The organism is Nitrospirota bacterium (assembly GCA_023229435.1).
Taxonomy (GTDB): Bacteria; Nitrospirota; UBA9217; order UBA9217; family UBA9217; genus JALNZF01.
This window is the reverse complement of record JALNZF010000006.1, coordinates 1-56,234: the sequence shown is the minus strand read 5'-3', so window position 1 is coordinate 56,234 and position 56,234 is coordinate 1. Positions and strand designations below refer to the sequence as shown.

Below are 56,234 nucleotides of genomic sequence, written 5' to 3'. Positions count from 1 at the left end.
TGGCAAGACTGGCGCCGGCGTTGCAGAATACGAAACTGCCGGGGATGATGCCCACCATGGTGCCGAGAAAGTATGTCCGAAGGGGCATGCGTGTCAGTCCTGCCCCGAGGTTGATCAGGAAAAAAGGAAAAACCGGGACCAGCCGAAGGAACAGGAGGTAGTTGAAGCCTCGTGCCTCAAGTTCCTTGTTTATCTTTTCAAGACGGGCCCCGAATTTGTTCTGGATCACGTCGTGGAACAAATAACGGGCCACGAGGAAAGCCAGGATCGCTCCTACCGTAGCGCCGATATTAACATACAGGGTCCCCATGACAACGCCGAACACGGCCCCTGCCGCGAGGGAGAGGATTGCGGCTCCGGGAAGGGACAGGGCTGTCTGGATGATGTAGACGGCGATAAACGCGGCGGCCATGACGAGCCGGTTCTGCTGATAGAATGCCGCCAGCGCATCGCGGTTGGCCTTGAGCGACTCAAGGGTCAGGAACCTTCCCAGGTCGAATACAAAGAACACGGCGATGAGCATTACGATGCTCGCTGCGATCAAAATCTTTTTTTTGTCCATGTATCTCCTCGTTCCACGTTGGTCATGACCGCTGCCGCTTTAACCGTGCCGTGAAGAGCGGGAGCGCGTTAACCTGAAGCAGTCTCATCAGCAGAAACATTCTTCGGCGGATTGCGTGCCATCCTGGTCCGGGACAGCAGCCGTTCCGCAGCCCTTGAATGCCCCGAAATGTCTATTGAAACTCCCCGTGACCTCGAAAAAGGGCTTGAGCCTCGTTTGCGAAAGCATGAGAGCAGTATTGCTGCACACCTTTTCCGGCCGGTCCCGTTCGAACACATGGCCGGAGTCCAGCGGGAAAGCGAACGGCGCTTCACGGACTCCGCCCCGGTACACGGCGACATGGCCGAAATCCTCGCAGGCGTCCTCGATGCCGTCGATCTTCCAGAGGCGGTACGTAATGGATGAGAACCGGATGTTTCCGACACGGGCGCGCACATCCTCATTCGCAATGGATATCCTTCGCCGGGAAACAAGCCGCGGGTCATTGAAGCCCGTCTTTCGGGCGATGCGGACGAAATCCTTTTCATACAGCGCTCCCCCCAGGCACTCTCCATGCAGCACGGGGTCTTTTTTCAGTGCTGCCGGCATCCTCCGGTCGGCATAGATGTCGGAAAAATAGAATTCCCCGCCGGGCTTCAGCATGTCATGGATCTGCCTGATGATGGTCTCTTTGTCCTGAACGAGATTGATTACACAGTTGGAGATCACGAGGTCGAGGGAACCGGCGGGAAAATGGCGTTTCGCGTGCTCAATGTCGTCGAAAATGAACCTGCAATTCGGCTCGGCGTATCCGAATCGCTTCATCTGCATATCAAGATATTTTTCCGCAACGCGGATTTGCGCCTCGGTCATGTCGATGCCGTACACAAAGCCCTGCTCGCCCACGAGCTTCGACATGATATAGCTGTCCCTGCCGGTGCCGCACCCAAGGTCGAGGACCTTCAGCCCTTCCAGGACGAGGGGTATGGGCGAGCCGCAGCCATAGTAGCGCTCCTTGATCTCATCGGCAATGGAGGGAAGAGCGGCGCGCACGTGTTCCGGCATGGAATCGGGCGTGCAGCAGGCCGTTGTCTTGAGATCGGCGGCGGTCTTGACCACGTCACCGTAATAGTGTTGGACATTCCGCTTGACGTCGAATTCGTCCTCTTCGGTCACCAGCGCTCCCTGGCAACTGCTCCCCCGGTTCACGGTGCAGGCGTAGCAGTGCTCGTCGCAGGTAATCTCGGGCGCGAAGTCGCTGAAGTCGAGCTCCCAGAATTTTTCCTGTTCATACCCCTTGATCCTGATCCCCAGAGCGAGGTTGAAATCACAGTCGTATACATGGCCCTGGTAATCAACGGATAGAAGCCGCCTGCACATGACCCGTTGCAGGGTATCAGGGTTAAAGTTGTCGAACAATTCCCTCATATACTCGTCAAGTTTTCCCTGGCGCAGCAGGTCCTGTTTGAACCGTTTGATCGGCGTATTGACGATGGTCAGCAGGTTGTTGAAGGTGATCCCGTATCGGTCTGTGAGAGCCTGTTTGTATTCCCGTTCGAGCTCTGTCTGCTCCGGCGGCAGGTAATCGCCAACAGCATTGTACACAAGGTCGAGCTTCAATCCGTCTGTTCCGTAACCCAGCGTGTTGAGCCGTTTCAGCACGTTGATGCTTGTCCGGAAGACGCCCTTGCCCCGCTGCGCGTCGGCCTGGTCCTCAAAGGTGCCGGGGAGCGACGCGATCAGCCGCACGCCGTGCCGCTTATACAGGTCGATAAACTGTGCATACCCGGGCAGGTCGAGGACGGTGAGGCTTGTCCTGACCGTGACCTTTTTGTCCCGGCGCGAGAGCGTTTCGATAAACATCGGCAGACTCGGGTTCATCTCGGGCGTGCCTCCTGTGAACTCGATGTTCGGTACGTCGATCGAAAGGAGCTTATTGAGGATCATCCCGGCCGTCTTTGCGTCCATGTTCTCGTCACCCGCAGGAGACGCGCCGACGTGGCAATGGGCGCAGGCCTGGTTGCATCGATTGCCGACGTTGACCTGGACCGTCTCGATCCTTTCCTTTTTCAGGATTTCCCGCTCCCAGAAGACCGTCCGAGACATACATACCTCCCCTTGGTGTTTTAATTGTGGATCGGGCGTCTTTTTACCAGATCCGCTGTAACGCTGCTGTTAACCCATATTCTGCGGTTGGCTCGCAAAAACGACCCGCTGCGGTTACAGCGGGGCTCGCATGGCTTAGAACGTGAGATTCATATCAGCAGCTATGACAACCGTTTTATAGTTTTGTTGCGGGGTCGGCTGCCTTGGGGAACTGTTGAACAGCGCGACGTTCAAGGGACAGGAGCAATTGTGAATGTATCGTTTCTTCCCGCTGTCCTGGGTGTATGACCTTCATCTGCCCTTAACGAACAGTTCCGGATGGGGCCAGCCGTCGATCCCGCCTTCCAGAATAAAGAGCCTTTTTTCCGGCACGCCTTTTGACTTCAGATAGTCATATGAATTGACGGCGCCGCCTTTGCCCATTGGACAGATAATGACCACATCGCCTTTCGACGTTTGGATTGCAGGAAGGGCTTTATCAAGCCGCTTTTTTTGTTCATCGCTTTTCGATGGGAAGGCGTTCGTCTCTATTGATCCCCTGAAATGCTGATCGCCAAAGTCCTCGGCAGGCTGGATGTCGACTATGACAAGCGGTTTATTGTTTACAAGCCATTGTTTAAAGATGTCCGGCTTCACATAATTTGCCGCCAATGCGGCATACGGAACAAGGAGCAGAGTAACAAGCGCCAAACACAACGTAATCATCTTTCGTTTCATCAAGAACCTCCTCTGTAGTAGTTTTTATTTTGTGCGGTCAATAACCCCCGCCTCCCTCAGTATGAGTACTCATCAGTGAGTCAAGATCTGATACCACATTTTGATCCCGGTAATAGCGATGATGACGGCGATCACGAGCCTCAGATACTTCGTATTTACCTTCTTGCTCATGCCCCCTCCGAACTGAGCACCCGGCACGGTGCCTACGACAAGGGCCAGCGCAGCGGGCCAGAGAATCTGGCCGGTCGCCATTTTGCCGATAGTGCCCGCGAGCGCCCCCAGGAATACGATGCCCAGCGTACTGCCGATCACGATCCTCGTCGGGATATTCAATAAATAGATCATGATTGGGATATAAATAAACGCACCCGGCGCGCCCACCATTCCTCCGAATACGCCGATGAGGAGGCTCACGGCCATTGCCAACGGCTTATTGTACTTGAGATCTTCCGGCAACATATCCTGGCCCTGTTCCCGTTTGGGAATGAACATGGCGACCGCGGCGATCACCGCCAGACTTGCAAAAATGGCCAGCAGAAATGCGCTTTTCGTGTGTTGTGAGTAAAATGAGCCTGCGAGATTCCCGATCGCGTTGCAGATGCCCATATAGAGAAGCAGCGATTTGCTCACGAATTTATTCTTGTGATGGACAATCACGCCGGTGAGCGATGCGGAAAGGACCTGTACCATGCTGATCGCCGCCACCTGCTTCATATCGAACTGGCCAACGCCGAGAAGAGGCGGCACGTAGAGGAGAAGCGGGATCATAAAAATAGCGCCGCCCAGACCTAATAATCCGGAAAGGAATCCACCGCCCAGACCCAGCGAGACAAGGGTGATCAAGAGAGGGATATCCATTATGTATTCCCTCCGCCGTGGATCAGCAAAATGCCCTTCAGCGATTCAATAGTAACTATGTCGTTCCTGGCGACGATCCTGCCGTTCACCGCAACCGACGGACACGGCGGCGGGTCCTTCTCCAGCGCATACTCCGGCGAAGGTTTCTTGATAATGACGACCTCCACATCCAACTCCTTTTCCGCCCGACCGGCGGTCTCCGTAAGGGATACTCAGCGCTTCCCCATCGGGTCATTGATATAGAACTTAATAACATTCTTTTTCATCTATCTTCTCCTTTCCGGTGAAATTGAGTGAGCAATGATGCCTTAAGAATTGTATGCAAATATTATTATGTTTTTATATAAATGTCAATATAAAATTACAATTTGATGGCAAGAGAACATTATTATGGTCTGGTTAATGAAGGTTAGAGTTATGATGTGAGAGGAAATATCTGTTTAGAAGCAATACATTGACACTCCAGCTCAGACGAGATGGACAGGTGGTGCGACGTGTTTAGTGTTAGGCCCGGTCGCATGAACTTCGGGATATTACCTCCCACATTTCCTCGCTGATATCATGGAGGTAATCGTTGATTGCATAGACCTTGCCGCACCCCGTGCAGCGAAAATATACCGTGCGTCAGCCGATCCGGAGATCAACCTTCATATTACATTCTTTGCATTTCATAAGTTCTATTTTCCAGCGGAAAAGCACTGCGACTGTATTCCCGATAACTTCTTTCGGGAATGACGGGTTTTATTATTCCGCACGCCGCACTCCGCATTCAGCACTTGATTCACTCCACGATATCCAGTTTTATCGACAGCTCCCGGAGCTGGGCGGCGGCGACGCGCGACGGCGCCTCGGTCATAAGACAGATGGCCTTCTGCGTCTTGGGGAACGCGATCACGTCGCGGATGGACGTGGCGCCCGTCAGGATCGCCGTGAGCCGGTCAAGACCAAAGGCAAGACCGCCATGGGGCGGCGCGCCGAACTCAAGCGCCTCGAGCAGGAACCCGAACTTCTTCCGCGCGTCCTCTTCGGCGATGTTCAGAAGTCCGAACAACTGAGACTGTATATCCGACCGGTGGATGCGGATACTGCCGCCGCCGATCTCGGAACCGTTCAGGACAATATCATACGCTTTGGCTTTGACCTTGAGCGGATCGGTCTTCATGAACTCGAGGTCCTCGTCCCGGGGAGCGGTAAACGGATGGTGCATGGCGTCGTACCGTTTTTCATCGGCGTTCCACTCCACCAGCGGGAAGTCCGTGACCCACAGAAAATTCAGTTTGCTCTCATCGATGAGGTTCAGCCGTTTACCCATGAGCAGGCGGAGGTAGCCGAGCGTGCCGGCAACGATCTTCGGACTGTCGGCAATGAACATCATAAGGTCGCCGGGCTTTGCCGCAAGCCTCTCGGCAATGGCTTTTACCTGGCCGTCCTTGAAGAACTTTGCGATCGGCGATTCAAAACCCGCTTCGGTCACCTTGATCCAGGCAAGCCCCTTTGCGCCGAAGACCTTTGCTTCGTTCGTGAGGTCGTCCACCTCTTTTCGCGAAAGCCCCGCCATGTTCGGCGCTGCAAAACCTCTTACCTGCCCGCCGAGTTCCACGGCCTGGAGAAACACTTTGAAGTCCGACGCCCCGGCGATATCGGAAATATCCTTAAGCTCGAGCCCGAAACGCGTGTCAGGCTTGTCCGATCCGTAGCGGTCCATGGCCTCCTGGTAGGTGAGCCGGGGGAACGGCGTCGGGATATCGGTCCCCTTCACTTCCCTGACAACCTTCGCAAGGAGTTCTTCCATGAGCAAGATGATATCATCCTGGTCGATAAAGGACATTTCAAGGTCGATCTGGGTGAATTCGGGCTGGCGGTCCGCGCGCAGGTCCTCGTCGCGAAAGCATTTTACGATCTGGTAGTAGCGCTCGAACCCGGCCACCATCAGGATCTGCTTGAAGAGCTGCGGCGACTGGGGAAGCGCGTAGAACATGCCGGGGTTCACCCTGCTCGGAACGAGGTAGTCCCGGGCGCCCTCGGGTGTGCTCTTGGTCAGGAACGGCGTTTCGATATCGATGAAACCGTGGCCGTCGAGAAACTGCCGCACGGTCCTGGTGATCGTGTGGCGGGTTATGAGTACCTTCTGAAGGCTCGGCCGGCGCAGGTCGAGGTAGCGGTAATTGAGCCTGAGGCTTTCGGCAACGTCCGTCTCGTCTTCGATCATGAACGGCAGGGGCTTTGACGGGTTCAGGACCGAAAGCCCGCTCACGATCACCTCGATCTCACCGGTCGGGAGCTTCGGGTTGACCGTAGTGCCCGGCCGCGGAGCGACCGTACCGGTGATGGCGAGAACGAATTCGCTCCTGATGTCATGGGCGAGCTTATGCGCATCCGCAGCCGTTTCAGGATTGATGACGACCTGAGTTATGCCCGCGCGATCACGCAGATCGATGAAAACGAGGCCGCCATGGTCTCTTCTCGTATTTACCCAGCCCATGAGCGTCACCGTCGCGCCCACATCCTTCTGGGACAATTCCCCGCAGGTATGCGTCTTTTTGTGTGCTTTCACGTTCGCTACCCCTCCTGAATTGATGCAAAACAGGCTCGATAATAGCACCCAACACGAGCTAAAGTCAAGCACGGGTTGGCCATAAAACTGCATGACTGACGGCGACGGGTTATGCTATAGTAGAAGCCATGGCTACACGACTTGCCACCGTCCTCACTCTTGCCGCGCTGTTCCTGATCCCTGGACATGCCGCATCCCAGTCGCAATCCCTGAAGATCAGGCTCACCTACGCGACTACCCACGGCAATCTCAAGACCGTGGCCGCTCCGGCGGGGAAAAACATGCCGAGACTCGGCATTGCGCTGGCCGGCGGCGGTGCCAAGGCATCCGCCTCGATCGGCGTGTTGAAGGTCCTTGCGCGGGAGGGCATCCCGGTTGCCGCGATCGCGGGCACCAGCATGGGCGCGGGCGTTGGAGGTCTTTTTGCCGCAGGCTACTCTCCCGAAGAGATCGAGAAGATCTTTCTCGAAAATGACTGGAACGACATATTCACCGACACTCCCCGACGCGTATTTCAGACCCAGGAACAGAAGGAGTCAGGCAGCCGCCACCTCCTCGAATTCACGTTCTATCGTGGACGGTTCATGCCGCCTTCCGGGCTGTCGGCCGGCCAGAAACTGACCAACCTGCTGGCGTCCAAGACACTGGCCGCGTCGTTCGAGGCGGACTTCGATTTCGACAAGCTGAAAATACCCTTCCGCGCCGTGGCAACGGACATCGAGAACGGAAACACCGTGGTTATCGGCCGCGGCCTGCTGCATGAGGCCATTCGCGCCAGCGCCGCCATCCCCCTGGTGTTCCAGCCGGTCGAGATCCAGGGACGCATGCTCGTCGACGGAGGTCTTGTCAATAACCTTCCCGTCGATGTGGTGAAGTCGATGGGCGTTGACGTGGTCATTGCCGTCGACGCTTCGTCGAAACTCGACAAGAAAGAACAGCTTGCCACCCTTCTCGAGATCATGAGCCAGTCCATATCCCTCCAGGTCAGGCGCGAATCGGAGCGGCAGGCGGCACTGGCCGACCTGGTGATCACGCCGGACACGACGAGCTACCTGTTCACGGATTTTCCCGCCATGCACGAGATCGTTCGGAAAGGCGAGGAAGCGGCAGAGGCGGCCTTGCCGCGCATCCGTGAACTGATGAAACCAAGAACCATGGAATCGCCGTCATCGGATCGTTACCGTATCACCCGCCTGGACATCCGGGGAAACACAACGATACCTGATGCCGCGATCCGGAATGTCATGACACCGGTCCTTTCCCCCCGCGAGTCCGCGGTTGATGAGCTCCAGGCCGCCCTGGGAGAGGTCTTTCGGCTCGGCTGGTTTGCCGACGTTTCTCTGGACCTCGAAAAAGAGATCGACGGCACGCGCGCCGTCCTCACGGTCGAGGAAAATCCCGTTGTCCAGCGTATCAACCTCTCAGGGAACACGATCATCCCGACCAGTGATATCCTTGCAACGCTCTCCTGGCAGAAGGGGCAGGTGCTCAACAGCACCCGCTTGCGGGCGGAGCTTGACAGGTTCGTGGCAACCTGCAAGAATCGCGGGTACCTGCTCACTCGCGTGGAACGTGTCGATATGAACACAGACCGCGCAACGCTCGAGATAGAGTTCTACGAGGGAAGGGTGGACTTCGTCACGATCGCGGGACAGAAAAGGACAAAGCGGTCCCTGATCCAGCGGGAGACAGGAACACGGCCGGGCAGTCCCTTGAATGTCAATACTGCCGCCTACGACATCCAGCACCTCTACGCCCTGGACTACTTCGAGTCCGTATCAGCAGACATGACGAAAAGCCCGCAAGGCGGTATCGATATCACGCTCAGGATAAAGGAAAAACCCACGACCAAGGTACGGCTCGGACTTCGCTACGACCTTGAGGACCGGTTCACCGGCCTCACCGACATTGTGATGGAGAACGTTACCGGCAGGGGCATCAAAGCCTACCTCACGACGCGGTATGGAAATTACACGGACATCACGCTTGGATACTGGTCGCCGATCTTTCTCGACACCTATTTCGTGCACAGCATGCAGGCCCTCTACCAGCAGAGAAATTACCTCCTCTACGAGGACCAGCACAAGGTCAATGAACTGGACATCACCCGGATCGGCGCCGAGTTTGCCTTCGGTTACCAATGGTTCCGCTTTGGCGACACCTACCTGCGCTATCGCTACGCCGCGGACAGTGCCGAAGAAACCCTCGGCGCGAATCCCGCCAGGGATGTTACGCACATCGGAAGTCTTGCCTTTCTTACCACGATCGACACCCGTGACAGGAATATCTTCCCGCACACCGGGATATTACTGAAAGGGTCCTACGAAAGCGCCCGGCCCGCGTATGGCAGCACCAATGCCTTTACCAAGACCGCGCTCTCGCTCCAAGGAGCCATACCGATAGCAGAACGACATACGTTGATCCTTGAAGGATCGGGCGGTCTGGGCAGCGGAGACATGCCCTATCAGGAAAAATTCGGGATCGGCGGGGCGGACTATCTTCTTGGTTTCCCGCTGGCAGGATACCAGCGCCGGGAGTTCACGGGTTCTGATGAGCTGGGTTTCTCGGCAGCCTGGCGGTGGATGATCAGGGAGTACCATCTCAAGGCGGTCAAGGCCGTGTATCTGAACCTTACAGGACAGGCCGCCAATGTCTGGGAACGAAGTGGAGCGGTGTCTGTGGACCATCTCCGGACAGGCGCCGGCATCGGTCTGCACGCGGACACGATCATCGGCCCGATGCGGCTTGATTTCGGGGCCGGCGCGCAGAACCGGCATATGATCTATTTCTCGGCGGGGTTTGATTTTTGAGGATACGCGTGACCATTTTCATTGACTTGCCGCGCGCCTTCTGATATGAATTGAACATTCGAAGACCGGAACAACCATGGCGAATATCTTTTTCATAGGCATAGGCGGGTTCCTTGGCGCGATCTCCCGGTACGGGGTCGCGCTTTGGATCGGACAGCGGTGGGGACGCAACTTTCCCCTCGGCACTTTCCTGATCAATATCAGCGGCAGTTTTCTCATCGGCCTGCTCATGTCGCTGTTCACGGAGCGTTTCATGGTGAACCCGCAATGGAGATTGCTCCTTATCGTGGGGTTCCTCGGCGCGTATACCACGTTCTCAACCTTTGAATACGAGACCGGCACGCTCATGAAAGACGGCGAATGGCTGATCGCGATGCTGAACGTCATGTTGAGCGTTATCGTCGGATTCATGGCATTGAAGCTCGGTGAGGTGATCGCGAAAAGTATATAATAGTCCTCATTCCAATGCAACAAATCGAGAACTCTGATCCATAACAACTCATGTCTCACACGAAGCCACAAAGCGCACGAAGGAAAGCGATTAATGATCCAAAATTCAATTCATAAACTTCGTGTCTTCGTGGCTTTGTGTGAAAAAGGAGAATTTCATGATCAAACCCGGTCCCGCAAAAAAACTCACCATCTACGTTGACGAGACCGAGAAGGTCCACGGCAAGCCGGTCTATGAAGCGGTCATGGACATTCTTTTTACCCGGAAGATATCCGGAGCAAGCGTGTTCCGCGGGGTCGCGGGTTACGGAAGCGAAGGCAAGCTCCATACCACGAAGATACTGGAACTCTCCACCACCCTGCCGGTCAAGATAGAAGTTGTTGATTCCGAGGAAATGATAAACATCATCCTTGCCGAGATCTGCTCCGTTGTCGGGAAAGGGCTCATTGAAGTGAGCGACACGAACGTCATCAAGTGCAGCGATAGAAAGAAGTAAGCGACACGTTCGCCGATATGATCATCCAGTCCCTCGATACGCAACTGCTGCTTCTCATCAATCACGGCACCGCGAACACCCTGTTCGATGTCCTCATGCCGGCGCTTACCTCACAAGGGTATCTGCTGGTCCTGCCGTTTCTGTTGTATATGATCGTCAGCAGCGCTGATCGGATGGATGCTCAGGGGAAAAGGTTTTTGTCCGCGACGCTCTGGACCCTCGTGATCTCCTGTTGCGCCGTCTTTCTCGCGGAATGGGCGGGGGTTGTGTTGAAAAACGCTATTGACCGGGAAAGGCCATGCATGGCGATCGAGGGGATCCGGCTCATTACCGCCTGCCCGAAGTCATACGCCATGCCGTCAGGCCATGCGATAAGCTCATTTGCCTTTGCCGTACCCCTCTTCTATCTGACCCGGGATTATTTGACGATGCCATGGCGTATCTATCCCCTTGTCCTGGCGTCGCTCATCGCATTTTCAAGGATTTATCTGGGAGTCCATTATCCAACGGATGTGCTGGCGGGAACGCTGATGGGGATCATGATTGGAATGCTATTATCGGTTTTATGGCGCAGGATAGCGATTAAATACCGCCATTGAGGTGATACCACTCCTGACTCCGCACTCCGCATTCCGCAATCCGCAATCCGCACTCAAACCTACTCCTTCCATCCATGATTGCCGATAAGTGGAACGAACACACAGGGGATGCTCCGTTCGGTGATCATGCCTTCCGCGGTCTTGACCACCGTGATAAGCTGCTGTCCATACCGGTCGCCCACGGGGATCACCATCCTGCCGCCCGCTTTGAGCTGTTCCACGAGCGGCGCCGGGATATCGGGCGAACCCGCGGTCACCATGATCGCATCAAAAGGCGCCATCTCCTTCCAGCCGTACGTGCCGTCGTAAACTTTTATCGCCACACTTTTATACCCCAGCCGGTCGAGCTGCACCCTGGCCTTGTCCGCCAGCGGCTTGACGCGCTCCACGGAATAGACCTTCCCGCACAATTCCGCGAGCACCGCGGCCTGGTAGCCTGAGCCGGTCCCGATCTCGAGTACCCGTTCCGAGCCCTTGAGACCGAGGAGCTCGGTCATGAGCGCAACCATGTAGGGCTGGGACATTGTCTGGCCTTCGCCGAGCGGAAGCGCGTTATCGGCATAAGACATGCCGCGGATGGCCTCGGGCAGAAACTCATGGCGGGGTATTTTGCGCATGACCGCGAGAACACGTTCGTCCTTTACTCCCCGGCTGACGATCTGCTCGTCCACCATCCGGCTGCGTTCTTTTTCATAGTTTATCACTCGCTGCTCCTGCGCGTCGCCGGTGGCGCATAGGACATTGTCTCCAAGGATTTCAGCCTGTCGAACGAAGAATAGTCCGTCATATCAAGATGGAGCGGAGTGATCGAGATCATCTTGCGGTCTACAGCGTCGAAGTCCGTGCCCTCTTCCCGCTCCCAATCCGGTTCGCCGCCCCCGATCCAATAGTATTTTTTTCCTCTCGGGTCCACGCGCTCCACGGTCATCTGGTGATAAATGCGTTTGCCGAGCCGGGTGATACGCGTGCCCGAGACTTCGGAGAAAGGAAGGTTCGGAACATTGATGTTCAGAAGGGTGCCGGCGGGAAGCCCCTCCTCAAGTATCCGCCGGGCGGTACTGAAGGCCACTTCCGCTGCCTCGGCAAAACGGAAATCCTCACGCCCATTGAGTGAGATGGCAAAGGAAGGGATCCCGAGCAGAATGCCTTCGATGGCCCCCGCGACGGTCCCTGAATAGGTCACATCATCCCCAAGATTCGGCCCCTTGTTGATGCCGGAGACCACGAGCCGCGGGGTCTCTTTGAGCAAACCCTTGACCGCGATGTTCACGCAGTCCGTTGTCGTACCATTGACGCTGTACATCGATTCCTTGATCTCTTCGATCAGAAGCGGCCGGTGAAGCGTCATGGAATGGCCTGCCGCGCTCCGTTCGCGGTCAGGGGCAACGATCACCACCGAGTCAAGTTCCCGCAAATGCCTGGCAAGAAGCTGGATGCCCGGGGAGTATACGCCGTCGTCGTTCGTTACGAGGATCATGGTTAAACCTCTTTGTATCGTTATCGATAGAGCAGATGAGATATATGATATGAGGTTTATACAATAAAAGGCCGGGCAATGTAAAGGGGAAAGAGAGAACGATGAGCTAACCAGCGCGTAGTCTTTCAGCGGCACGAAGGTTCTTTAATCCGAAGGGTTCGTTTAGGTAGTGGTATACGAGCATCAGAATGGGCCTAACCATGTTATTAATCGACACAGCGGAGTATATCAGAAGCAAGTCTTATTGTAAAATAATATTGACACAACTAATTGATATAATTATACCTACATGTCGCTCACACCACACAAGGAGCGCATAGCGTCATATCTGCTCATGAGCCATGATGGTCATCTTACGCAATCACAAAAAGAAAAGCTCATAACTTTTTCAAGTTATGAGCTTTATATAATTGGTCGGGGCGAGCCGATTCGAACGGCCGACCCCTTGCACCCCAAGCAAGTACGCTACCAGGCTGCGCCACGCCCCGACTTGTTACCTTATTTCAGAATTTCCAGTATCTCCCTCAGTTCCTTCTTGGTGCTCGCGATAACCGACTCAAGAGCGTCCTGGTCTCCTTTGCTGTTCATTTTCTTTCGGGCCCCGGCGATCGTATACCCATCTTTATAGAGCAATTGTTTGATGTGGAGAACAGCGTCTAAGTCTTTTTTGCTATAGAGGCGCTGTCCCGATTTGCCCTTGTTCGGTTTGAGCTGAGGGAACTCGCTTTCCCAGTAGCGCAGTACGTACGCTTCCAGCCCGGAAAGTCGGCTCACCTCACCGATCCTGAAAAAAAGCTTATTCGGCTGTGGCTGTTGGGGATTCGATGACATGCTCTTTGAAAATCATGCTGGGTCTGAAGCTGACGACCTTGCGCGGAGTGATCTCGATCTCCTGGCCGGTCTTCGGATTGCGGCCTTTCCTCGAGTTCTTCTTCCTGACCACGAAGTTTCCGAAACCAGAAAGCTTCACAGTCTCCCCCTCTTTCAGGATCTGCTTTATCATATCCAGAATCATCTCCACCAATTCTTCAGCATCCTGCTTCGGCAGGCCAACCTTGTCAAAAACTTCTGAGATGATATCTGCTTTTGTCATACAGACCTCCTCTACGGCTCATAATATAGAAGATAAGCGCTTCAAAGTCAAGGGGAAATTCTTCTTTTAGCAGCCCAAAGTAACACACCCTTGATTTGTATTTACGACAGGTGTTAAGGATTTTACAACCTTTTAGGAGAAAGGGAGCAACGGGCGAAATGGCGAAAAGGACATTCTTTTTATTAGTTGTGCTATTCATCCCCCTTTCACCTCTCAATTCCCCATTTCTCCTGATCGTTCTCTTCTGAACCCTGATAGTTACGATTTATGATATAAATCATAACCATGGGAATGAGTTTTGCGCTTTAATGAGTACGTCTTTGAACCGATGCAAACTGATCAAACGACACCCTTACACAGATTTATTTTATGCTACACTGTATTTATCGTGATCCATCACCTATTGTACTGAAACAATAGAAAAGGAGGGGTTCTTATGAAAAAGAAGATCATAGTTGTATCTCTGGCACTTGGCATGGCTCTGGCGTTCCATGCTTCACCAGGAGAAGCGGCCGCGGCAAAGGTAAAGGCATCAAAAGAAGGTAAGGCGTGCATCGGTTGTCACGAGGCGCAGTCTCCCGCGTTTGTCAAGGAATGGAAGCTGAGCACCCACGCGGCAAAGGGGGTTGACTGCTACACCTGCCACAAGGCGGAGAAGTCCGACGCTGATGCCATGGAGCATAACGGATACACCATCGCGATCCTCGTCACTCCCAAGGACTGCGGCAAATGCCATTCAAAGGAAGAAAAGGAGATGACCGAGAGCCACCATGCCAAAGCGGGGGACATCCTTAATTCCGCGGACAACTATCTCGGTGAAGTCGTGGGTGGACAGGAGGCCGTTGCCGTCGGCTGTCTGCAGTGCCACGGCGGCAAGGTCAAGGTCCTTGCAAACGGCGCGCTCGACACCAACAGCTGGCCGAACACCGGCATCGGCAGAATAAACCCCGATGGCTCCAAGGGGTCCTGCTCGGCCTGCCACGCGCGCCACAGTTTCTCAAAGGCGCAGGCGCGGGAACCCCAGACCTGCGGCAAGTGCCATCTCGGCCCCGACCATCCGCAGATGGAAGTATATCAGGAATCAAAACACGGGATCCTGTACGAGGCCAACAAGGAGCGCATGAACATGCACAAGGACAAGTGGGTTGTGGGACAGGATTATTCCGCCGCCCCCACCTGCGCCACCTGCCATATGAGCGCCACGCCGACCCAGGCCGTGACCCATGATGTGGGCGCACGGATCAGTTGGACACTACGGCCGCCGATTTCAAAGAAGCTGGAAAACGCGGACAAAAAGCGCGAGGCCATGCAGAACGTCTGCAGCAATTGTCATTCAGCTCCCTTCGTGGAAGGGTTCTACAAACAGTTCGATAATCTTGTCAATCTCTACGACGACAAATTTGCAAAGCCCGCGACCGCGATCAGGCAGGAGCTGATGGACAAGGGCAAGATCACGAAGGCGAATTTCGACGACAAGCTGGACTGGATATACTGGGAGCTTTGGCACCATGAAGGCAGACGGGCGCGGCACGGCGCGGCCATGTCCGGCCCCGACTATGCCTGGTGGCATGGCATCTATGACGTGGCAAAGAACTTCTATACCGAGTTCCTGCCCGAGGTAAAGACCGCTGCCGGTCCGGAGCTCTATGGCGAGATCGTGAAGAAATACCTCGATCCGGATGTGCGGCACGAGTGGTACACCAAGGGAATGACCAAGGAGCAGCTCGAAAAGATCCAGAAGTTCTACAATGAGCGTTATGGCGGCACTACGGCGAAATAGACCGTTCTCCAGCGGGGCAGCAATGCCCCGCTTTTTTTATTCGAAATGAGGTCATAAGAATCATTTCAGCTCGCAAGGCAACGCGAGCGGAACAGAGACGATATTGGGGAAGGTGATTGATAATGAGAAAAGAATACGATTTTTCAAAGGCACAAAAAATCCGTATGCACGCAGGCTTAAGCGTCAAGTCACGCTGAGGATGGATGAGGACACGATCAGCTACTTCAAAAATCTTGCGCAGCAGATCGGCGTCCCCTACCAAACCCTGATCAATCTCTACCTGAGAGATTGTGCCGCCTCTCATGGAAAACTGGCCCTGCACTGGAAAACCGCGTAAAGATCTGATCCTTCGTATCAAGGCGACGATACTTCTTTTACCTGCGCCCTCGCCTCGCCAGCTCCCCTATTTGAATCGACTACCGTTCTCCTGGAACAAAAAAGGCCGGCCCACAAGGGACGGCCTTCACTCTTCATTATATTATTCAACCTTGACTGAGATCAACTCTATCTCAAAGATCAAAACCGCATTCGGCCCTATGGAGCCGGTATCGGAACCAGCCTCTCCGTATGCCAGGTCCGACGGGATGACGAGCTGCCACTTGGAGCCTTCTTTCATAAGCTGTAATGCCTCGGCCCATCCCGTGATCATGCCGTCCATGTGGAACGTTTCGGGTTGCCCGCGCTTGTACGAGCTGTCGAATTCTTTTCCGTCGATCAGCGTGCCGCGGTAATGCACCGTCACGGTATCGCGTTCCCGGGGAGACTTGCCCTTCCCCTCGGTGATGACCTTGTATTGGAGACCGCTTGGCAGGGTCTTTACCCCTTCCCTGGTCTTGTTCTTTTCAAGAAAAGCCTCTCCCTCTTTTTTGTTCTTCTCTGTCAGGGCTTGGTCGCGCTGGTGCTGCTTTATCACGAGGTTCTCCTGGAACTTCTCCATGATTTGGCTGGATTCGTCGTCGGTCAACAACGGTTTGTTGCCGGCTAATATGTCCTTGATCGCTCATAAGGTGACATTCGGGTCAACATCATTTTCTTTTTTGAGAAATTTCCCCATGTCCATCCCAATCGCATAACTTACTTTGTCTTTCTCTGTCTTGAGCACGTGTGTCTTGGCTTCCTGCTTCTTTTCCGCCTTTTTCTCAGCGGCAAAAGCCATGCTCGAAACCAGGACCAAACATACAATAATTATCAATCGCGATTTCATGTTTATTCCCTCTTTCTTTGTATTTTGTCAGGGCATAAAATTACCAGAATTTATCCGGCTTGTCAATCCACCTCTCCTGCTAAGATCTCTGTGGTGGATTTTGAAAATACCTGCTTCAGAGATGGGATACAGGATGGCCGGGAGACGGGACGAACGAAGAAAAGTATATCCGCGACAGCGACCGTTACCGCATAAAGCCCGTTGACTCGAGGACGCTCATCCAGGCTGCGCACGGCACGGTACCGGGGCGTTAAAGGTCAACCTGCTCACGGAAACAGTGGATATGATTTGACCGTGGAAACCCGGTCCCTCCCGCCCTCTTTTGAAGCATACATGGCGTCGTCAGTGCGTTTGATGAAAGAATCCGTCGTATCGCTGTCCACTTCCAGGCTGGACAATCCGATGCTCAAGGAAAGCCGGATCGATTTATCTTCCATGAAGCTCATTTCAGTGTTTCTCACGACAGAGAGGATCTTTTCCGCGATCTTTTCCGCTCCCTTGACCGACGTCTCCGGGAGAATAAGCATGAACTCGTCCCCTCCATAACGCCCGGCAATGTCCGCCTTCCGGAGGATGGTCCTCAATGCCGCCGCAATGGTCTGCAAGGCCTGATCTCCCGCGTCATGGCCGCAGGCATCATTGATCTCCTTGAAATTGTCTATATCGCAGAGAATAAGGGACAGCTCTGAATTATACCGCTTTGCGCGGTCGATCTCGTAAAGAAGGCTGTCGGTAAGCGCTCTCCGATTCATAAGCCCGGTAAGGCCGTCCGTGCTTGACAGATATTCCAGCTTCTCGATGAGGAGCCGCTTTTCCTCCTCGGATCGTTTCCGGTCGGTAATGTCCCGCGTGTATTCGATGGCGTGAGACACGCTCCCATCCTCATCGAGGATGGGATAGGTGCTGATCTCCACCCAGATCCCGGACCCGTCATGCAGCGTGATGAACTTTTCTTTCACACAGGGGTCGGCTGAATTGAAGGTCGCATGCACCACGCACCCCTCGCAGACGCTCGCTCTGTTCTGCAGCACTTCATGACATTTCCTGCCGACCAGTCCGCCGGCCTCCTTGTTCCTCATCCGGGCATACGCGTCGTTTACCCGTATGATCTGAAAGTTGCGGTCGACAATGCTGAACGGGTCGCGGATACTGTCAAAGATCGTGTTCAGAAACTGTTCCGACCGGCGCAGCCGTTCCTCGCTCCGTTTGCGCCAGGTAATGTCGCGAATGATGCAAATCCGGCTTCCATCATCAAGCATGGTGATCGAAGCTTCCTGGTAATAGGTACTGCCGTTCTTGCGCAACGCGAGCAGTTCCCCGCGCCATCGGCCGCTTTTTCCCAGCACCGGTTCAACGGTGGACCGCATCCGCTCATACTCCCGGTCACTGTAAGCGAGCCGGCATGATTTGCCCGTCAGTTCCTCCGGACCGTCATATCCATTGATCGTTGCAAAAGCCTGGTTGACGTAGACATAGGTTTCATCCGGATCGCTAAGGGTGATCCCGTCCATGGAGGTCTCGATGGCGGTGGAATGTTTTCGCAGAACATCCCCAGTCCTGCGATACCTGGCCGTAATTCTTGCGATGATGATACCGAAGGCAATAAAACTCAGCGTCAGGAGAATGCGAAGAAAAGGTTCGTTCTGCCCCGCGTTCAGCAGGAGGCTCAAAAATGTCCCCTTATGCAATACCAGGGCGTTAACGGCCGAGTCAACGGTCCAGATGGACACGACAGCAATGACCGTGGCTATGATGATCTTATGTTCGGCTTTCGTTTTGCTCATACCCTTCCATGAAATCCCTTACCTTCCATTATACCCCGCCGAAACCTGTCCTGAACGCAACCGAAGGGAAGCGGAGACGCAGAAAAAGTGAGAATGCATCAGACGTTCGTCTTGACGCTCTCTTCGATGCCCAGGACCTTCTCAACGATCTCGGCAAGCTCCTCATCGTGGTCGTGGTTCAGGGTGAAGACCCGGCACTGGACCACGCGCGCCGGGATATAGTCAAAAAAATCCTTGAGCGGTTCCTTCTCTACTTTGCGCGTCGAGGGATTGAACACATGGATCTGGCGCTCGCCCATCATCAGCGGGTTGACCGGCCTCGGGTCCTGGCTGGCCATGTCCACCCGGAACTGCAGATCTTTAAGCTTCGGCGAAAGATTCTTTTTTATCCGGCTCACCAGTTCCCTGGCGTCGATGATGGTTTTCCCTTTTTCGAAGGTCTTCATGGAAAGTGTCACGTCATAGGCCATTTTCCATTTTACTTCGCGCGAAAGGATGGAGGCCCATTCCCGTCCGAGCGCCGCCGTGGAACCATCCGCATCGTCGCCCCACTTTCGCACGGCCTCGAGCAGGGACCAGTCGGTCAGTTCCCGGTATGCCTTGAGGTTCTCAACGGGATTGAACGGAAACAACGCCGCCATGGTTTCCTTGAACAGTTCCTTGAGGTGCTCGTCGATCGCCCGCGTGGTTCGATGGTAATAGACGTTCGTGTACATATACAGCCGGGCATTCAGGAACATGTTCAGAGCGGTAAGCCCGGACTTGTGGAGCGTGAGGCCCTTGTCCGTGAAGAACGTGTAATACATCAGCCGGTCGATGTCCACCGCGCCGATGGCCACGCCGCACATGTAGGCGTCGCGCATTACATAATCGAGATTGTCGACGGTGTAAATGCCCGAAAGAAGCGGTTGGAGGAAGACGAGCCACTGCTGTTTTTTCACCGTCGATGCCGACTGGGCCCCCTTGCCGATCAGGAAGGCGATCTGCTCCGGGTCCAGCTTCTCTTTCTTCGCGAATTCGCCATTGGGACTTCGACGGATGTCCTTGATGATCTCCGCCAGTTCGTTCTTGATGATATGCTGCCCCAGTTTTTCATGGGTCAGGCCGAACTGTTCGAGATAGTTGTCGTCGAAGAAGTGTCCAAAGGGGCCATGCCCCACGTCATGCAGGAGGGCCGTCACCCGTAAAAGTTCCTCGATATAGTTTGCCGAAGGGCAATCCAGCGATGCTGCCTTGAGCGAGGGATAGAGGTGACGGGCGAACCGGCCCGCCAGGTGCATGGCGCCGAGCGAGTGCTGGAACCTGCTGTGCTCCGCCGAGGGATAGACCCACCGGGCGCTCTGCAACTGGTATATCTGGCGCAGGCGCTGCATCCAGGCCGTATCGATCAGGTCCTTCTCGGTCTTCTCGCCTTCCACGCGGGGCGTGGTGAACGAGATGTACCCATGGACCGGATCGCCCAGCAGGGCGGTGCCATCATAGAATTCTTCACCCCGGGTAAGTTCACGCATGAAATGATTATACCGTGAAATAAACTACAGTCAACTACAAAGACCGTATCGGCGGTGTAAACTGCTCTGGGTAAATTCTGCATTGAAAAGAAAAGGGTGTATTGCCCTTCTGGCCATCTCATAAGAAAAGAGTAGGAATACACCCAATGGAAGCTCGGTAGGTCGGGTAGGCACCGCGAAACCTGACGCATCAAATTGAAGCGATTGTTAAGAATTGTTATTTTGGATCTGTTGGGTTTCACTGCGTCCTACCCAACCTGCAACTTCGCAGAAGATCTCTGCACCTGCCATCCGGACCCATACGATCAGCGGAGCCATCGGGATCAAAACAGAATATACGCTTTCGCCCCCGCCTCTATAGCATAATAAACGGACCGAAAGTCTTTTTTCGAAAGAGAGAAACGCGGTATTCGCGTCTCGAGCTCGACCGCCGGTGCATATTTGCCCTGTAGAACCAGGGACTTTTCGAAGACCAGCAGATTCTTCCCCCTGATTCCCTCGATCTTTTGTGTAAGCGTCAGCGCGCCGCGGGTGAGCCTTCTGACCCGGCCCGATACGAGTGTGAAAGAAAAGTCCTTGAGTATCCGGTTCTTGTACTTAAGCTGCCCGGTCTTTGCGGAAATATTGATGATGAGGTACTTCGAGTCCGACGCGTACATCGCACTCTGAAAGACCAGATAGGCCTGCTCCCGCTTGAGCTTCTCGATGCTGGCGCTCAGCTGCTTCTGCTGTTCAAGAAGCTTTCCCCGTTCTTCCCCGTCCTGTTCGCCGCTTTCCGCTCCCATGAGAAACAGGGAGAACAAAAGGACCCACCAGACTGTTTTGCTTGCTACCTTACTCTGCATTCTACACTCCGCACTCCGCACTAATAAATATACACCTTGGTGCCGTTCTTCACTGATTTGTAAAGTATTTCGAGATTATCATCGTCAAGGGAGACACACCCGTGGGTAAAGTGGGTCCCCAGAAGGTTCTTCCACTTCGTGCCGTGGATCTTGTACCCGTTCCCGAGAAGGATGGCGTACTTGCCCATCACGTCCCGCACGAACCGGTCCGGGTCGTTCTCCGGCGGTATGGGCATGTTCTCTTCCACATAGGACCAGTCGGGCCTGATCCAGACCGGGTTTCGTTCCCTGCCAAGGACCGTGAGCGAACCTGTGGGGCTTTCAAAATACCAGTTTCTTCCCCTGTCCTCCTTGAGAAACTGCCGGCTGCCGGTCCCCACTTTCGCCGTCAATACAATGGAGTTGCCCTGTCTCATCGCAAGCCGGTTGTTTTCCGTGTCCACGACCAGATAGAGCTCATCGTCGTCCATGTCCCTGAGCATGTTCCTGAGCCCCAGGTTTTCCTCATCAAGCTGCGCGGCCTGCTCCTGCAGTGACTGCACATCACTGCGAAGCACCTCGATGGGCACAGCCTGAGCTTCCGAACACCCCGTCAGCATTATGAATGAAAACAGCAGAAAGGACAGTCTCTGGACGATTATCGACTTCATTCTTGTCACGATCTTATTCCGCACTCCGCAATCCTCACTCCGCATTAAGAAAGATCTTCCCCGGGTTCAATATATTGTTCGGGTCAAGGGCATGTTTGATCCTTTTCATCGCCGCGATTGCTTCAGACCCCAGTTCCATCGGCAGGTAGGCGGCCTTTGACAAGCCGACCCCGTGCTCGCCGGTAATGCTCCCCCCAAGCCGCAGCGTGGCCGCGAAGATCTCTTTTACCGCGGCTTCCGCCTTCGGCAGGTCCGCTTCGTCGAACAGGATATTCGTATGAATATTGCCGTCCCCGGCGTGGCCGAAGTTCACGATCAGGAGTCCGTACCGCTCCGCGATCGCCGCGATCCCCTGCAGGCTTTCGGCTATTCTGCTGCGCGGCACCACAATGTCTTCGTTCAACTTTTTCGGCTTGATCGTATAAAGTGCCGGAGAGATCGCCCGCCGCGCCTTCCAGAGCTGTTCCCGCTCCGCATCTGACCCGGCCCGATCCACGCGCGCGGCGCCGCTCTGCATCATGATCTCCGCGATCCGGTCCGCGTCCCGTGAGGTTGATTCAGCAGGTCCGTCCACCTCCACCAGCAGCATGGCGGCCGCGCCGTGCGACAGGTCCTCTTTCAGGTAGCCCTCGACCGCCCTGAGCGCTGTCTGATCCACAAACTCGAGCGCCCGGGGAAGGACCCCGCTTGCCATGATCGCGGATGCCGTTTTCGCGGCAACAGGGATCTCGTTGAAAAAAGCGGCCAGGGTCCTCACGCTCTCGGGCAAACGCAGGAGTCTCACGGTGATCCTGGTAACCACGCCGAGCGTGCCTTCGGACCCGACAATGAGTTTCGTGAGGTCATATCCCGCCACGCTCTTGGCCGTGCGCGCGCCGGTCGTGATGATCTCGCCGGTGGGCAGCACAACCTCAAGGCCGAGCACATAGTCCTTGGTAACGCCGTACTTCACGGCGCGAAGTCCGCCGGCGCATTCGGCCACATTCCCGCCCAGGGTGCAGAACATGCGGCTTGCCGGGTCCGGGGGATAAAAGAGACCGCGCGATTCTACCTCGCGCTGCAGATCGCCGGTAATGACGCCCGGTTCGACCACGGCGATAAAATTCTGTTCATCGATCTCGAGAATGTGGTTCATGCGCTCGAGCGAGAGCACCACGCCGCCCTGGACCGGTATGGACCCTCCGGACATGCCGGTCCCCGCTCCGCGCGGCACCACCGGGAATCGTTCCCGGTTGGCCAGCCTGAGTATCTCCGATATCTCCCGGGAAGTCCTGGGGCGCACCACGACCCAGGGGAGCGCTTCCTTCCGGGTTGCATCATAGGAATAGACGACCAGCTCTTCAGGTGAGGTGGAGAAGTTGGCGGGGCCGACAATTGACTTCAGTTCTTTGAGAACAGATGGTTTAAGCATGAGTGGTGGTTGTCCAATCGGAGTGAATCCCGCAATGTTGCATCACTGGCGGATGCATTATCTTATCAGTCTCTGCTGCAGAATGTCCCGCAGCTCCCTTCTACCGTCTAACACGCAATGGATAAAAACAGATTCTTCAGCTGCCTCATAGAGTATCCGGTATGGCTTAAAAAAAACCTCCCGATATTCACGTATGTCAAGCCGTTCCAATTCAGGAGGGTAATGTCCTCTCAAGGGAGCACTTTGCAGACTCAGTATGACCTGTTCGATGTTCTGAGACAGCCTTTCAGCCTTCTCTTCGGAATCATTGCGTTTGACGTAGAGGTAAATATGATCTATGTCTTTTTCCGCGTCTTCGAGAAGATAAACCGCGAATGCTTTTGTCATTTTGATGCCGCCCATTTTTTCCGCAGATCCTTGAAAGCCCTCGGAACAGGTTTATACCTCCCGCCCGCAAGGCTTTTTTTGCTCTGGGCGAGGATCTTGAGGAGAGCGAGACTCTCCTGAAGGTCCTCATACTCGCTGATGCCCTGAATAACCGCCTTTGCCTCCCCATTGAGGGTGATAAAAACAGGACTTCGGGTTTCGCCAATATCCCGGATAATTTCAGAAGCATGCGTCTTAAAGTAGCTTATGGGCTTCACTGCTTCGCTTAATTTCATGGTTATTCTCCTTCGGTCGTCAAGTCTTAATATAGTATAAATTAAGGTCTAATAAATTGCAACCCTTGATTATAGGAAAGAGAAAGAAAAGGCAGGCCGAAATAGGCCCGCCCGTATCTATGGACTTTCACTCCGAACTCCGAAATTTAACGCGCGGGTGAGACGCGCGCCTTTTGCGCGTCAGACTCGACCCGCTGGTTGGAATCTGCTTCTATTGGCTTAATTTGGAACTGGCAAGCCGATTAAGACTGACGCCGAACTCAGCAGCCTGTATGGCAAGTTTTTGATGAACCTGAGGGGGGACCCGCACCATGAATTTGCCGCTGAAATGACGGGACGAGATCGGTTCGGGTATGGCTTCACCTTTTTTATGCATGTCCCTCATGACATCGTCAACCACATTACGAATGCCTTTCAAGGCGGATTCCGGCGTTTTTGCCAGCCAACTAAGGCTGGGAAATTCAGCGCACAGCCCTACATATTCGTTGTCGTCTTCAGACCATGTTACCCGATATGTAAATCTATCTTTCTTCATGGACATGATCCACCTCCAGCCTTTCTATTGCCAAGAGCACCTGTTTAACCTGATATGCTTTTGCTTTCCCTTTATGGTTTTGAATGTTTATCCTTGGATCGCCTTGCCACGGGGTTTTGTAAATTCGATGACTGCTCCCCCCTTGGCGAGGTTCGCCAAAATAATGATCGCATACTTTGCATAAATCATTGAATCGGACATCCCGCGGATTCTGACGTATATGGGCGAGCACGTCTTCTATTTTACTCATATTCCCATAGTATCATTATTGGTATCATTGTCAAGAATTATTTTGCGGACATCTTCGGAGCGTGGGTTGATAGACAGGTTGGAAAAGCTTATTGTGCGATATGCCTGGAAACCACGAACACATCGACATCACTTCTTGAGCACTCTTCATTCGAGGCATCGTTGATAGTTATAACTTCAATCGTCTTTCCAGATTTTTCAGTGAACTTAACGTGATGTATTTGGCGATAAAGAGCTCCTCCAATCTTCTCCGATGCCAATCTGATGGTTGATGTTTTAGTGAAATCTACCTTGCTGTTATCAGTAATCCCCGCATTTTTCAAATGAACAAATGCCATTTTCGTTGGCCAACGCTCAGTTCCGGCGCAATCTGGATCTTTAGCGAGTGCCAATGAAGGTGATATGACTATCAAAAGGAGTACCATCAAAAAATTCATCATAAATGTCTCCCATGTTTCAACAAGGGGATCACGAGCCCCCTATATAATCCCGGATTTGCGGTGTTATCTATTTTAGCAATGATTATGCCACGTCGGCTTCCATGTTCAAGACGAATATATGCCTGATTCAAGGCGATGTCAACGATAACGAGAGGTGTTTTAAGGGCATGTCAACAGATACGGAATGCAACCAGAACCTATCATTTTATTCAAAATCTTCATCGACCTCGACCATCGCTCGCGCTACGCATATACGCGATAATCGATATCGGGGAACAGATTGTCGCTGTACTCTATCTCGCCAAGCCAGCGTTCGTCAAGAGCGTTTCCTTTAATATCGCGATACAGCCTGTCGAACCTGAGCAAATGTTCTTTCGTTCTCTTGACCGCATATTCTACGTGGCTGCCGGTCTTCATGATAAAAGCCCAGTCCGAGCTCTGGGCAAGCAGCAGTTCCCGTGCCGCCTGTTTTAATGCCCGCTGCTGCAATCCGTCGGCATGGGGAAAGGACCGGGCCAGCTCCACCATGCGGTCAGCGGCCTTGTGCAGATGCCGGTAGATCCAGTCGTTCGCTCCGTTCAGCCACACCTCGGCATATCCCCGGTAGCCCCAGCTTGACGGCGACGGCGTGGCGATCTGGCACTTCGGGTTCTCCTGCAGATACTCGGAAGGAGTGATGAGGCGCACCGTCTTCTGGTCGCACACGGTCTTGCGGATCAGGAAGTTGATCCAGTCCGGTCCCTCGAACCACCAGTGGCCGAACAGCTCCGCGTCGTAGGGCGCGACAATGATCGGCTTCCGTCCGGGGAACACCCCGGCGAGCCATTCGACCTGCTTCTCCCGGTTGAACAGGAAGTTGCCCGCATGGTCGGCGGCCCGCTCGAGCGCCCAGCGCGGGATATAGGGTTCTTTGTCATTCGACGCGCCGGTGATCTTGTGATACTTGATCCCCAGGTTCACGCGCACGCCGTCCGGATGCAGATAGGGTCTGACGTACTCATAGTCAAGGTCAAAACCCACGTCACGGTAGAAATCCCGGTAGTTGTAGTCCCCCGGATAGCCCTCCACGGAACTCCAGACCTGCTTTGACGATTCAATGTCCCTCCCGAAGGCAGCCACACCCGAGCGGGTATAGATCGGCGCATAGACCGCGTACTTCGGTCGGGGCGATGCGTGGAACACCCCGTGCGAATCCGTGAAGAAGTAGCGGATGCCCGCTTCGTGCAGGACCTCGTCAAGTCCCTCGTAGTAGCCGCACTCCGGCAGCCAGATCCCCCTCGGCGCCCTGCCGAGGTGCTTTTTGTAATGTTCGACCGCAACCATGATCTGCGCGCGGACCGCGTTCCTGTTCTGCATGAGCGGCAGGAACCCGTGCGTGGCCGCGCAGGTGATGATCTCCAGCACGCCCAGGTCCTGAAATTTTTTGAACGCTGTGACCAGGTTGCGGCCGTATTTTTCCTCGAACACCGCGCGGGCATTGACGAACATGTCCCGATACATATGCGCGAGGGGGTTGAACTCCGGCTGGTCCTTGGTACGCTCGATCTCGTTCTCCGCGAGTTCGATGAGCTTGCTGATATGACGTACGTATCGATGTTGCAGCAGGGGGTCGGTGAGCATCGCGATAAGCGTGGGTGTCAGGCTCATGGTAATGCGAAAGTCGATGCGATCGTTCAGCAGATCGTCGAACACATTGATAAGCGGAATATAGGTCTCGGTGATGGCCTCATACAGCCAGTCCTCTTCAAGGAACTGGTCATGCTCCGGGTGTCTCACATACGGTAAATGGCTGTGAAGCACCAGCGCCAGATAACCTTTTTCCATCCTTCCTCCGTTGTCCTTGACCTTGTTTTCATGTGAGGATCTCTTCTGATCGCGCTTTTTTCGAATCATTCACACTGCCTTCCGTAACGAGTCAAAATAAAAGTCCATCCATGAACGGATGGACTTTACGCATGTGTGTTCTCATACATCGCGGTGCGGGCAAAAGAGCCGGCACCGGATATTACTTTCGTTTTGCCCGCTCACGGGAGAACAGGCCCGGCGAGGTGATCTCCAGCTCGCGTCTCCGTTTGAGCATTTCCTGCATTTCCGGCGACGAGATGCCTTTCCGGAATCCTTCCGGATAGCCATACAGCTTCCAGAACTCCTCATCCACGAGCATCCACTCTTCGTCGATCACATCGGAAATGCCGTCACGCGGCATGGTGATGTAATTCGACCGCGCGATCGTCAGGAACCGTCCGCCCGGAGAGAGCAGCCCGATGTCCGCGCAGAAGGAATGGGCCGGCCGGCCGATATCGAAATACCAGCTCCCGATCCGGTCCACCACCTCCTGGTCGAAAAACCCGGTGGCGTTCCGGCCGTCGAACTGCACGCCCGTGATATCGTAGATCCTCACACAAAGTTTGCTGTCCCAGCCGAACCACGCCTTCTCCCGTTCAATCCGCGCCGGCGTCGCTTCCCAGTATGCGTAGGCCACAAACGGGTCCCGCGACAAAATAGAGATCCTCTCCTCGTTGTATCCCAGCGGCAGTTCTCCGGAGACCACGGGCACCGTTTGCGGCAACGGCCCGGTATAATACTTGGACTCCGCCACCCGTTCCTGCGCCAGGAGCGGTTCCTCAATGCCGGGAGGCAGCTTCCATTCGCGCACCGGGCTGGTCTTCGGCGATGTTTTCCCGGCCTGCGGACGTTTCTTCGCCGCGCGTTTCGGGTTGGTCGCGCTCTTTCTTGACTTCACTGCTAGTTTTTTCGCCGGCTTTGCAACAACCGCTTTTTTCGCAACTGATTTTTTTACTGAGACGATAACTTTTTTGGCGACAACCTTTTTCCTGACTTTCTTTTTTAAAGATGCAACAGCTCGCTTTCCAGCGGGCTTCACGACAACGGCAGTGAGCGCTTTGATGATATCAGCCTTCTTACCACCTGCGGACAGTGACACTTTTTTCTTTTTGGCCAGGGCTTTGAGCTCAGCCACAGTCATTGCTGTTAAGTCTGATTTTTTCATCTCAACCCCCTTTCCGTAAACGTGATTGCCTTCCCCTGATAATTACGTTCAAACTATAGCACAAAAAACCGCATTGTCAAACCGAATCTGGTTTCATGTTTTTGACAAAATGGAAAAAAGATCTTATACTGCGCGATATGAAACCTCGTGTTGTCATAACCGGCCTGGGCGCGGTAACACCCCTCGGCAATGATATGAAGACCACCTGGGAAGCGCTCAAGAGCGGCCTCTCGGGCGTACGCGCGATCACCAGGTTCGACGCCTCCGCCTTCCCCTGCCGCATTGCCGGAGAACTCGATGGGTTCGACCCGCTCGCGTATATGACTGCGAAAGAAGCGCACCGGACAGACCCGTTCATCCAGTACGCGGTGGCGGCGGCCATGATGGCGGTGGAGGATTCCCGCCTCTCATTTACTCCGAACTCCCTGCTCCGAACCGGCGTCCTGGTCGGTTCCGGCCGCGGCGGTGTGACAACACTGGAGAGGAATATGGCCGCGTTCCTGAAGCGGGGAACGAAGGCCGTGTCCCCCTTTACGACGCCCATGTCGCTCGTGAACATGGCTTCCGGATATATTTCGATGATGCTCGGCGCCACAGGGCCGTGTCTCGATGTCTCGACCGCCTGCGCCACGGGCACGCACTCACTGGGCGAGGCCATGAAGATCATCCAGCGCGGCGATGCGGACGTCATGCTCGCGGGTGGAACGGAAGCCGCGATCACACCGCTCATCCTCGCGGGTTTCTGCCAGGCGAAAGCGGTATCGCTTCGGAACAGCGCGCCGGAGAAGGCGAGCAGACCCTTTGATAACCACCGGGACGGATTTGTTCTTTCCGAGGGCGCCGGAGTGCTCGTTCTGGAAGAAATGAGACACGCGGAAAAACGGGGCGCGAGAATTTACGCGGAACTCGCGGGATACGGCCTGTCATCCGATGCGTATCACTACACACGGCCGGATGCTGAGGGCGACGGCCCGGCCCGCGCCATGAACCTCGCTCTTTCGGATGCGGGAATGAGACCGGATAAAATCGATTATATCAATGCCCATGGCACCGCGACGGTATCGAATGATCGGATGGAAACGGTCGCCATTAAAAAAGCCTTCGGCGAATACGCGGGAACGATCGCAATAAGCTCGTCAAAATCCATGCTCGGACACATGCTCGGCGCCGCAGGCGCGGTCGAAGCAGCCATCACCGCCCTCTCCCTTGCAGAAGGCATCATCACACCGACGATCAATCTTGAACATCCTGATCCTGATTGCGATCTCGACTTCGTACCGGACAAAGCAAGAAGGCAGACGATCAGATCCGCCCTCTCCAACTCCCTCGGCTTCGGCGGGATCAATGGGGCGCTTGTTCTCACGGCCGTGTCCTAAGCTCCTCCACCCGAAAAATCAACATATCCGCCAGAGCACTCATGACTCATCCGACGGATCCGGGCAGTGACAATATCGCTTAAGCATCACTATTCGCAGAGTTAATACACAGATTAATCTATCTTATCGATTAGTTGCAGCAAATTGCACTTGACTTCTAAAGATATAATCAATATATTACATGAACATTAAAAGCTTGTAGTTTAGTTGCTCAGGATTATAAGAAAGAACAATCCCACCAATGGAGGTAACCCGGCTTGCTTCGCAACGCACAGCTTAAATTCTGATCCGCGGTTTTAAAATCAAGCATCTTTTATCTCTATCGTGTTCATCTGTGGATACCGAATGATCCGGGACCACGGGTTTCATAGGATCTGTTATATTAGTGTTTTGATCTGCGTTGTTACCAGGTGGCTTAGACTGTCTATTATCATCATTTGTCTCGTGCGTCACTATCGGAATAAAAAATCTATAAAGGAGGTATATGCATGAAAGTTTTCAGAGTTATCGCAGTACTCGCCTTCCTCGCTATGCCCTGTGCATTCCTGATGACTGGTCAGAATGCGTATGCGGCAGAAGCAAAGAAAGCGAACAGCATCGACGAACTCGCAAAGATGTATGATTCATCCGGCTGCAAAGACTGTCACGAAGAGATTTATAAGGAGTGGTCGAAATCTATCCACTCACGGTCCATCTTCGGGACCGGCAGGACGGCTGCAACGATCATGACCACGGTGAAGGTTGGCCTTACCGGCTGGGAGCATTCCGGTGTGAAGAAACCGGAAGATGTCCAGGTAAAACACCTCATGCTCTGTGCCAAATGTCACCTTCCGCAGCTCGCGGAAGCAACGGACAACGTGGCCAAGGAGATCGTGAAGTACTCCTACGTATACGCGGACCCGAAAGCGACCGATGAAGCGAGAGAGAAGGCAATCGAGCAACTCTCGAAGGTGAACATCAACTGTCTCATCTGCCATCAGCGGAACGCGATCACCCACAAATGGGCCGACGGGACGCCGGCGAAAGACACGGTATACGGGTCCAAGAACGGCGAGCATGCAGACCCGGCCCATCCCAAGATGAAAGAAAGCAAGATCATGGATGAGTCCATTCTCTGTGGTCAGTGCCACGGACTCGGGCCGAATTTTGAGCTCGAAGAACCGTCACAGTGCGCCACGCTGTACGGAAGCTATCTCTGGGCCTACACTGCCGATGGTGGACAGGAAAAGTGCCAGGAATGCCACATGAAGAAGAGCAAGCTCGGCCACAATATGCAGAGCTATCGCGATCCCGGCATGGGCAAGGCGGCAGTGGACTTCAAGGTTGAGACCCGCGGCATGCAGTGGCGCGACGGGGCAAAGATGGTGCCCCAGGCGCTTGTGAAGGTTGAGATGATCAACCGTGCCGGTCACTCCATCCCGGATGGCTGACCAACCCCCAACCGGCTGGTCCTGGAAGTGACCGCTAAAGACAGTAAAGGTAAAGAATTGTACAAGCAGTCAAAAGTCTACATGCCCATTCCCCAGCAGCTCGGCCGCGGCGACAAGATGGGCCGCGGACCCTATGAAAAGAGCGGCATGCTCCGCGATACAACGTTGCCGCCCAACCGTCCCGTGAATGAAACGTTCGAGATACCCTTCCCGGCGGAATTCACGAAACAAGACGGGAAAAGCGTAACAACGATCCTTGATTACGATATGACCGTTACGGTGGAACTCTTATATATGCCGTTCGGCGTCAAGGATGCTGACACCTTCACCTGGCAGTCAGTAACGAAAAAAGTGAGCATCGAAAAAGGCGGTGTGTAAGGAACCGCTTTGCAACCACCAATGATCAGTTGATAACGCAAAATGCCGGCGGGATTCGATCTCCCGCCGGCATTTTTTTGTCTTATCTCCCGGGAAATACCGCGTTCTCTGGTTCGACGCACGAGGTCCGCCAGGGAGAACCTTGCTTCACTGTTTGCTGTAGCGCAGGTAGCGGCCCTTGCTGTCTTTCTTGACGCGATACATGGCCTCGTCTGCCCTGTTCAGAAGCGTCTCCGCGTCTTCTCCGTCCAGGGGATAGAGGCTGATGCCGATGCTCACCCCGATCGATCGACGGTGCCCCTTCAGGTCGAACGGCTCAGACTGGATTGCAATGATCTTGCGTGCCACGATCTCCGCTTCCTCGGGTGTCGTGATCATGCGACAGATGCCGACAAATTCATCGCCGCCCATACGCGCGATCGGGTCTGATTCCCGCATACCGGATACCAGCCTTTTTGACACCTCCTGGAGCAGCCGGTCACCTGCCTCGTGCCCGTACGTATCATTAACGAATTTGAAGTCATCCACGTCGATGTAGAGAAGCGCAAAGATATTCCGGTTTCGTTTTGCCACAGCCAGGACCTGTTTAAGGCGGTCAAAGAACAGCATGCGGTTGGGCAGCCCCGTAAGCGGGTCATGCAATGCGAGATGCTCGATCCGCTGCGCCGCCAGTTTCCGCTCGGTGATGTCACGGAAGATCGCCTGCATCGCCGGTTTCCCCTGGTAGGAGAAACGAACGCCGGCGACCTCCACATCGATCACTGAGCCGTCAAGCCGTACATACTTTTCCTCGGTCCACGAAACCCTGTCCGCGCTGTTTTCAAGCTGTTGCATTCGCGCTTTCTCGATTTCCGCGTAATCCGGATGTACGACATCCAGTACGGACATGCCGATCAGTTGGTCCGCATGGGTTGCCCCGAGCAGCCTCATCCCGGCTGGATTGACGAATTCGAATTTGCCCTCAACGTACACGGAAATGCCGTCCGGTGAAAGCTCGATCAGCCGCCGGTATCGTTCCTCGCTTTCCCGCACAGCCTCTTCAGCTGTCCTCCGCTCGGTAATATCCCGCGTCTCATGAACGATCCGTGCTATGTGTCCGTTCGCATCCCGGATGGGCGATGACGACACCTCGACGTACCGTTTATTTCCGCTTGCGTCATAGTGAACATGTTCGACCGTCGCATGTCCGCCGGTTTTAACCGTTTCGAGGAGCGGACAGATATATTCGGGCGTCGTGCATAGATCCTGCCGGTTATGCGTTATCTCGTGGCATGTTTTGCCGATGACCGCATCTCCCTGCACTCCGTGCCTGGCCAGAAATGCGGCATTGGCCCTTACAATTTTGAATGTGTCCGCATCGATAATCATAACTTCTTCATGCAGGCCGTCAAGCACGGTCTGAAGAAATGCGCGCAACTGGTCGAGGTCCCGGGTCCGGTCGCTGACCCGCCGCTCCAGAGACTCGCCAAGCAGAAAGAGGTCCCGGGTCCGGTCGCTGACCCGCCGCTCCAGCGACTCGTTGAATAACCGGAGATTTTCCTCGGCCTGCCTGACTTTCTTGATCGTATCCCGCGTAAGCTTGATGACAATGAGAACGAAGATCGCACCGCCGAGGAACACAGGGGCGGTGATCAGTTCCGTGGGGAAGGAGAAGTTGCTGACGAGAATGATGAAGAACAGGAGATACCCGGCGAGGAAGAACTGCATGAGCATTGACATGAAGCGCCATCTTCCCAGAAGTTCATCCGGAATGAGGCGCTTCATCTTCTGCCCGGCGAGAATGGCGGAAAGCATGAGAAAAGCTCCGCACAAAACAACCAGGCTCGTAACGATATTTACCGTCGTATTAGCATCCATCGCGTCTTTCTTCGCGACGCTCGGCCCTTGAAAAGCACTGCCCGGCCAAAGAGCTTCTCGATATATATATGATTATATCAGATGGTCGACGCCGAAGCAATCCAATAGCGGCCTTCTCATCGTTACCACATATGGCGCAAAGGATAATCGATAAGGGTCTCATAAAAAGTAGCCCCTGCAAAGGGCGCTTTTTGAGAAGCGGATATATGCAAAAAGAGATTGCGGATCATTGAGTTCTTTATTATACTAGAGAAAAAGTCAGGCGTTTGCGGATTCAGCGCAACCGTGATGCTGGAGCGGGCTGTTTGTCCAAAGCACGTTGCTGAATGTTTTCTATAACAAGGGGTAAACCAAACAGAATATGGGGAAAATCCTCCTGATCGATGATGATGCCGCATTTCTCAAGCTGCTCGAGGAATACGTGGAAACGCGTTATCCCGGCCTTACGGTCCTGACCTGTAATGATCCGATCAAGTGCCTCACCTCCATCACCGATGACCTCGATCTCCTGCTGGTCGATCTGGAAATGCCGGGCCTGGATGGCTCCAAGATCCTGGCCTACGCCGTCTCCACGGGAGTAAGCAAGAACAGGATCATCATTCTTTCCGGACACGACGCTGAATATCTGCACGACCGGTTTCCGATGGGCAGATGCCTGGCGGTGCTCAACAAATTCGAGGCCCAGCAGGAAACCGTTCTGGATATGATCTTCAACTCCCTGCAACAGAAAAGCTCATCCCCTTCCTCACCATAGTCCGGATACCCGGTCAATTCAGCGGAACAAGAAAAAAGTTAAAAAACCTGGAATAGACATAAAACAGTTAAGGACCGGAGATTTCCTCAGGACCTTTTCCCATCATGTTTATTCTGCATTCGCGACGTGCACAACAGAAGATGAGACTTGCCCTGCTTCCTGTATTTTCATGAGATCCTTATTGATTTGCCCGGTTATCCTGAGTTGGACCAACTCGAAGAGATACAGCCTTATTATCAGAATAGAATGGACTCAAATTCAGGGGTGAGCAGAATTAATTTGTCTTTTTGGATTTTTATCTCCCCCCCCTTCTGCCACTTGTCGAGAACCCGCGTCACGGTCTCACGGGTCAGACCGGTCATGTCGGCGATATCCTGGTGAATAAGCTTGATTTTCAAGACGGTGCCGTCAGCTCTTTTTTCACCATGAGATTCGGCAAGCATGAGAAACAGCATCTTGATGCGCTGGGCGGCGTTATTGAAGTTGAGCATCTGTATTGTTTTTATGGACTCACGCAGCCTTGCACAGAGGATCTGAAGCAGGTTTTCAAGCACTTTATTCTGGCTGCGCAGGAGATCATAGAAATCCTTTTTCGAAATAAGGGCGGTCGTGGAATCCCTGGTGGCAGAGACGGCTGCGGGGGCGGTTTTGCCGTCTATCAGGGAAAGCTCGCCAAAAAAATCACCCGTCCGATGCACCGTGAAGATTATTTCTTTTCCGGCATCGGTGGTTTGGACCACCTTAGCCTCCCCGTCAAGGATCATATACATAAACGCATTTGTGTGTTCTTCGTGCAGGATTATTTCGTTTTTTTTAAAATTCTTGATAACGACCTTATCCCGTATCTCATGAAGTTCATCAGAGGTCATTGACGCAAAGAGGGCGATCTTCCTTAATAATTCTATCCTGGATTCTTCTTTCACTGCGAACCTTTCTTTCCACGCTCGGACTGCAGCATTGTACTTCGCACGCTGTCCCCTGCCCTGTCAACAGGAGCTTCTATGACAAGTTTAATGATTCACTGGCGCCATTGTCAAGTATATTTTGCACTATTTGCGACGTAACCGTATCATCCCTGTCTCGCTTTGTTTTTTTCTCAGGATCAGTTGGTTGAAGAAGGACGGGTAATTCCGCTGCGCTCTTGTGCAAATCCTTCAGCGGGGCTGTTACCGCAATATCCCCTTCACGATCACATCCACCGCCTCTTCAGGCGAAAGGCCGTGAGCCAGGAGTGTTTCCATCTGTCGCTTGTCCACGCTGCCGATCGCTGCCTCATGCGTCACTTTTGCCAGGGGATGGGTCACCTGCACGAGCGGATAGGCTTTTGCCACTGCCCTGTCCTTCACGATCTCCATGCAGTCCACGTGACCACGGGCGCCTGCGGCATTGCCCTCGGTAATGCCTCTGACTTCGGCAATGGCATCGTCCTCGATTGCGACCCTGGCCTTGATGAGCCCTCTCGCGTTGTCTCCGTTCAACATGACTTTTTCCTGAATTGCAATGTTGTCATCGGCATGGCCGAATACGCGGGCCACAAGCTCAACCACCGCGTTCTCGCCGGCCTCGACCGCGTAATCGATCCCGAGTTTGCCCACCCTGCCCGTGGTGAGCGTAAAGTCCGTGAAGTACCTGCCGTTCTTGCGCACCTTCACCGCGAGCTTCGGCACAACCTCGATTCCGCCATGAGGGCCGTGATAGTGGGTCTCGAAATACCGCATCTCGGCGTTCTCGCCGATGTCCACCACAGCATCCATGATATGCAGGACCTTCTCGGCATTCGGGAAGATACAGTGGGCTATGAAGGTTGCCGAGGAGTTCTTTTCGAGCGTGACATCCATCTTGATCTCCTGCGTGCCTTTTTTGTGGAGTACTCCGAAGCAGAGGTGGACCGGCCTCTGAAGCTTCACTCCTTCTCGCACGAGGACACGTGCTGAGATGCCGTTGCCGGTCTCTTTGGCATCGACATCGATGCCCTCAACGATCCGGGAACTCAGGATCGAATGACTGCTCACGGCAAGGTGCGCCGTCCCCGCGTCCGCGAGCGCGCCCGTGTCCCCACCTGCTTCGCCGAATGCCTTCATGAGCTCATCAAGTTCAGACATAGTGGCACTCCACCTTCGTGCAGGTCACACACTTCTGCGTTTTATAATGCTCCGCTACCTTTTCCGGGCTCCCGGAACAGATGATCTTGCCGTGGCATAACTGGGACGCCCGGTCTGCGATGCCGGCGATCTCCTCGCGGTGCGTGATCAACAATACCGCGGTCCCGCGGTTTCTGAAGGCCTTGATCACGTTCATGACGTCCTGGATCGACAGCATATCGATGCCCGAATCGGGCTCATCAAGGATCGCGAGCTTCGGGTTCAACGCGAGGACCGAGGCGAGTTCGATCCTCTTGCGTTCACCTCCGCTCAGGCACTTATCGACCATCCTGTGCACATAGAGATCCGGAGAAAGACCGACAAGCTCAAGGAACGGTTCGGGATCGGTCTTCGGGAGTTTCATGGTGAGGTAATCTCCGACCGTGATCCCCTCGAACCGGACCGGCTCCTGCCATGCCATGGTAATGCCGAGCCGGGCGCGCTCGTGGATCGGAAGATCATTCACGACCAGGCTGTTGAAACGGATCTCTCCTGATGTCGGCCGGTATCCCTCGCAACCCATGAGGAGGTAGGCGAGCGTGCTCTTGCCCGTGCCGTTCGTGCCGAGAAGCGCATGGACCTCTCCCCGTTCGATGGAGAGAGACAGCCCTGAGAGAATGGGGTTTGTCCCGTCCGGACCGACACCATAAACGACGTTATCGACCTCGAGTAGCGGCATAGCCGTTCCATTTACCTTGATGAACCTTGTTGACAGCAGATCGTTCCTGTTCTGAATGGGTTTCTGTCTTTATTGTAGCAAAAATATGGGGTTACTTATCGAGGAAGTGTGGGTCGGCAGAATAAACGTGAACAGCCATGCACAAAAAAAGCCGCTGTCCAAATAACCAGGACAGCGGCTTATAGTATCTTATAAGGTTCAGATCAACAGCTGCAGGATGAACCGCAGGAACTCGGCTGCATGCCCGTAAGCACAAAGCCCTGACCTTCCTGGAAATCGATGTTCGTGCTCATCAGCATTTCGTGCGCCCGCTCTTCCAGGAAAACCTTCAGGCCCTGCATCTCAAGGGTCTTATCGCCCATCTGGGCAGCTTTGGCTATGTCCATAGCCAATGAGGGGCTTCAGCCGCCCGGTACAACGAATATTCGTACACCGTCTCCAGCAGTTCCCTGCTTTTCAACGACTTCCTTGAATTTGTTTACAGCACCTTCTGTTAAATTTACCATTCTTCCTCCTTCATTGCCTGAGTATCAAACCCGGATATTAATTATCACATTTTTTATATTACCTCTATAATCGAATATTCGCAACTGTTTTCTAATAATTGCAATCTTTTTTTTATCGAACCATTACATCATGACGTATACCGTTAAAAAATAGAACGTAGTTTCCCGGTTTCTCCCATCTGAAAATAGATATATATACCCCATAAGCCTTACAACTCTTTTTAATCGAACGCACCATACTCTCCGTAAACCCGACGAAAGACCAACATTGAAGAATTTAATAACGCTTGTGCCCGAACACTTACCTCGCCCATCCAATAATTCTTGGTAACATTGTCCGCGATGATCAAACTCATATGCCGCTCCTTTTCTTATCCAGCGCACAGTGTTTTAGAACCCGCCGCCTCTCCCCAAGGCGACCACGGTCTCACCCGGTTTGAGTGATACTAGCGCCTGCGGATATCCGCACTCAAGAACCATAGTGACTCCCTCCGGTACGGATAAAACATCTTTATTCTACCAGTAAGTCACACCCAGATACACTCCCGCAATCACGAGCACCGCTCCGCTCAACCGTTTCGAGTACAGCGAGAAATTATTGACCCCTTTCGAACTCACAATGTTCTCCGTCAGCCCGATGGAGAGACCGGCGATGAATATGAGCGCGCAGTGGCCGATGGCGTAGGCAAAGAGAAGCGACCCGCCGTATAGTATGTCGCCCTGGGTCGAGACATAGGCGAGGATCACTGCGAGAACCGGAGTGGCGCAGGGGGATGAGACCGTCCCGGTCAGGAGTCCGAGGAGAAAGGCGCCCCAGAGACCACGGGACTTCACCTGCCGCGTTTTCTGAAACGGGAGCGGGACTGATAAAACTCCCATAAGATGGAGGCCCATAATCACAGCAATCATCGCGAGCCCGATATAAAGCCACCTGCCCATGAAGCCGAGGAACCCGCCCATCATTGACGCGGCGGCGCCCAGCAGGGTAAATGTCAGAGAGAGGCCGAGGATGAAGACCAGCGAGTAGAGTGCCGCCTTTTTCTTGTTCCCTTCTGAATAGCCGCCAACGTAACCGATGATCAGCGGGATAGCCGCAAGCACACAGGGGCTCGCCGCTGAGATAAGGCCGCCGATAAATACGGCAAAATAAGCCATACTATGATTGTTTTGTACTATCGATTGAATGTTGCTCAGCATGGCTTCCATTCTTCTTCACCCCTTCACCGATTCACCTCTTCGCCATTCTTTACAATCCCGCCTTCTTTAACACCGGCGCGATCTCTTCGAATGCGTAATAGCCGATATGCCGGTGAAATTCCTTCCCTTCCTTGTCCAGAAATACCTGCGTCGGAATCATGGTAACGCCAAAACGTCGCGGGTTCTCGCGGTCCTTTTTGACATCGATAAACAGGACCTCCAGCTTGTCTTTATAATCCATCCTGAGCTTTTCCATGACCGGCTTCATTTTATCGCAGGGAATGCATCCCACGGACCCTATTTCGAGCATCACAAACTTGCCCTGTTTTTTCGCGCCGTTCAAAGTATCCTCAACCACATCTGCGCTGCACAGCCCGGCTATTGCCATCACGATCACGAGCGTAACTACCGATACAATTCTGCTTTTCATGGTGTCCTCCATTTACTTACCTTTTTTTTGGCATTTCATCCTTGATAATCACCTGGACCTTATAATGGTCCGCATTTCCAACCAACGACGGTCCCCGTTGCCATCAGCGAACGACCATCGTCAACATTACAGCGTTTCCGTTGCTTTAATGTCGCAAGATCCATTTTGATAATATTTTCTCTGAAAATACCGTGAAACGTTTACCAGCCCGATCAACACCGGCACCTCGACGAGGGGGCCGATGACGGTTGCAAATGCCACGCTGGAGTTGATGCCGAAGACCGCGACCGCCACGGCAATGGCCAGCTCAAAATCATTCGATGCCGCCGTGAAGCTTAGTGTCGCGGATTTCGGATAATCGGCGCCGATCTTTTTGGCAATAAAAAACGTCATTAAAAACATGAAAACAAAATAGATAAAGAGCGGAACAGCAATGCGAAGCACATCAAAGGGCAGTTTGATGATGTACTCGCCCTTGAGCGAGAACATCACGACGATGGTGAACAGCAGCGAGATCAGCGTTATGGGACTGATCATCGGGATGAACGTCTCATGGTACCACGTCTTGTCCTTGATCCTGATGAGCGTGAACCGGGTGATGATGCCCGCGAGGAAAGGGATCCCGAGGTAAATGAACACGCTCTTGGCGATCTCGACGATCGAAACGTTCACCGCGACACCGGAGAGTCCGAAGTACGGAGGAAGAATGGTGACAAAGAACCAGGCGTAGATCGAATACGTCAAGACCTGAAAGAGCGCGTTGAATGCAACCAGCCCCGCAACGTATTCCGTGTCCCCGCAAGCCAGATCATTCCAGACGAGCACCATGGCGATGCAGCGCGCAAGGCCCACGAGGATCACGCCGACCATGTATTCGGGATACCCGTGAAGAAAGACGATCGCCAGCAGGAACATGACGATAGGACCGACGATCCAGTTCTGCACCAGGCTGACGGCAAGAATGCGCCAGTTCCTGAAGACCTTCGGAAGTTCCTCATAGCGTACCTTGGCGAGCGGCGGGAACATCATCAGGATGAGGCCGATGGCGATGGGGATATTGGTCGTGCCGACCTGGAACGTGTTGATGAATGTCTCAACACCGGGAATAAGATATCCCAATCCCACGCCGAATGCCATGCCCGCAAAAATCCAGAGTGTCAGAAACCGATCGATAAATGAAAGTCTTTTGCCGGCCGATTCCGCCATGATCAGTTCCCCTTTGTCTTGATCCCGGAGACGAATTGTTCTGTTTTCACCCAGATCTCATCCCTCGCCCGCCGAAACTCCTTCATGATCTTCTCCTCCCTGCCCATGGTCCCGACCGGATCATTGATCGGCCAGTGGAGCCGCTTGATCCCCGGGGGCGTCACGGGACAGGCTTCTTCCGCGTTTCCGCAGAGCGTGATGACCGCATCCATGGTCTTCAGGAGCTTCTCATCGATCGTCTTGGATTTCTGGCCTGATATGTCTATCCCGATCTCGTTCATCACGGCGACCGCGCGGGGATGCACGCCCGCGGCAATGAGCCCCGCGCTGAACGGTTCAATGATGCCCTTCCCGAACTCCCGCGCTAATCCTTCGGCCATCTGGCTCCGGCATGCATTGCCGGTGCAAAGGAACATTACTTTCATCATCGTTTATCTCCCGCAACAGTTGCGCTTGTCGCGCAAACTGACGACCTTTGCCTTTGTGTCCTTGATCTTCAGAAACACGCCAAGCCGTTTCCTGTCTTTTTGAACAGCGTCCAAGGGCGCCTTCTCGATCACGGCAAGGACCAAAAAACGTTTGAACAGGTCCGACGTATCAAGACGATAATGGATCCATCTGCCCTGTTTCCGGTCTATGATGAGCCCCGCTTCTTTTAACGCGTTCAGATGAAAAGACACCTTCGGTTGGACCATGTCCAGTGCGGCAACAATGTCGCAAACGCAAAGTTCGCCCTGCTCGAGAAGTTTGATTATTCTGAGCCGGGTCTCATCGGAAAGCGCTTTAAATATGGTTGACAGTTCATGCATGTTATTTTCGGCAACTTGGTGAACCGGTTGATCGGTGCGTTGTTACGGACATTTTTCGCCGATTCACCTATTCTTTCCTGATCAATTCCTTCACCTTCTCGAGCGTGGGCAGCGGCTTGCCCGAATGCTTGATCTTTCCGTTCACGATGAGGCCCGGAGTGGACAAAATGCCGTGCATCGCGATCTGACCGATGTCGGTGATCTTCGTGACCGTAGCGTCAAGCCCTAGTTCCGTCACCGCTGTTTTGGCCAGTTCCTCCATTTTAAAGCAATTAGCGCATCCAGGACCAAGAACCTTGATTTCCATTTTTCTCCTCCTAAAGAATCGCGTTGAACAGATACCCCACGCCGATGATCGTGACGGTCATGATCGAGACGAACACGGCAAGAAGTTTGATTTTCAGCACCTTCCGAAGAATGATCATTTCAGGCAGTGAAAGGGCCGTGACCGCCATCATAAAGGCGAGCACGGTTCCCATGCTCATGCCTTTTTCCATCAAGGCATGGACGATCGGGATCACCCCGGCTGCGTTGGAATAGAGGGGTACGCCAAGGGCTACCGCCAGGGGAACACCAAAAGGATTTTGCGGACCGGCATACCGGACCAGGAAATTCTCAGGCACATAACCGTGGATGAATCCGCCGATCCCGATGGCAATGACCACGTACAACCATACCCGCTTGAGAATGTCCACCGTACTCCAGCGGGCGGAAACAAGCCGCTCCTTGAACTTCGGTTTCGCGATCTCCTGGGAAATGCCGAGTGCATGGATCTTATACACATACTCCTCGACCCATTTTTCAAGGTTCAGTTTGCCGATGATCATGCCCGCAACGATCGCGACAAAAAGACCGGTCCCCAGGTAGATCAGTGCGATTTTCCAGCCGAAAAGCCCCCAGAGAAGCACGACCGCAACTTCGTTCACCATCGGCGATGAAATGAGGAACGAGAACGTTACCCCGAGAGGTACACCTGCTTCGATGAACCCGATAAAGAGCGGGACCGCGGAGCATGAGCAGAACGGCGTAACAATGCCCAGGAGCGCGGCGAGGATATTACCGATAAACTCCCGTTTATGGGACAGGATGCGCTTGGTCCGTTCAGGAGGGAAGTAGGACTGGATGACGGATACCACGAAGATAATGACAGAGAGCAGCAGGAATATCTTGATCGTGTCGTAGATAAAGAATTCCAGGGCGCCTGAAAGCCGGCCCGGTTCCATGCCAAAGAGAGAATAGACGACGTAGTGTGCGAATTCCTTGAGCATCCCAGCCTCCAACATATAAATAACTTTTTATATATTTAACAGGGATGGCCGATATTGTCAAGGCTATTCTTTGTTTGTTTAATAAAAGGATTGATCGTGGTTTATCCGCCGATCTGAGACATGGGAGACATTGCAGGATGGAATAAGGCCCCTTCGTGCAAAGCGTGACGCGCGGGTTTGGACAAGATGGCGCGGCGATAGAAGCTTTCCAGCTCATCATCGGATGCGCCGCTTCTGAGCGGAGTTTTAATGTCCACTGACATTTCTGAGAAAAGGCACGGTCTTAACTTGCCGATTGCGGTGAGCCGCAACCTGTTGCAGGAACTGCAGAAACAGTCGCTAATGGGGCTGATGAAACCGATCATGCCCTGTGCGCCCTCTATACGGTAATTACGTGACGGACCTCCCCCCTTGAACGGAAGCTTGACGAGCTTGCCTATGGCAGCCACACACGCCATGATCTCGTTTTTGCTCAGATACGCATCAGGTTTCCATGCTCCGTTTTTTCCAATGGGCATAAACTCGATAAAGCGGATGTGTACGTCCTTATACAAGGTAAGAGCGGCAAACCTGGCCACTTCATCGTCATTGACACCCCGGACCGGGACCATATTGATCTTCACCGGCGAGAGCCCGGCCCGTTCCGCTTCCGCTATTGCTTCCCATACGCGATCAATCTCGCCTCCCCTCGTTATCTCATGGTATCGCTCCGCGATAAGGGTGTCGAGGCTGATATTCACCCGATCGAGACCAGCCTTTTTAAGCTTTTGCGCCATGCCTGCCAGGCGTTGTCCGTTTGTGGTCATACTGATGTCCTGAATGCCGGTGTTCTTGATCCCCGAGATGAGCTGTATGATATCATTACGCAGAAGAGGTTCCCCGCCAGTGAGGCGGACCTTTCTGACGCCGTATTTGCATGCGATGCGCACGATCCTGATGATCTCATCGCTGGTGAGAATTTCGGACTGGTCGAAGTGTTTGAGTCCCTCTACCGGCATGCAATAAATGCATTTCAGGTTGCACCGGTCGGTTATGGATATTCTGAGATAGTCGATCTGACGGTTGAACGAATCAGTGAGCACGGCAGCCCGCTCCGCGAACGGCATATCCTTTTGTTTTGAATCCAGTGAAGTCATCCCAGCTTACCAAAAGGACAGACCGGATACCTGCATACGTCGCACTTCATGCACAATCCGCCATGGCCCAGAGCCGCAACCTCTTTTCGTCCAACGCGTTCACCCGCAAGCACTCGGGGAAGGACCATATCGAAGATCGTGGTCTTTGCATACATGCCACAGGCGGGGATCCCGAGAATCGGAATCTCGCCGAGATAGGCGACAAGGAACATTGCACCCGGCAAAACGGCTGAACCATAAGTGATGTCGCCTGCGCCCAGCTCCCGGATCGCGAACCGTGTTACGTCATCGGGATCCACGGACATGCCGCCCGTGGTGATCAGGAGATCGGCTCCCGCATTCATCAACTCCCGGAGCCTGTCCACGATAAACTCTTTATCGTCCGGAGCATAGTAGACGCCGACAAGCTCCCCGCCGATTTCCTCGATCTTTTTCGTAATAACCGGCGCAAAGGCGTCTTTAATTCTGCCATGGTACACTTCGTTCCCGGTGATCACGACGCCGACCTTCGGCTTTCTGATTTCCCTTACCTGGATGATCTTTCCGGCGCTTTCACCGATAGCGACCGCTGCCTGAACAATATTTTTCTTGACGAGCAACGGAATCGCCCTCGTCCCCGCGACTGTCTGTCCTTTTTTAACTACGGTATTGTCGTGAAGCGTTGCGCACATGACTTCGCCGAGCAGGTTGAATTCCAGAAGTGCGTCGCGGTCGATTTTCAGCAGTCCATCCCTGCGCGCGATAATGTTGATCTTCCCCTCACGCGGCTCACCCTTTATCGCGACCCCCTGGCCTATAAGCGCGTTCGCGATTGCGTATGCCGCGTCGTCCTCATGCATCTCGTCTTCACCGACCTGTAGCACGAAGAGATGCTCTTTGCCGAGCCGCTGAAGATGACAGACGTCTTCGGCCCTGATGATGTGCCCCTTTTTGAATGCACATCCTTTAAATTCACCGGGACGTATCTCCGTAACATCATGGGCAAGGACCGTGCCTATGGACTGCTGAACGGGTATCGATTTTGTTCCTGGTCCTTGCTGATCATGAAGGGTGTCACACATGGGCGCCTCCCTTAAATATTTTCCTGAACCGTTTATCGACGAGCTCTTGTATGCCTTTTTCCAGGGCTTCATATTTTTTCAGAAACTTTCGAGCATCAGCCGTTAACGTAGCACCTCCACCGTTCTTTCCGCCGGTTTGCCGGTCGACAAGCCTCACGCCGAGCCGTTCTTCCATGGCCTTGATATGGCCCCACGCCTTGCGAAAGGAGATGTCAACTTCCCGCGCCGCCCGGTTGATCGAGCCGTGAGAGTCTATGGCTTCAAGGAGAAAACGCCTGCCCCGGCCGAAGACTGGTTCACCCCCGACCTCGATCCATATTTTTGACCTGATATCCAGACCGTTATGGCTTTTTTGCATAACGCACCGCCAACAAAGATTTTATTTCTTCATAGTAGCCGCCCCTGGCGCAGGCAACACACAGAACCTTGTCGTCCTGATAGACCTCTCGCATATCCTGAACATGCTCACCACAGGATTCGCACTGCACTCTGCGCATCGGCCTTCCCGGCATATCCTCTTGCCGCAGTTTCACGGCAACTTCCCTCACGTCGAAAAGCTCTTCATCGGACATGATCTTGTACGCCTCAAGTTGTCCGGCATATTTATTCTCAATCTCCGGGAACCGCTCCTTTGCCTTCTCCCGCGAGTCCTCGCGGGCAATAATCCGCATCGCCCTGCCCGTTTTCAGGTTCAGGAACGTCGCCGCCATCTTGCCGTAATCCATGAACTTCATGGAACGCTTACCGAGACTGCAGCCTGTCACGGATTGGACTGCGTCCGTTGCACACCGGTCCATCTCAACGTAAACTATGATGCTCTTCCGGTCCTTTTCCTTCGGGTCCTGAATGCCGATCTCCCGCAGCCCGAGCATCGACATGCGTACACCGAGCACCTGACCAGCGCAAAGATGACCGTGAATTTTAGCCGATTCGTCGAGGAGAGCATTAAAATCAAATTGCCCGTATGTCATCATCGCATATCCAGTCAATAAAAAACTTCCCCTGCTCCCCCCTTTGCAAGGGCGGAAGTTGAGGGGAAGTTGCAAAACCTTACACTTTCAGGAGTTTCACCTTCGTATCATAGAATGACACGCTGCCGCCCACGGGATCGAGCATACAGGTATTCTTGAGGTGAGGATCGATCCACATGGCCGCATTCGCGTGGACACCCGTAGCCCTCCTCGGGTCTCCCTTAACGACGCTCCCGTCTATCGTCACATCTGACGCGCCTGTGGCCCAATGGCCGTGCCCGAGCGTGAACGTGATAACGCCGGGCATGATCGTCTCGGTCACTTTTACCTTGCCGACCATGGGTTTCTTTGTCCCGTTCTTGAGATCGTACACGCCTTCTTTGTTGGTTGCGGATACGACCTTCACCCGGTCACCGTCTTTCAGCAGAAGTTTTTTGGCATCGATCGAGTTGATGATGATCTCGTTCTCCGGCTTGATCGCAAGCAGCCAGTAATCAACCACCGTGCGCGATTTCGTATGGAGGATGTCCCGTTGCGTGATCAGGTGGAGCGGATACCCTTCCTCCAGCCCGGCTTCTTTCGGCGAGACCCCGGTGGTTGTGGAGACCGGCACATAGCCGGCATAGCCTGGGTTGGATTTTCCGGTAAAAGCGTTCTTCGTGCCCGCGGTCTTCTCCTGATACAAGTTGATGGCCTTCTTGTACTGATTGGCGACATGGTCGCCCTTGTACATGTCCTTGTACTCCTGGAACCTGCCGCCGCGGTTCAGAACATATATGACCTTGCGCCAGTTTACACCGGCGATCTTTTCCCACCGCTCCGGATCAAAGACCGTCCTCGGCAGGTGTTTTCGCGATTCAAGGAACAGTTTCGCCTCAGCGTCATCGGCATCCAGGACCGGGCTGCCGTCGGTTGCCACATTCGCCACCATGCGGATGTAGTAGTCGTCCGGCCTCATGAAATCCTGTCCCGGTCCGAAACCGTCCTTGCCATATCCCGGCATCCCGAGCTTTTCAGCCAGGGCGAGCTGGACCGCTTCATACGAACAGGGCATCTCCTCCCCAAATACCTTGACGGTTTCCGGTATGGGCGCTATTACCGGCTGCCGGACCGGCTGGACCTTTGCCGGCATGTTCGGGTGCGAGCCTTGCATCTCCCAGCGTTCAAGATAGGACAGGTCCGGGAAGATGTAGTCCGCGTACATGGATGTCGAACCGATCAGGATGTCCGACGCGAAATAGAGCGGAATCTTATTCACATCGGCGAGTATCTCGATATTCGTATGACCGGCGGGAAGCGAGTAGGTCGGAGCGCCCATGTAACTGAAAACCGCCTTGATGGGATAAGGATACGCATCTCCCATGGATGGCACGATCTCTTCGTAAATGTCGCTCGAGAGGGGCCACCAATTTCGCTTGGCCGGATACCCGGCGAAAACCGTGCTGTCCTCGTACTTGATGTCGTGCCGAATGATGCTGATGCCGAACTTCCCGTTTTTGCCCGGTTTGGCTTTGTCCAGGTTAAACGGCTGACCGTCCTTGGTCCCCGTTGTATTATAGGTCGAGGCCACGATCATGCCGCCCTTCCAGTCAAAGTTGCCGAGCAGCAGATTGAGCGTCATGGCCGAGGTCACGTTGTAGAACCCGTTCGTATGCTGGGCTATGCCACGGTGCACATCAACCACGGACTTCTTGCCATGGCTCGTGAGCTCCTTTGCCGTGTCCTCGATGTCCTTGACACTGATGCCGCAGATCTTTGACCACTCGTCCATGGATTTCGAATTCGCAGCATCGGCAATCACCTGGAGCCCGCTTTTCACTTTAATGCCGCTTACCATGGTATCCACCAGAAGATCGCCGGTCACCGCGGTCTTCTCATCGTTTGGGTCCACTGCCACAGGCTTGCCGTCCTTCATGACCACGAGGTACTCGAAGTCATGCTCCTTGCCGTCCTTGTCGGTCCGTTTCTCGGGCTGGCCGAGATTGATCTCATGGGCCCTCAGGAACTTGCCCGGCTTGCCGTCCTTGTCGAGTTTTACCAAAAGCGCCGCGTTCGTCCAGGTCGGTTCTTTTGCTTCTTTTGCCGCAGCCTTGTTCGCAGAGGCAAGATATTTTGGGTCGAATTTTCTGTTCTTGATGATCCACTGGATAAGCCCGGCAAAGAACGCCGCATCAGTGCCCGGCTTGATCGGGAGGTACTTGTTGGCCTTGGAGGCGGCCTTGTTAAACCTGGGATCAACCACGGTCATCCGCGTCTTGCCTTCGACGAGACGCGGGATCAGCCGCGCGTTCCGGTTCGATGGTCCATAGTTCGCGTCAAAGAGGTTGGACCCTACACACAGGATATACTCGGTGTTCTCGAAATCTCCCTGCCAGTAGAATTTCTGACCTCCCGCAAATTTATTGTACTCGTACTGTTCGCTCATGGCCTTGCAGGTGAAGTAGAGCGAGCCCTGGCACACGGTGGTATGGCCGTGGGTGTTCACCGTGCCGAAGTAGTCGCCGAAAAACCTGCCCGAAAAGTCGCTCCTGCCGCCTTTCTTGCGGCCCCACATATACACCATCTGATTGTTCTTTGGCCCGAAGTCCGGGTGCTCGGGATCAATGAGGTACTGGAGGTTCGCCGCGTGCTTTACCTTGAACTCCTCCACCGCCTTCTTCTTGTCCTTGGCCTTCTGCAGGGCCTTCACATCGTCGCCCAAAGCCATCGCTATCGCGGGATCTTTCAGAACGTAAATATCCTTGAGACCGGTCACCACTCGCGCTTCCTCACCAGGTATGTTCGCAAAAAGTTTTCCCCCGTTCACGATCTCATCCACAGCCTGGTCAAAGGGAACGCTCGTCCACTTGCCTGCCCCTCGCTTGCCCGCCCGCTTCAGCACTTTCGTGATGCGGTAGGGATCATACATCGTCTGGATCCCCGACTGCCCCTTGGGACAGATGGCCATATCGATGAACTGGGCGGTCGCCGGCTCCGTGGCGTAGGGCAGGTGGGGGACCGACGTGAAAGGATTATAAGGGCTGCCGTCGATCTTGAGCGCAACAGCTGTTCCGTTCTTCCGGAAGAGTTTTACTTTGATGCCGCAGCCTGTGTTGCACTGCAGGCAGACCGTATACAGGATGTTCTCCGCCTTGGCCAGCTCGTACTCTTCTTCCGGCGTAAGCGTTCCCGCCTCGGCCCTGCGCATGAGGTCCGAGGCCCACTCCATCTGTGAGAGGAGGAGCGCGCCGCCGAGCACCGCCGAACACTTCACGAAATCCCGCCGCGTAATTCCTTTTTTCATTTCCTTTTCTTCAACTTTCATTCTCCTCACCCCCTATGGCAGTATGTAATAGACTCTCGGCTTGGTCTTGGATGAATCGGCGAACACGGGAATGCTGCCCGGATAGCCGATCGCGTCGGCGATCGAGCCGGGGCTCTTGCTCTTGAGAGCCGCATTGGTCAGCTTCACTTCACCGGGAGTTTTCACCGCAGTCAGTACGCTGACCTTGTTGCTCTTGATCATCTTGTAAATCAGGCTGTCCTTGTCCGTGGCATCGCCAAAGAAGTTGGCCCGGCAAATACACGTGCTGACGCACATGGGCACCATTCCGTTCTTCAAGCGGTGGTAGCAAAAATGGCACTTCCGGACAGTCCTGATGGGGATATGGAGCTTCTGGCGCGGCCATTTTCTGCCGTACTCCCAGGTGGGGGCTTTTTCATATTCCTGAACAACCGGGGTTCCTTCCGTATAAAAATATCCCTCGTCAAGTGTCCGCGATTTGTAGGGGCAGGCAATAACGCACCGGCCGCAGCCGATGCACTTCTCGTAGTTGATCATCACGATGCCGTTCTTCCCCTTCCAGGTGGCTTTGTTCTCACCCTTGTTTGGGCAGGCCTCGACGCAGGGAGGCTCATCGCACTGGAGGCACGGCCGTGGCGTAAACCTGCGCTTTACGTTCGGGAATTTACCGGTTTCCTCCTCGTACACAGGCCGGTACATAACTCCCGGTGGGCTCTTCTGCTCGGCCACGCAACCCGCGGTGCATGCCTTGCAGGAAGTACAGCGCCGAAGGTCGATCAGCATGGCCCACTTCGCATTGGGGTTCGCCATTGCCCGTCTGATATCATCCTGAATGACGGTTATTTCATCTCTGCCTTCGAACATTTATTTTACCTCCTTGATGTGGCATACATAGCAGTTCGACTTCAGATCAAAGGCCTGCTTGCCGTTGTGGCAGGTTCCACAGGACTGGGCCTGTCGCTTGTGCGACATTTGCAGGCTCTTGTGCTTTTCCTTGGACTCAAAAATGGATGGATGGCATTCTGTGCAGTTGAATCCCATCGTTTCAACATGGGTGTCGTGGTGGAATGTTACCTTGCCAATGTGCTTGACCTCATACGTAATATCGCCACCGCCGATCCGCGCAGAGGCCACGGGAACGGTGATCAGGAGCAGGAGAAGCAGCAGGATGGTCATTTTCATATGAATTCCCCCTTCTATGCGTTTTGAATCGCGTATTCGCCGAATTATTTCTTATGACAAATATAGCAGTTGCCGCCCACATCGAACGCGTTCTTGCCATTGTGGCAGACCCCGCAGGCCTTTTTTGCCCTCATCTCCACCATCGAGCGCCTTTTGCCTTCTTTCTGTTTTTCCATCGGGAAAACCGCCGGATGGCAATCCTCGCATTTGAGCCCAAAGTCGGTCACGTGACTGTCGTGGCTGAACGTCACGTCACCAACATGTTTCACCTTGTACACGATACTGCCTCCGCCGACCGCTACCGCCGCCCAGCCAGCTGATGCGGCAACCAGCACCACGATCAAACCAAACCCAACGATCCTTTTCATTCTTTCACCTCCTGAATGAGCAAATTTACCCATATTAATGTCGCAATGAGAATCATGCCTGCAAATTCTCTTTCCATCCCGTGATCACCTTCTTGAATTCCCCGATTGCCTCGCCGATGCCCTTGCTTCCATGCTTGCTCAATATCGGCAAAGGCACAACATGGCAAACAAAAATTCATCTGGACCGCATCAGGATAGTGTCAAGTATATCATAATTGTTTTTTTGTGATATTTTTATTTATGCAAGTTTGCAGATATTAGTATACAGATTCGACTCAGTCAATCTCTAACTATTACAATACATAATATGCTTATTGCGCCTTTATGCTCTCGGTCAAAGGTATCAGTATTCCTGCTTTGGACACCTTTGCTTCTTTGCGCACTCAAGCGGGCCTTGCAATAATATCGATACTGATTGATGGTACGGGACGCTTCGTGGTGAATAATTCTCAAGGCGAGAGTGCCTGTCAGGTGAAACTGTTTATTATGGTAAAAAAAGAAATCGCTTTACCTTTTGCAACCAACACTGAATAATCCTTCATTGCCAGATCATGTATGAACAGAAAATTTCAAGCCGATTTTCAGCGCTTCGGCCGGTCCATCAGGTTGTTGATCCCGTCGGTCATGAATACCTTCCCCTGCTCGTCCACAATGATCGCCTCGGCCCCGAACTTCCGCACGATCTTCATGCCCTCCCCAGGGCCGAGAATGAACGGGATCTTGGTGAGTGGGTCGATGAACGCCCCCTTATCCCCGACAAGGGTCACGGAAATAACGCCCCTTGACGGCTTCCCGGTCCGGGGGTCGATGATATGATGATAGCGCTTTTTTTCTGTGATGACGAACCGTTCATAATCACCGGACGTGGAAACATATTTGTCGCTGAGCTCCAGAACGGTCAGGGTCTTGTCTTGCTCCCGCGGATGCTGCACGCCGATCCTCCAGGGTGAACCGTCCTCCCGGTGGCCCAATACCCAGATATCGCCGGCCACCGCAATAACGGCGTTCTCGATGCCCCGTTCCCTGAAGAGATCAGCGACCCGGTCCGCCATATATCCCTTCATGCCCCCGAAGTCCATGATCATGCCGGTTTTTTTAAGAAAGATCGTTGAAGCCTTTCTGTCAACGACGATATTCCGGTAGTTCACGAGGGGACGGATCCTGGAGATCTCGTCATCCGCAGGGATCTTGCCCTCCTTGAGCCGCATCTGCCACAGGACGACCAGGGGGCCGATGGTGACATCAAATACGCCGTCTGAGATTTTTGATATCTCCGCTGCATGTTCAACGACCTCGATCATCTCCGGTGATACGTGTACGGGACCCTTCCCGGCAGCAAGGTTCACCTTCGTGATCTCGCTCGCGTCCTTGTAGAGCGACATCATGGCATCAAGCCGTCGCAGCTCCGCCATTCCCGCGTCAATGGCGGCCTCGGCCTCTTCACGTGATCGTGCTATGACGGTGATCGTGACGTCCGTGCCCATGATCGTCTCGGTCTTCTGGAGGGTCCTGGCCCGGGTACACCCGGTGAAAAGCGTAACCGCCAACAGCACAAGAAAAATCGAACGCTTCATATAATTTCCGTTCTCCTTGACCGAGGGATCGTGAAACATGAGGGACTCCGGCTCTTCGAAGGGAGTGATGGTGACTGGCTATGCCTTGCCCAGCTTTTTCTTGACAATCAGGTTCCTCGCCGTGGAGCGTACCGCCTCGGGAATATTGCGGCTCATTTCGAGAATGCCGAGTTCCCGCATCGACATCCGCGGGATAAACCCGAGCGAGATGCCGACCGGGGTCTTGGGGTTGTTCACGAGAGCTGAGATAACCGCAGGTTTTCTCGTCCATTCGGCGTTGGTCCCGATCTTGCGGATAACATCCTCGCTCAGGTTCGTTGACTTGGCAAAGAACTCGACCTCGCCGATGGTGAGTTTCGGATTTGACAGCACCCCCATCGCGATTATCTTGCTCGACTCCCGGATCAGCAAACCGCGCGCTTCCTTGGCGCCGGACATGGCCAGTTTTATCTTCTGCGACATGTTCATTCGCTGAATCACCTGCATGACATTCAGCTTTTTCTTTTCCTTTACCGGTTCCGTCTTTTCTTCCGTTGCGGCGTCCCCGAACACCACCTCCATGACGCGGGTGCCCGCAATGAAACTTCTGATCTCATCCGAGGAGGTCAGGGCAATGAAGGCGAGCGTGGTCTCGTCAAGGTTCGGGCAGAGGACAAGATCGTGCATCACCTCCTGATCATCGCAATACGCCTGGGCAATGCGGTCAAGGATATGGGCGGGTGTGCGAACATCGAGGAGTATGGCTCGAATGGAAATCGGTGAACAGTATTCAATATCCAGGGGAAGCTGCCGTTTGAACCTTTTTGCGATTATGATTTTCCATCGGGTGTTTTCGTCCATCAATTGCCTCTGTCAACGTAAGATTCAAATTCCCGTCCAGGCGGAAAGAAAATTTCCGCGCTTCCGACCTCGTTTAACTCCTTCAGTGCCGTCCACTCCTGTTCCGGCTCCCGTGAAAACAGTACAAGCGTATCCCGCAGTCCGTTAAACGACCTTATACCCGGCATCGACTATGGCAAAGGAAAGCTTTTCCGGCTTGATCGTGGCATCGTCATAGGTCACCACAGCCTCGCCTTTCTGCAGATCTACCCGCGCGTCCTGCACTCCGGGAAGCGCCTTGAGCGCCTTTGCCACCCGCATCACGCAGTGATTGCAGGTCATGCCCTGTATCTTGAGTGTTGAAATTGCCATGCGTTCCTCCTTCGGTAATAAAATTACTCTTGGTGCGTAAGATATTCTACACGAATCCGGCGGTCCGGAAAAGTTATTTTTGCGCGTCTGGCATTCTTGATGATGTCGTAAAATAAATTTTTACCCGGAGACGCAAAGACCACGCAGAAAATCCCATTCATAACGAAGGGCTTTTTCTCTTTGTGACTTCGTGGCTTCGTGCGAGACAAGACGTTATACGATTTTATCATCTTTTATTTCAGTCCGAATTTTTCCATCCGGTAGATGAGCGTCGGCCGGGTGATCCTGAGATATTCAGCGGCACGGGTCTGATTCCCTTTGTGTTTATCAAGCGCTTTGATGATAAGGCTTTTTTCCAGGTCCTCAAGCGATATGCCCCCTTCCGGTAAATTGAGAACAATTTCCTCCACACCCGGTTTTTCCTTCTTCAGTTTCTCCGGCAGCTCATCCCGCGTTATGAACGCTCCCCTCTTGAGCACCGATGCCCGTTCGATCACGTTCTGAAGCTCGCGCACATTGCCGGGCCAGCCGTACGCCGTGAGCACCGCAAGCGCCCCGGTATCAATGCGGACTTCGGCATCCTTATTGAACTTTTTCAGGAAATAGCTGGCCAGCAAGGGGATGTCTTCCTTCCGCTCGCGCAGCGGCGGGATGAAGAGGGTGATAACGTTCAAGCGATAGTACAGGTCCTCTCGAAAGACGCCCTCCTTCACCGCCCGCTCGATGTCCTTGTTCGTCGCCGCGATCACGCGCACATCCACGGAGACGGACTTCCCGCCGCCTACGCGGTCGATCTCCCGCTCCTGCAGCGCCCGCAGGATCTTGGCCTGCAGATCGATGCGCAGATCGCCGATCTCATCGAGGAACAACGTGCCTCCGTCGGCGAGCTCGAATTTCCCTTCTTTGTCCTTTACTGCTCCGGTGAATGATCCCTTTACGTGGCCGAAAAGCTCGCTCTCGATCAGGGCCTCGGGGATCGCCGCGCAGTTCACGGCAACAAAGGGCCCCTCAGCCCGCCGGCTGTTGAAATGCACGCCTTTGGCCAGCAGTTCCTTGCCCGTGCCGCTCTCTCCCGTGATCAGCACGTTCGCATCACTCACGGCCACGCGCCCTGCAAGGTCCAGGATATCCTTCATCTTCTCGCTGCTGCCGATGATGCTCTCGAAGCGATACCGGTCCGTGACCTCGGCCCGAAGTTCCACGTTCTCCTTCTCGAGCCGCCGCATCCTGATGGCCTTCTGAAGCGTAAGCCGGAGTTCGTCGCGGCTCACCGGCTTGGTAATGTAATCGAAGGCGCCCTGCTTCATGGCCTCGACAGCGCTCTCGATCGTGCCGTATGCCGTGATGACGATCACGGGGAGGTGGGCGTCGCGCTGGCGGACCTTCGCCAAAACCTCCATTCCGCTCATCCCCGGCATGGTGATGTCGGTGATCACCGCATCGAAGGTCTCTTTCTCGAACAACCGCAGCCCGTCCTCGCCGCTTGCCGCGGTCCGGACCGTGTGACCCGCCTCGGTCAGGCTGAACTCCATGACCCTGCGCAGACTGTCGTCATCGTCTATAAGGAGGATTGATGATTTTTTCATAATCAAGACCTCTTTGCCACTAAGACACCAAGGCGCCAAGAATAGCTGAGAATTAGTAACTACTCAGGTCAAAATATTGTCCGCAGATTACGCAGATTTCACAGATTAAATCGAACCTTATTTATTTTTTTTAAAATCTGCGTCCATCTGCGAAATCTGCGGATAAAAAGGTTTTTATCTGTTGTAACACCCTTCTGGGTTCAGAGGTGCTGAGTAGTTACGAGAATTATTGCTTTTCTAATTCTCTCTTCGTGTCTTCGTGCCTTCGTGGCGGAAAGTTTTAAGCGACCGGTATTTTCACCGTGAACGTCGTGCCCTTCCCCGGTTCGCTCGCCACGTGGATCGTCCCGCGGTGGTTCTCGATGATCCGGTAGGTGATCGCAAGGCCAAGGCCGGTGCCGTTCTTCTTGGTCGTAAAAAAGGGGCTGAAGAGCTTTTTCCTGTTCTCTTCACTGATCCCCGCCCCCGTGTCCGCGATCGTTATCTCTACCGCATCTCCCTGAAGCCTGCTCCCGACAATCAGAACACCGCCGCCTTCCATGGACTGGATCGCGTTCAAGACCAGGTTCAGGAACGCCTGCCGGAGCATGCTGACGTCGAGGCCGCGCTTTCCGATCGCTTGATCGAGCGATTTTTCAACGTTCACACCGGCCTTCTTCGCTTCCTGAGCCGTGAGCGTGAGCACGGACTCGATGGCCTCGTTCAGATCAGCCTGCTGAAAATCGGGCTGCTTGGGCCGCGCGAACCCGAGGAACTCCTGCACGATAAGGTTCAACCGGTCTGTTTCCTTCAGCAATATCTGTATGAACTCGTACCGCGCGTCTTCCGGCCGGTAATCGTCCTTCAGGATCTCAACCGCGCCCTTGATGGCGCCCAGCGGGTTCCGGATTTCATGAGCCATCCCGGCGGACAGTTCGCCGAGAGCGGACAACCGGTCGGCGCGCCTCAATTGTTCCTCGGTCTGGAAAAGGATGTCCGTCTGCTCCCGAAGCTTGCGGTGGGACTCATCCAGCCGCAGGAGAGACCCTTCATACCGCATGCGCTGGTTTCGCTCCATCTGGCTCAACACGCCCGTGACGCCGCCGATCAAAAGAAAGAGGAACAGCTCAACATAGTTGTAGATATCGAGAAAGGGGTCATGCCAGTGCAGGAACAGGTGCGGTGAGAACAGGACCGCCGAGGCGAGGGAAACACTTGCCCCGCCCTTCATGCCGTACCAATAGGCTCCAAGGATGATCGGTACGATATACATATGGCCGAGAAGGCTGTGCAGCAAGCCCGCCCGGGCGCCGCCCACAAGGTAGTGAATGAGGGTGATAAAGGCAAGCAATCCGCCGAGCACATATGCCCTGAGACCTTTGATGCGCCTGAGTGGTGATTGGATCATATCATAAATGAAATTCAGCTTTCTGCATTAATTGAGAAGGTTCTCCTGACTCCTGACTCCTGTTACTATCACCTTGCATCGACATTGAACGTCGCCGTTACCACCGGCTTGCCCCCGCGCGCCACGGACACCTCGGCCTTCCACCCGCCCTCCATGGGGATATTTGCCGAGAACGAGAAACCGTCACCCTTCTGAGCGGCCTGCGTTCTATATTCCATGGGAGCCATGCCGGCCATGGGCGGCATGAAGTAGCGCACACCCACCGTGGCATCCGTTATTGTTTTCCCCGCAACATCAGAAACCTTCACGGCCAGGGAATTATCCCCTTTTACGAGCGGATACCGATCAACGGAAAGAGTGACCTTCAGATCACCGGCGCTCTTTTGAGACTCATATCCCCTGGCACACGAGAACACCATCGTTAAAACAAGGACGGCAAACGAAAATGCTATGGCGGCTTTTTTCATGTAAGTTGCCTCCCCGGTGATACGATAAATTAATCTAACTGAATAACCCTTGTTTGTCAAGAAATGACTCGGCTGTTGTGCACGACACATGACCCTGATATGGTTGACAGTTGTCAAGGAAAAAACAGTTTCCCCGCCCCTCCGTACAAAAGGGATGATATCAGTTATTGCTCCAGGGCATAACCAGAGACGGGACCTATCGGCGACGATTGAT

Annotated in this window: 59 protein-coding genes, 1 tRNA gene and 2 pseudogenes (1 of these 62 running past the window's edge); 11 read left to right on the top strand and 51 right to left on the bottom strand. The window is 54.0% G+C overall.

Annotated elements, in window-relative coordinates:
- The 6 genes from M0R70_06330 to aspS all read right to left on the bottom strand — a co-directional run.
- Positions 1–562: the 5' portion of a TVP38/TMEM64 family protein gene (locus M0R70_06330; GenBank protein MCK9418975.1), read on the bottom strand. Its footprint begins 110 nt before the window's first position; only the first 562 of its 672 coding nucleotides appear in the window; it begins with the start codon at positions 560–562; its stop codon lies off the left edge, out of view.
- An 87-nt stretch (positions 563–649) separates the two neighbouring features.
- A complete protein-coding gene (arsS, locus tag M0R70_06325; GenBank protein ID MCK9418974.1) occupies positions 650–2,647 on the bottom strand; it encodes an arsenosugar biosynthesis radical SAM protein ArsS in 1,998 nt (665 codons plus the stop codon).
- A gap of 291 nt (positions 2,648–2,938) precedes the next feature.
- Positions 2,939–3,364 (bottom strand): rhodanese-like domain-containing protein, encoded by a 426-nt coding sequence (locus M0R70_06320; GenBank protein MCK9418973.1) that lies wholly within the window; start codon positions 3,362–3,364, stop codon positions 2,939–2,941.
- A gap of 72 nt (positions 3,365–3,436) precedes the next feature.
- Positions 3,437–4,222, bottom strand: a complete 786-nt coding sequence (locus tag M0R70_06315; GenBank protein MCK9418972.1) for a sulfite exporter TauE/SafE family protein — start codon at positions 4,220–4,222, stop codon at positions 3,437–3,439.
- The gene (locus M0R70_06310; protein MCK9418971.1) at positions 4,222–4,389 is read right to left on the bottom strand and encodes a hypothetical protein; all 168 of its coding nucleotides are present in this window, start codon (positions 4,387–4,389) and stop codon (positions 4,222–4,224) included. Before M0R70_06310 ends, M0R70_06315 begins: the two co-directional genes overlap by 1 nt.
- A 614-nt stretch (positions 4,390–5,003) precedes the next feature.
- Complete coding sequence (aspS, locus tag M0R70_06305; GenBank protein MCK9418970.1) at positions 5,004–6,776, bottom strand: aspartate--tRNA ligase; 1,773 nt, start codon at positions 6,774–6,776, stop codon at positions 5,004–5,006.
- Positions 6,777–6,904: 128 nt separating this feature from the next.
- On the opposite strand from aspS, the gene M0R70_06300 reads away from it, so the two are divergent.
- From M0R70_06300 to M0R70_06285, 4 genes are all read left to right on the top strand, one after another.
- On the top strand, positions 6,905–9,586 hold the full coding sequence (locus tag M0R70_06300) for a patatin-like phospholipase family protein (protein MCK9418969.1): 2,682 nt from the start codon (positions 6,905–6,907) through the stop codon (positions 9,584–9,586).
- Positions 9,587–9,662: 76 nt separating this feature from the next.
- Positions 9,663–10,037 (top strand): fluoride efflux transporter CrcB, encoded by a 375-nt coding sequence (gene crcB / locus M0R70_06295; protein ID MCK9418968.1) that lies wholly within the window; start codon positions 9,663–9,665, stop codon positions 10,035–10,037.
- Between the two features lie 157 nt (positions 10,038–10,194).
- Complete coding sequence (locus tag M0R70_06290) at positions 10,195–10,533, top strand: DUF190 domain-containing protein (GenBank protein MCK9418967.1); 339 nt, start codon at positions 10,195–10,197, stop codon at positions 10,531–10,533.
- Between the two features lie 17 nt (positions 10,534–10,550).
- Complete coding sequence (locus M0R70_06285; GenBank protein MCK9418966.1) at positions 10,551–11,132, top strand: phosphatase PAP2 family protein; 582 nt, start codon at positions 10,551–10,553, stop codon at positions 11,130–11,132.
- Positions 11,133–11,191: 59 nt separating this feature from the next.
- Here M0R70_06285 and M0R70_06280 read toward each other — a convergent pair whose 3' ends face one another.
- From M0R70_06280 to M0R70_06260, 5 genes are all read right to left on the bottom strand, one after another.
- Entirely contained in the window at positions 11,192–11,833 is a 642-nt protein-coding gene (locus tag M0R70_06280) for a protein-L-isoaspartate(D-aspartate) O-methyltransferase (protein MCK9418965.1), read from the bottom strand.
- Complete coding sequence (gene surE / locus M0R70_06275) at positions 11,833–12,609, bottom strand: 5'/3'-nucleotidase SurE (protein ID MCK9418964.1); 777 nt, start codon at positions 12,607–12,609, stop codon at positions 11,833–11,835. Before surE ends, M0R70_06280 begins: the two co-directional genes overlap by 1 nt.
- Positions 12,610–13,020: 411 nt before the next feature.
- Positions 13,021–13,097, bottom strand: a tRNA-Pro gene (locus M0R70_06270).
- Between the two features lie 10 nt (positions 13,098–13,107).
- Positions 13,108–13,383: a MerR family transcriptional regulator gene (locus M0R70_06265; GenBank protein ID MCK9418963.1), complete on the bottom strand. Its 276-nt coding sequence runs from the start codon at positions 13,381–13,383 to the stop codon at positions 13,108–13,110.
- Positions 13,384–13,405: 22 nt separating this feature from the next.
- Positions 13,406–13,702 carry an integration host factor subunit alpha gene (locus M0R70_06260; GenBank protein MCK9418962.1) on the bottom strand — a complete coding sequence of 99 codons (297 nt, stop codon included), beginning with the start codon at positions 13,700–13,702 and terminating at the stop codon, positions 13,406–13,408.
- A gap of 436 nt (positions 13,703–14,138) precedes the next feature.
- On the opposite strand from M0R70_06260, the gene M0R70_06255 reads away from it, so the two are divergent.
- Complete coding sequence (locus M0R70_06255; GenBank protein MCK9418961.1) at positions 14,139–15,482, top strand: cytochrome C552; 1,344 nt, start codon at positions 14,139–14,141, stop codon at positions 15,480–15,482.
- A 122-nt stretch (positions 15,483–15,604) separates the two neighbouring features.
- Positions 15,605–15,819: pseudogene (locus tag M0R70_06250) on the top strand (BrnA antitoxin family protein).
- A gap of 141 nt (positions 15,820–15,960) precedes the next feature.
- On the opposite strand, the gene M0R70_06245 reads toward M0R70_06250, so the two are convergent.
- From M0R70_06245 to M0R70_06180, 14 genes are all read right to left on the bottom strand, one after another.
- A complete protein-coding gene (locus M0R70_06245) occupies positions 15,961–16,419 on the bottom strand; it encodes an FKBP-type peptidyl-prolyl cis-trans isomerase (GenBank protein MCK9418960.1) in 459 nt (152 codons plus the stop codon).
- Between the two features lie 63 nt (positions 16,420–16,482).
- A complete protein-coding gene (locus M0R70_06240) occupies positions 16,483–16,686 on the bottom strand; it encodes an FKBP-type peptidyl-prolyl cis-trans isomerase N-terminal domain-containing protein (protein MCK9418959.1) in 204 nt (67 codons plus the stop codon).
- 266 nt (positions 16,687–16,952) lie between these two features.
- Positions 16,953–18,470 (bottom strand): diguanylate cyclase, encoded by a 1,518-nt coding sequence (locus M0R70_06235; protein ID MCK9418958.1) that lies wholly within the window; start codon positions 18,468–18,470, stop codon positions 16,953–16,955.
- Between the two features lie 98 nt (positions 18,471–18,568).
- The gene (locus tag M0R70_06230) at positions 18,569–19,981 is read right to left on the bottom strand and encodes an HD domain-containing protein (GenBank protein ID MCK9418957.1); all 1,413 of its coding nucleotides are present in this window, start codon (positions 19,979–19,981) and stop codon (positions 18,569–18,571) included.
- A gap of 323 nt (positions 19,982–20,304) precedes the next feature.
- Positions 20,305–20,826 (bottom strand): hypothetical protein, encoded by a 522-nt coding sequence (locus M0R70_06225; GenBank protein ID MCK9418956.1) that lies wholly within the window; start codon positions 20,824–20,826, stop codon positions 20,305–20,307.
- Between the two features lie 20 nt (positions 20,827–20,846).
- Positions 20,847–21,476 (bottom strand): L,D-transpeptidase, encoded by a 630-nt coding sequence (locus M0R70_06220; GenBank protein MCK9418955.1) that lies wholly within the window; start codon positions 21,474–21,476, stop codon positions 20,847–20,849.
- Between the two features lie 34 nt (positions 21,477–21,510).
- Positions 21,511–22,887 carry an FAD-binding protein gene (locus M0R70_06215; protein ID MCK9418954.1) on the bottom strand — a complete coding sequence of 459 codons (1,377 nt, stop codon included), beginning with the start codon at positions 22,885–22,887 and terminating at the stop codon, positions 21,511–21,513.
- A gap of 57 nt (positions 22,888–22,944) precedes the next feature.
- Complete coding sequence (locus tag M0R70_06210) at positions 22,945–23,289, bottom strand: type II toxin-antitoxin system RelE/ParE family toxin (GenBank protein ID MCK9418953.1); 345 nt, start codon at positions 23,287–23,289, stop codon at positions 22,945–22,947.
- Complete coding sequence (locus M0R70_06205) at positions 23,271–23,549, bottom strand: type II toxin-antitoxin system Phd/YefM family antitoxin (GenBank protein MCK9418952.1); 279 nt, start codon at positions 23,547–23,549, stop codon at positions 23,271–23,273. Before M0R70_06205 ends, M0R70_06210 begins: the two co-directional genes overlap by 19 nt.
- A 211-nt stretch (positions 23,550–23,760) precedes the next feature.
- Positions 23,761–24,090 (bottom strand): type II toxin-antitoxin system HicB family antitoxin, encoded by a 330-nt coding sequence (locus tag M0R70_06200; GenBank protein ID MCK9418951.1) that lies wholly within the window; start codon positions 24,088–24,090, stop codon positions 23,761–23,763.
- The gene (locus M0R70_06195; GenBank protein MCK9418950.1) at positions 24,071–24,334 is read right to left on the bottom strand and encodes a toxin HicA; all 264 of its coding nucleotides are present in this window, start codon (positions 24,332–24,334) and stop codon (positions 24,071–24,073) included. The genes M0R70_06200 and M0R70_06195 overlap by 20 nt, the downstream gene beginning before the upstream one ends.
- Before the next feature lie 88 nt (positions 24,335–24,422).
- Positions 24,423–24,773: a hypothetical protein gene (locus M0R70_06190; protein ID MCK9418949.1), complete on the bottom strand. Its 351-nt coding sequence runs from the start codon at positions 24,771–24,773 to the stop codon at positions 24,423–24,425.
- 243 nt (positions 24,774–25,016) lie between these two features.
- Positions 25,017–26,597 carry a DUF1957 domain-containing protein gene (locus M0R70_06185; GenBank protein ID MCK9418948.1) on the bottom strand — a complete coding sequence of 527 codons (1,581 nt, stop codon included), beginning with the start codon at positions 26,595–26,597 and terminating at the stop codon, positions 25,017–25,019.
- Between the two features lie 181 nt (positions 26,598–26,778).
- A complete protein-coding gene (locus M0R70_06180; GenBank protein MCK9418947.1) occupies positions 26,779–27,783 on the bottom strand; it encodes a DUF4912 domain-containing protein in 1,005 nt (334 codons plus the stop codon).
- 137 nt (positions 27,784–27,920) lie between these two features.
- Between M0R70_06180 and fabF the strand changes: the two genes are divergently transcribed.
- From fabF to M0R70_06165, 3 genes are all read left to right on the top strand, one after another.
- Entirely contained in the window at positions 27,921–29,159 is a 1,239-nt protein-coding gene (gene fabF / locus M0R70_06175) for a beta-ketoacyl-ACP synthase II (protein MCK9418946.1), read from the top strand.
- A gap of 530 nt (positions 29,160–29,689) precedes the next feature.
- A complete protein-coding gene (locus tag M0R70_06170) occupies positions 29,690–30,589 on the top strand; it encodes a cytochrome C (protein MCK9418945.1) in 900 nt (299 codons plus the stop codon).
- A gap of 81 nt (positions 30,590–30,670) precedes the next feature.
- On the top strand, positions 30,671–30,967 hold the full coding sequence (locus M0R70_06165) for a hypothetical protein (protein MCK9418944.1): 297 nt from the start codon (positions 30,671–30,673) through the stop codon (positions 30,965–30,967).
- A gap of 147 nt (positions 30,968–31,114) precedes the next feature.
- Here the strand turns inward: M0R70_06165 and M0R70_06160 are convergent, their stop codons facing one another.
- Positions 31,115–32,824: a diguanylate cyclase gene (locus M0R70_06160; GenBank protein MCK9418943.1), complete on the bottom strand. Its 1,710-nt coding sequence runs from the start codon at positions 32,822–32,824 to the stop codon at positions 31,115–31,117.
- 361 nt (positions 32,825–33,185) lie between these two features.
- Between M0R70_06160 and M0R70_06155 the strand changes: the two genes are divergently transcribed.
- Positions 33,186–33,578 carry a response regulator gene (locus M0R70_06155; GenBank protein ID MCK9418942.1) on the top strand — a complete coding sequence of 131 codons (393 nt, stop codon included), beginning with the start codon at positions 33,186–33,188 and terminating at the stop codon, positions 33,576–33,578.
- Positions 33,579–33,814: 236 nt separating this feature from the next.
- Here the strand turns inward: M0R70_06155 and M0R70_06150 are convergent, their stop codons facing one another.
- The 19 genes and pseudogenes from M0R70_06150 to M0R70_06060 all read right to left on the bottom strand — a co-directional run bounded on the left by M0R70_06150 (position 33,815) and on the right by M0R70_06060 (position 49,815).
- Positions 33,815–34,501 carry a Crp/Fnr family transcriptional regulator gene (locus tag M0R70_06150; GenBank protein ID MCK9418941.1) on the bottom strand — a complete coding sequence of 229 codons (687 nt, stop codon included), beginning with the start codon at positions 34,499–34,501 and terminating at the stop codon, positions 33,815–33,817.
- Positions 34,502–34,744: 243 nt separating this feature from the next.
- A complete protein-coding gene (locus tag M0R70_06145; protein MCK9418940.1) occupies positions 34,745–35,680 on the bottom strand; it encodes a SufD family Fe-S cluster assembly protein in 936 nt (311 codons plus the stop codon).
- Positions 35,673–36,398: an ABC transporter ATP-binding protein gene (locus M0R70_06140; GenBank protein ID MCK9418939.1), complete on the bottom strand. Its 726-nt coding sequence runs from the start codon at positions 36,396–36,398 to the stop codon at positions 35,673–35,675. The genes M0R70_06145 and M0R70_06140 overlap by 8 nt, the downstream gene beginning before the upstream one ends.
- Before the next feature lie 203 nt (positions 36,399–36,601).
- Positions 36,602–36,784 (bottom strand): hypothetical protein, encoded by a 183-nt coding sequence (locus tag M0R70_06135; protein MCK9418938.1) that lies wholly within the window; start codon positions 36,782–36,784, stop codon positions 36,602–36,604.
- Between the two features lie 636 nt (positions 36,785–37,420).
- On the bottom strand, positions 37,421–38,110 hold the full coding sequence (locus M0R70_06130) for a cytochrome c biogenesis protein CcdA (protein MCK9418937.1): 690 nt from the start codon (positions 38,108–38,110) through the stop codon (positions 37,421–37,423).
- Positions 38,111–38,150: 40 nt separating this feature from the next.
- On the bottom strand, positions 38,151–38,531 hold the full coding sequence (locus tag M0R70_06125; protein ID MCK9418936.1) for a thioredoxin family protein: 381 nt from the start codon (positions 38,529–38,531) through the stop codon (positions 38,151–38,153).
- Positions 38,532–38,657: 126 nt separating this feature from the next.
- Entirely contained in the window at positions 38,658–39,737 is a 1,080-nt protein-coding gene (gene arsB / locus M0R70_06120) for an ACR3 family arsenite efflux transporter (protein MCK9418935.1), read from the bottom strand.
- Between the two features lie 2 nt (positions 39,738–39,739).
- Entirely contained in the window at positions 39,740–40,165 is a 426-nt protein-coding gene (locus tag M0R70_06115) for an arsenate reductase ArsC (protein ID MCK9418934.1), read from the bottom strand.
- Positions 40,166–40,336: 171 nt separating this feature from the next.
- Positions 40,337–40,546: pseudogene (locus M0R70_06110) on the bottom strand (metalloregulator ArsR/SmtB family transcription factor).
- A 67-nt stretch (positions 40,547–40,613) separates the two neighbouring features.
- The gene (locus M0R70_06105) at positions 40,614–40,853 is read right to left on the bottom strand and encodes a thioredoxin family protein (protein MCK9418933.1); all 240 of its coding nucleotides are present in this window, start codon (positions 40,851–40,853) and stop codon (positions 40,614–40,616) included.
- A gap of 10 nt (positions 40,854–40,863) precedes the next feature.
- Positions 40,864–41,814, bottom strand: a complete 951-nt coding sequence (locus M0R70_06100; protein ID MCK9418932.1) for a permease — start codon at positions 41,812–41,814, stop codon at positions 40,864–40,866.
- 101 nt (positions 41,815–41,915) lie between these two features.
- Positions 41,916–42,950: a GTP 3',8-cyclase MoaA gene (gene moaA, locus M0R70_06095; GenBank protein MCK9418931.1), complete on the bottom strand. Its 1,035-nt coding sequence runs from the start codon at positions 42,948–42,950 to the stop codon at positions 41,916–41,918.
- Positions 42,947–44,011, bottom strand: coding sequence for a molybdopterin-binding protein (locus M0R70_06090; GenBank protein MCK9418930.1), 1,065 nt, complete (start codon positions 44,009–44,011; stop codon positions 42,947–42,949). Before M0R70_06090 ends, moaA begins: the two co-directional genes overlap by 4 nt.
- Positions 44,004–44,369: a winged helix-turn-helix domain-containing protein gene (locus M0R70_06085; protein MCK9418929.1), complete on the bottom strand. Its 366-nt coding sequence runs from the start codon at positions 44,367–44,369 to the stop codon at positions 44,004–44,006. Before M0R70_06085 ends, M0R70_06090 begins: the two co-directional genes overlap by 8 nt.
- Entirely contained in the window at positions 44,353–44,985 is a 633-nt protein-coding gene (locus M0R70_06080; protein MCK9418928.1) for an FmdE family protein, read from the bottom strand. Before M0R70_06080 ends, M0R70_06085 begins: the two co-directional genes overlap by 17 nt.
- 76 nt (positions 44,986–45,061) lie before the next feature.
- Positions 45,062–48,286 carry a molybdopterin-dependent oxidoreductase gene (locus M0R70_06075; GenBank protein ID MCK9418927.1) on the bottom strand — a complete coding sequence of 1,075 codons (3,225 nt, stop codon included), beginning with the start codon at positions 48,284–48,286 and terminating at the stop codon, positions 45,062–45,064.
- Between the two features lie 12 nt (positions 48,287–48,298).
- The gene (locus M0R70_06070; GenBank protein MCK9418926.1) at positions 48,299–49,129 is read right to left on the bottom strand and encodes a 4Fe-4S dicluster domain-containing protein; all 831 of its coding nucleotides are present in this window, start codon (positions 49,127–49,129) and stop codon (positions 48,299–48,301) included.
- Positions 49,130–49,447, bottom strand: a complete 318-nt coding sequence (locus M0R70_06065) for a hypothetical protein (protein ID MCK9418925.1) — start codon at positions 49,445–49,447, stop codon at positions 49,130–49,132.
- Positions 49,448–49,491: 44 nt separating this feature from the next.
- Positions 49,492–49,815: a cytochrome c3 family protein gene (locus tag M0R70_06060; protein ID MCK9418924.1), complete on the bottom strand. Its 324-nt coding sequence runs from the start codon at positions 49,813–49,815 to the stop codon at positions 49,492–49,494.
- A 324-nt stretch (positions 49,816–50,139) separates the two neighbouring features.
- Between M0R70_06060 and M0R70_06055 the strand changes: the two genes are divergently transcribed.
- Positions 50,140–50,349 (top strand): hypothetical protein, encoded by a 210-nt coding sequence (locus M0R70_06055; protein MCK9418923.1) that lies wholly within the window; start codon positions 50,140–50,142, stop codon positions 50,347–50,349.
- 47 nt (positions 50,350–50,396) lie between these two features.
- Here M0R70_06055 and M0R70_06050 read toward each other — a convergent pair whose 3' ends face one another.
- The 6 genes from M0R70_06050 to M0R70_06025 form a co-directional block, all read right to left on the bottom strand.
- Positions 50,397–51,428 carry an FAD:protein FMN transferase gene (locus M0R70_06050; GenBank protein ID MCK9418922.1) on the bottom strand — a complete coding sequence of 344 codons (1,032 nt, stop codon included), beginning with the start codon at positions 51,426–51,428 and terminating at the stop codon, positions 50,397–50,399.
- Positions 51,429–51,467: 39 nt separating this feature from the next.
- The gene (locus M0R70_06045; protein MCK9418921.1) at positions 51,468–52,229 is read right to left on the bottom strand and encodes a hypothetical protein; all 762 of its coding nucleotides are present in this window, start codon (positions 52,227–52,229) and stop codon (positions 51,468–51,470) included.
- 144 nt (positions 52,230–52,373) lie between these two features.
- Positions 52,374–52,580 carry a cation transporter gene (locus M0R70_06040; protein ID MCK9418920.1) on the bottom strand — a complete coding sequence of 69 codons (207 nt, stop codon included), beginning with the start codon at positions 52,578–52,580 and terminating at the stop codon, positions 52,374–52,376.
- A gap of 233 nt (positions 52,581–52,813) precedes the next feature.
- Positions 52,814–54,166 carry a sigma-54 dependent transcriptional regulator gene (locus M0R70_06035; GenBank protein ID MCK9418919.1) on the bottom strand — a complete coding sequence of 451 codons (1,353 nt, stop codon included), beginning with the start codon at positions 54,164–54,166 and terminating at the stop codon, positions 52,814–52,816.
- 280 nt (positions 54,167–54,446) lie between these two features.
- Positions 54,447–55,553 carry an ATP-binding protein gene (locus M0R70_06030; protein ID MCK9418918.1) on the bottom strand — a complete coding sequence of 369 codons (1,107 nt, stop codon included), beginning with the start codon at positions 55,551–55,553 and terminating at the stop codon, positions 54,447–54,449.
- A 68-nt stretch (positions 55,554–55,621) separates the two neighbouring features.
- Entirely contained in the window at positions 55,622–56,020 is a 399-nt protein-coding gene (locus tag M0R70_06025) for a FixH family protein (GenBank protein ID MCK9418917.1), read from the bottom strand.
- Between the last annotated feature and the right edge of the window lie 214 nt (positions 56,021–56,234).

Bases quoted from the DNA above. Each gene is read 5' to 3' on its own strand.
- M0R70_06195 (MCK9418950.1), bottom strand. From the start codon at position 24,334: ATGAGTAAAATAGAAGACGTGCTCGCCCATATACGTCAGAATCCGCGG.
- M0R70_06050 (MCK9418922.1), bottom strand. From the start codon at position 51,428: ATGTTTCACGATCCCTCGGTCAAGGAGAACGGAAATTATATGAAGCGT.
- M0R70_06215 (MCK9418954.1), bottom strand. From the start codon at position 22,887: ATGCTTAAACCATCTGTTCTCAAAGAACTGAAGTCAATTGTCGGCCCC.
- surE (MCK9418964.1), bottom strand. From the start codon at position 12,609: ATGATCCTCGTAACGAACGACGACGGCGTATACTCCCCGGGCATCCAG.
- M0R70_06230 (MCK9418957.1), bottom strand. From the start codon at position 19,981: ATGCGTGAACTTACCCGGGGTGAAGAATTCTATGATGGCACCGCCCTG.
- M0R70_06065 (MCK9418925.1), bottom strand. From the start codon at position 49,447: ATGAAAATGACCATCCTGCTGCTTCTCCTGCTCCTGATCACCGTTCCC.
- M0R70_06180 (MCK9418947.1), bottom strand. From the start codon at position 27,783: ATGAAAAAATCAGACTTAACAGCAATGACTGTGGCTGAGCTCAAAGCC.
- fabF (MCK9418946.1), top strand. From the start codon at position 27,921: ATGAAACCTCGTGTTGTCATAACCGGCCTGGGCGCGGTAACACCCCTC.
- M0R70_06290 (MCK9418967.1), top strand. From the start codon at position 10,195: ATGATCAAACCCGGTCCCGCAAAAAAACTCACCATCTACGTTGACGAG.
- M0R70_06055 (MCK9418923.1), top strand. From the start codon at position 50,140: ATGCTCTCGGTCAAAGGTATCAGTATTCCTGCTTTGGACACCTTTGCT.
- M0R70_06040 (MCK9418920.1), bottom strand. From the start codon at position 52,580: ATGGCAATTTCAACACTCAAGATACAGGGCATGACCTGCAATCACTGC.
- M0R70_06210 (MCK9418953.1), bottom strand. From the start codon at position 23,289: ATGGGCGGCATCAAAATGACAAAAGCATTCGCGGTTTATCTTCTCGAA.
- M0R70_06115 (MCK9418934.1), bottom strand. From the start codon at position 40,165: ATGATGAAAGTAATGTTCCTTTGCACCGGCAATGCATGCCGGAGCCAG.
- M0R70_06030 (MCK9418918.1), bottom strand. From the start codon at position 55,553: ATGATCCAATCACCACTCAGGCGCATCAAAGGTCTCAGGGCATATGTG.
- M0R70_06245 (MCK9418960.1), bottom strand. From the start codon at position 16,419: ATGGAGAAGTTCCAGGAGAACCTCGTGATAAAGCAGCACCAGCGCGAC.
- M0R70_06205 (MCK9418952.1), bottom strand. From the start codon at position 23,549: ATGAAATTAAGCGAAGCAGTGAAGCCCATAAGCTACTTTAAGACGCAT.
- M0R70_06140 (MCK9418939.1), bottom strand. From the start codon at position 36,398: ATGCCGCTACTCGAGGTCGATAACGTCGTTTATGGTGTCGGTCCGGAC.
- arsS (MCK9418974.1), bottom strand. From the start codon at position 2,647: ATGTCTCGGACGGTCTTCTGGGAGCGGGAAATCCTGAAAAAGGAAAGG.
- M0R70_06260 (MCK9418962.1), bottom strand. From the start codon at position 13,702: ATGACAAAAGCAGATATCATCTCAGAAGTTTTTGACAAGGTTGGCCTG.
- M0R70_06080 (MCK9418928.1), bottom strand. From the start codon at position 44,985: ATGATGACATACGGGCAATTTGATTTTAATGCTCTCCTCGACGAATCG.
- M0R70_06300 (MCK9418969.1), top strand. From the start codon at position 6,905: ATGGCTACACGACTTGCCACCGTCCTCACTCTTGCCGCGCTGTTCCTG.
- M0R70_06315 (MCK9418972.1), bottom strand. From the start codon at position 4,222: ATGGATATCCCTCTCTTGATCACCCTTGTCTCGCTGGGTCTGGGCGGT.
- crcB (MCK9418968.1), top strand. From the start codon at position 9,663: ATGGCGAATATCTTTTTCATAGGCATAGGCGGGTTCCTTGGCGCGATC.
- M0R70_06105 (MCK9418933.1), bottom strand. From the start codon at position 40,853: ATGGAAATCAAGGTTCTTGGTCCTGGATGCGCTAATTGCTTTAAAATG.
- moaA (MCK9418931.1), bottom strand. From the start codon at position 42,950: ATGACTTCACTGGATTCAAAACAAAAGGATATGCCGTTCGCGGAGCGG.
- M0R70_06075 (MCK9418927.1), bottom strand. From the start codon at position 48,286: ATGAAAGTTGAAGAAAAGGAAATGAAAAAAGGAATTACGCGGCGGGAT.
- M0R70_06035 (MCK9418919.1), bottom strand. From the start codon at position 54,166: ATGAAAAAATCATCAATCCTCCTTATAGACGATGACGACAGTCTGCGC.
- M0R70_06145 (MCK9418940.1), bottom strand. From the start codon at position 35,680: ATGTCTGAACTTGATGAGCTCATGAAGGCATTCGGCGAAGCAGGTGGG.
- arsB (MCK9418935.1), bottom strand. From the start codon at position 39,737: ATGGCGGAATCGGCCGGCAAAAGACTTTCATTTATCGATCGGTTTCTG.
- M0R70_06165 (MCK9418944.1), top strand. From the start codon at position 30,671: ATGCCCATTCCCCAGCAGCTCGGCCGCGGCGACAAGATGGGCCGCGGA.
- M0R70_06060 (MCK9418924.1), bottom strand. From the start codon at position 49,815: ATGAAAAGGATCGTTGGGTTTGGTTTGATCGTGGTGCTGGTTGCCGCA.
- M0R70_06090 (MCK9418930.1), bottom strand. From the start codon at position 44,011: ATGTGTGACACCCTTCATGATCAGCAAGGACCAGGAACAAAATCGATA.
- M0R70_06235 (MCK9418958.1), bottom strand. From the start codon at position 18,470: ATGAGCAAAACGAAAGCCGAACATAAGATCATCATAGCCACGGTCATT.
- M0R70_06185 (MCK9418948.1), bottom strand. From the start codon at position 26,597: ATGGAAAAAGGTTATCTGGCGCTGGTGCTTCACAGCCATTTACCGTAT.
- M0R70_06025 (MCK9418917.1), bottom strand. From the start codon at position 56,020: ATGAAAAAAGCCGCCATAGCATTTTCGTTTGCCGTCCTTGTTTTAACG.
- M0R70_06220 (MCK9418955.1), bottom strand. From the start codon at position 21,476: ATGAAGTCGATAATCGTCCAGAGACTGTCCTTTCTGCTGTTTTCATTC.
- M0R70_06085 (MCK9418929.1), bottom strand. From the start codon at position 44,369: ATGCAAAAAAGCCATAACGGTCTGGATATCAGGTCAAAAATATGGATC.
- M0R70_06200 (MCK9418951.1), bottom strand. From the start codon at position 24,090: ATGTCCATGAAGAAAGATAGATTTACATATCGGGTAACATGGTCTGAA.
- M0R70_06160 (MCK9418943.1), bottom strand. From the start codon at position 32,824: ATGGATGCTAATACGACGGTAAATATCGTTACGAGCCTGGTTGTTTTG.
- M0R70_06155 (MCK9418942.1), top strand. From the start codon at position 33,186: ATGGGGAAAATCCTCCTGATCGATGATGATGCCGCATTTCTCAAGCTG.
- M0R70_06240 (MCK9418959.1), bottom strand. From the start codon at position 16,686: ATGAAATCGCGATTGATAATTATTGTATGTTTGGTCCTGGTTTCGAGC.
- M0R70_06130 (MCK9418937.1), bottom strand. From the start codon at position 38,110: ATGGAAGCCATGCTGAGCAACATTCAATCGATAGTACAAAACAATCAT.
- M0R70_06285 (MCK9418966.1), top strand. From the start codon at position 10,551: ATGATCATCCAGTCCCTCGATACGCAACTGCTGCTTCTCATCAATCAC.
- M0R70_06190 (MCK9418949.1), bottom strand. From the start codon at position 24,773: ATGATGAATTTTTTGATGGTACTCCTTTTGATAGTCATATCACCTTCA.
- M0R70_06170 (MCK9418945.1), top strand. From the start codon at position 29,690: ATGCCCTGTGCATTCCTGATGACTGGTCAGAATGCGTATGCGGCAGAA.
- M0R70_06125 (MCK9418936.1), bottom strand. From the start codon at position 38,531: ATGAAAAGCAGAATTGTATCGGTAGTTACGCTCGTGATCGTGATGGCA.
- M0R70_06135 (MCK9418938.1), bottom strand. From the start codon at position 36,784: ATGGACATAGCCAAAGCTGCCCAGATGGGCGATAAGACCCTTGAGATG.
- M0R70_06100 (MCK9418932.1), bottom strand. From the start codon at position 41,814: ATGCTCAAGGAATTCGCACACTACGTCGTCTATTCTCTCTTTGGCATG.
- M0R70_06255 (MCK9418961.1), top strand. From the start codon at position 14,139: ATGAAAAAGAAGATCATAGTTGTATCTCTGGCACTTGGCATGGCTCTG.
- M0R70_06045 (MCK9418921.1), bottom strand. From the start codon at position 52,229: ATGGACGAAAACACCCGATGGAAAATCATAATCGCAAAAAGGTTCAAA.
- M0R70_06225 (MCK9418956.1), bottom strand. From the start codon at position 20,826: ATGCAGAGTAAGGTAGCAAGCAAAACAGTCTGGTGGGTCCTTTTGTTC.
- M0R70_06320 (MCK9418973.1), bottom strand. From the start codon at position 3,364: ATGAAACGAAAGATGATTACGTTGTGTTTGGCGCTTGTTACTCTGCTC.
- M0R70_06070 (MCK9418926.1), bottom strand. From the start codon at position 49,129: ATGTTCGAAGGCAGAGATGAAATAACCGTCATTCAGGATGATATCAGA.